Annotated in this window: 42 protein-coding genes and 1 pseudogene (1 of these 43 running past the window's edge); 29 read left to right on the top strand and 14 right to left on the bottom strand. The window is 44.1% G+C overall.

The genetic code is table 11. The features are described 5' to 3' along the window. Positions 1–85: 85 nt before the first annotated feature. The 8 genes and pseudogenes from MJ770_RS15695 to MJ770_RS09965 all read left to right on the top strand — a co-directional run. Positions 86–526, top strand: a pseudogene (locus MJ770_RS15695) (vWA domain-containing protein); the annotation flags it as partial. Between the two features lie 66 nt (positions 527–592). Further along, positions 593–823 carry a PEP-CTERM sorting domain-containing protein gene (locus MJ770_RS15700; protein WP_445083150.1) on the top strand — a complete coding sequence of 77 codons (231 nt, stop codon included), beginning with the start codon at positions 593–595 and terminating at the stop codon, positions 821–823. A 245-nt stretch (positions 824–1068) separates the two neighbouring features. Further along, on the top strand, positions 1069–1368 hold the full coding sequence (locus tag MJ770_RS09945; protein ID WP_239253483.1) for a hypothetical protein: 300 nt from the start codon (positions 1069–1071) through the stop codon (positions 1366–1368). 343 nt (positions 1369–1711) lie between these two features. After that, a complete protein-coding gene (locus MJ770_RS15425) occupies positions 1712–1837 on the top strand; it encodes a hypothetical protein (RefSeq protein WP_256448819.1) in 126 nt (41 codons plus the stop codon). A gap of 253 nt (positions 1838–2090) precedes the next feature. Beyond that, positions 2091–3077 (top strand): YhdH/YhfP family quinone oxidoreductase, encoded by a 987-nt coding sequence (locus MJ770_RS09950; protein WP_239253486.1) that lies wholly within the window; start codon positions 2091–2093, stop codon positions 3075–3077. A gap of 815 nt (positions 3078–3892) precedes the next feature. Next, on the top strand, positions 3893–5026 hold the full coding sequence (locus MJ770_RS09955) for an AI-2E family transporter (protein WP_239253488.1): 1134 nt from the start codon (positions 3893–3895) through the stop codon (positions 5024–5026). 609 nt (positions 5027–5635) lie between these two features. Continuing rightward, positions 5636–7138: a hypothetical protein gene (locus MJ770_RS09960; protein WP_239253490.1), complete on the top strand. Its 1503-nt coding sequence runs from the start codon at positions 5636–5638 to the stop codon at positions 7136–7138. A 4-nt stretch (positions 7139–7142) separates the two neighbouring features. Continuing rightward, the gene (locus MJ770_RS09965; RefSeq protein WP_239253492.1) at positions 7143–8669 is read left to right on the top strand and encodes a hypothetical protein; all 1527 of its coding nucleotides are present in this window, start codon (positions 7143–7145) and stop codon (positions 8667–8669) included. Positions 8670–8786: 117 nt separating this feature from the next. Here the strand turns inward: MJ770_RS09965 and MJ770_RS09970 are convergent, their stop codons facing one another. Further along, positions 8787–9389 (bottom strand): DUF4202 domain-containing protein, encoded by a 603-nt coding sequence (locus tag MJ770_RS09970; protein ID WP_239253494.1) that lies wholly within the window; start codon positions 9387–9389, stop codon positions 8787–8789. A 546-nt stretch (positions 9390–9935) separates the two neighbouring features. On the opposite strand from MJ770_RS09970, the gene pta reads away from it, so the two are divergent. Together pta and MJ770_RS09980 are read left to right on the top strand one after the other, a co-directional pair. After that, positions 9936–12032 (top strand): phosphate acetyltransferase, encoded by a 2097-nt coding sequence (gene pta, locus MJ770_RS09975; protein WP_239253498.1) that lies wholly within the window; start codon positions 9936–9938, stop codon positions 12030–12032. 342 nt (positions 12033–12374) lie between these two features. Then, positions 12375–13007: a hypothetical protein gene (locus MJ770_RS09980; protein WP_239253499.1), complete on the top strand. Its 633-nt coding sequence runs from the start codon at positions 12375–12377 to the stop codon at positions 13005–13007. A 383-nt stretch (positions 13008–13390) separates the two neighbouring features. On the opposite strand, the gene MJ770_RS09985 is transcribed toward MJ770_RS09980, so the two are convergent. Further along, positions 13391–14260: an ATP-binding protein gene (locus MJ770_RS09985; RefSeq protein WP_239253500.1), complete on the bottom strand. Its 870-nt coding sequence runs from the start codon at positions 14258–14260 to the stop codon at positions 13391–13393. A gap of 825 nt (positions 14261–15085) precedes the next feature. Here MJ770_RS09985 and MJ770_RS09990 point away from each other — a divergent pair. From MJ770_RS09990 to MJ770_RS10010, 5 genes are all read left to right on the top strand, one after another. Next, positions 15086–15424, top strand: coding sequence for a P-II family nitrogen regulator (locus MJ770_RS09990; protein ID WP_239253501.1), 339 nt, complete (start codon positions 15086–15088; stop codon positions 15422–15424). Between the two features lie 644 nt (positions 15425–16068). Continuing rightward, the gene (gene cobA / locus MJ770_RS09995; RefSeq protein WP_239253502.1) at positions 16069–16803 is read left to right on the top strand and encodes a uroporphyrinogen-III C-methyltransferase; all 735 of its coding nucleotides are present in this window, start codon (positions 16069–16071) and stop codon (positions 16801–16803) included. A gap of 24 nt (positions 16804–16827) precedes the next feature. After that, complete coding sequence (gene nirB, locus MJ770_RS10000) at positions 16828–19251, top strand: nitrite reductase large subunit NirB (RefSeq protein WP_239253503.1); 2424 nt, start codon at positions 16828–16830, stop codon at positions 19249–19251. Between the two features lie 12 nt (positions 19252–19263). After that, entirely contained in the window at positions 19264–19575 is a 312-nt protein-coding gene (nirD, locus tag MJ770_RS10005) for a nitrite reductase small subunit NirD (protein ID WP_239253506.1), read from the top strand. Positions 19576–19625: 50 nt separating this feature from the next. Further along, positions 19626–20438: a formate/nitrite transporter family protein gene (locus tag MJ770_RS10010; protein ID WP_239253507.1), complete on the top strand. Its 813-nt coding sequence runs from the start codon at positions 19626–19628 to the stop codon at positions 20436–20438. A 406-nt stretch (positions 20439–20844) separates the two neighbouring features. Here the strand turns inward: MJ770_RS10010 and MJ770_RS10015 are convergent, their stop codons facing one another. Beyond that, positions 20845–21051, bottom strand: a complete 207-nt coding sequence (locus MJ770_RS10015; RefSeq protein WP_239253508.1) for a hypothetical protein — start codon at positions 21049–21051, stop codon at positions 20845–20847. An 86-nt stretch (positions 21052–21137) separates the two neighbouring features. On the opposite strand from MJ770_RS10015, the gene MJ770_RS10020 reads away from it, so the two are divergent. Continuing rightward, entirely contained in the window at positions 21138–21335 is a 198-nt protein-coding gene (locus MJ770_RS10020; RefSeq protein WP_239253509.1) for a hypothetical protein, read from the top strand. Between the two features lie 356 nt (positions 21336–21691). On the opposite strand, the gene MJ770_RS10025 is transcribed toward MJ770_RS10020, so the two are convergent. Further along, positions 21692–22171 (bottom strand): hypothetical protein, encoded by a 480-nt coding sequence (locus MJ770_RS10025; RefSeq protein ID WP_239253510.1) that lies wholly within the window; start codon positions 22169–22171, stop codon positions 21692–21694. A gap of 420 nt (positions 22172–22591) precedes the next feature. Between MJ770_RS10025 and MJ770_RS10030 the strand changes: the two genes are divergently transcribed. Then, the gene (locus MJ770_RS10030; RefSeq protein ID WP_239253511.1) at positions 22592–23263 is read left to right on the top strand and encodes a hypothetical protein; all 672 of its coding nucleotides are present in this window, start codon (positions 22592–22594) and stop codon (positions 23261–23263) included. A gap of 197 nt (positions 23264–23460) precedes the next feature. On the opposite strand, the gene MJ770_RS10035 is transcribed toward MJ770_RS10030, so the two are convergent. Continuing rightward, complete coding sequence (locus tag MJ770_RS10035; protein WP_239253512.1) at positions 23461–24516, bottom strand: HD-GYP domain-containing protein; 1056 nt, start codon at positions 24514–24516, stop codon at positions 23461–23463. Further along, positions 24509–27880: an ATP-binding protein gene (locus MJ770_RS10040; RefSeq protein WP_239253520.1), complete on the bottom strand. Its 3372-nt coding sequence runs from the start codon at positions 27878–27880 to the stop codon at positions 24509–24511. The genes MJ770_RS10035 and MJ770_RS10040 overlap by 8 nt, the downstream gene beginning before the upstream one ends. An 887-nt stretch (positions 27881–28767) precedes the next feature. On the opposite strand from MJ770_RS10040, the gene alaS reads away from it, so the two are divergent. After that, entirely contained in the window at positions 28768–31461 is a 2694-nt protein-coding gene (gene alaS, locus MJ770_RS10045; RefSeq protein ID WP_239253524.1) for an alanine--tRNA ligase, read from the top strand. 140 nt (positions 31462–31601) lie between these two features. On the opposite strand, the gene MJ770_RS10050 is transcribed toward alaS, so the two are convergent. Both MJ770_RS10050 and MJ770_RS10055 read right to left on the bottom strand, forming a co-directional pair. Next, on the bottom strand, positions 31602–32129 hold the full coding sequence (locus MJ770_RS10050; protein ID WP_239253526.1) for a Slp family lipoprotein: 528 nt from the start codon (positions 32127–32129) through the stop codon (positions 31602–31604). 162 nt (positions 32130–32291) lie between these two features. Next, on the bottom strand, positions 32292–32519 hold the full coding sequence (locus MJ770_RS10055; protein WP_239253528.1) for a VF530 family protein: 228 nt from the start codon (positions 32517–32519) through the stop codon (positions 32292–32294). 73 nt (positions 32520–32592) lie between these two features. On the opposite strand from MJ770_RS10055, the gene MJ770_RS10060 reads away from it, so the two are divergent. Further along, positions 32593–33312, top strand: a complete 720-nt coding sequence (locus MJ770_RS10060) for an rRNA pseudouridine synthase (RefSeq protein ID WP_239253530.1) — start codon at positions 32593–32595, stop codon at positions 33310–33312. Between the two features lie 432 nt (positions 33313–33744). Further along, entirely contained in the window at positions 33745–34920 is a 1176-nt protein-coding gene (locus MJ770_RS10065; RefSeq protein ID WP_239253532.1) for an MFS transporter, read from the top strand. Positions 34921–35324: 404 nt separating this feature from the next. Here the strand turns inward: MJ770_RS10065 and MJ770_RS10070 are convergent, their stop codons facing one another. From MJ770_RS10070 to MJ770_RS10085, 4 genes are all read right to left on the bottom strand, one after another. Continuing rightward, on the bottom strand, positions 35325–35870 hold the full coding sequence (locus tag MJ770_RS10070) for a YgjP-like metallopeptidase domain-containing protein (RefSeq protein ID WP_239253534.1): 546 nt from the start codon (positions 35868–35870) through the stop codon (positions 35325–35327). A gap of 66 nt (positions 35871–35936) precedes the next feature. After that, entirely contained in the window at positions 35937–36488 is a 552-nt protein-coding gene (locus tag MJ770_RS10075; protein WP_239253536.1) for an NADPH-dependent FMN reductase, read from the bottom strand. A 106-nt stretch (positions 36489–36594) separates the two neighbouring features. Further along, positions 36595–37398, bottom strand: a complete 804-nt coding sequence (locus MJ770_RS10080; RefSeq protein WP_239253538.1) for a dienelactone hydrolase family protein — start codon at positions 37396–37398, stop codon at positions 36595–36597. A gap of 160 nt (positions 37399–37558) precedes the next feature. Further along, positions 37559–38419, bottom strand: coding sequence for a LysR family transcriptional regulator (locus tag MJ770_RS10085; RefSeq protein WP_239253664.1), 861 nt, complete (start codon positions 38417–38419; stop codon positions 37559–37561). Between the two features lie 116 nt (positions 38420–38535). Between MJ770_RS10085 and MJ770_RS10090 the strand changes: the two genes are divergently transcribed. From MJ770_RS10090 to MJ770_RS10120, 7 genes are all read left to right on the top strand, one after another. Beyond that, positions 38536–41070, top strand: a complete 2535-nt coding sequence (locus MJ770_RS10090) for a YbcC family protein (protein ID WP_239253540.1) — start codon at positions 38536–38538, stop codon at positions 41068–41070. Between the two features lie 9 nt (positions 41071–41079). After that, a complete protein-coding gene (locus MJ770_RS10095; RefSeq protein WP_239253542.1) occupies positions 41080–42960 on the top strand; it encodes a proton-conducting transporter transmembrane domain-containing protein in 1881 nt (626 codons plus the stop codon). 468 nt (positions 42961–43428) lie between these two features. Then, a complete protein-coding gene (locus MJ770_RS10100; protein WP_239253544.1) occupies positions 43429–45588 on the top strand; it encodes a SulP family inorganic anion transporter in 2160 nt (719 codons plus the stop codon). A gap of 59 nt (positions 45589–45647) precedes the next feature. After that, entirely contained in the window at positions 45648–46739 is a 1092-nt protein-coding gene (locus MJ770_RS10105) for an efflux RND transporter periplasmic adaptor subunit (protein WP_239253546.1), read from the top strand. Positions 46740–46760: 21 nt separating this feature from the next. Then, positions 46761–46991, top strand: a complete 231-nt coding sequence (locus tag MJ770_RS10110; RefSeq protein ID WP_239253551.1) for an efflux RND transporter permease subunit — start codon at positions 46761–46763, stop codon at positions 46989–46991. A gap of 170 nt (positions 46992–47161) precedes the next feature. Further along, on the top strand, positions 47162–50338 hold the full coding sequence (locus tag MJ770_RS10115) for an efflux RND transporter permease subunit (RefSeq protein WP_239253554.1): 3177 nt from the start codon (positions 47162–47164) through the stop codon (positions 50336–50338). Next, on the top strand, positions 50322–51761 hold the full coding sequence (locus MJ770_RS10120) for a TolC family protein (protein WP_445083148.1): 1440 nt from the start codon (positions 50322–50324) through the stop codon (positions 51759–51761). The genes MJ770_RS10115 and MJ770_RS10120 overlap by 17 nt, the downstream gene beginning before the upstream one ends. Before the next feature lie 316 nt (positions 51762–52077). On the opposite strand, the gene MJ770_RS10125 is transcribed toward MJ770_RS10120, so the two are convergent. Then, the gene (locus MJ770_RS10125; RefSeq protein WP_239253560.1) at positions 52078–52827 is read right to left on the bottom strand and encodes a class I SAM-dependent methyltransferase; all 750 of its coding nucleotides are present in this window, start codon (positions 52825–52827) and stop codon (positions 52078–52080) included. A gap of 837 nt (positions 52828–53664) precedes the next feature. Here MJ770_RS10125 and MJ770_RS10130 point away from each other — a divergent pair. Next, positions 53665–55935, top strand: coding sequence for a response regulator (locus MJ770_RS10130; RefSeq protein WP_239253562.1), 2271 nt, complete (start codon positions 53665–53667; stop codon positions 55933–55935). 147 nt (positions 55936–56082) lie between these two features. Here MJ770_RS10130 and MJ770_RS10135 read toward each other — a convergent pair whose 3' ends face one another. Continuing rightward, a complete protein-coding gene (locus MJ770_RS10135) occupies positions 56083–56898 on the bottom strand; it encodes a hypothetical protein (protein ID WP_239253563.1) in 816 nt (271 codons plus the stop codon). Between the two features lie 354 nt (positions 56899–57252). Here MJ770_RS10135 and htpX point away from each other — a divergent pair, with 354 nt between their 5' ends. Then, a protein-coding gene (gene htpX / locus MJ770_RS10140; protein WP_239253565.1) for a protease HtpX crosses the window boundary here: on the top strand, positions 57253–57671 show its 5' end (the start). It continues 454 nt past the right edge of the window; the window shows 419 of its 873 coding nt (coding positions 1–419); its start codon is at positions 57253–57255; the stop codon falls past the right edge of the window.

A 57671-nucleotide genomic window follows, 5' to 3' on the forward strand; every position in this document is an offset into this window, starting at 1 on the left:
TAAAGTTTGGGCCGGAAAGTTTGAAAGCTATGGTTTTTAGAGGTGCCCTAAGTTTCTTACCGCTCTCACATTAAGCTGTTCGCTTATGTTGAGTTCTTTCGGTGTCTCAGCGGTACCTGTTACGCAGCTTGGCTTTTCTTTGGATGGATCAGGCAGTGTTTCAACTGGTAATTACAATCTAATGCGTACTGGATTAAATGCTGCGCTGGCAGGCATACCCACTGATGGCAGTATTGAAATCAGTGTCGTTGCCTACGGCAGTGGCACTGCCACCGTTGTAGACGCTGTTGTACTTACCGCTGCTTCATTACCTACTATCCAGGCTGCAATTAACAATCATAACAAAGCTGGTGGAACCACAAACACCGCTGGATCGATCAATCTACTGACTAGTGTAATGACCGGTTCTGTCAACTTTGCTGATCCAGGAAGCAAATCTCTTATCAACTTGATGACCGATGGTGCTCCCAACTCTCAATCTGCATCAGTTGCAGCAGCAACAGCAGCATCAGCAGCGGGTATTGATGCACTTTCTATCGAAGCCATTGGCACCGGGGTTTCGAGCGCAGGTGCGCTGGCTAATATGCTCGCGATGACTTTTCCTACACCAGCTCAAATTTTGGCTATCAACGCGACCAATATTCCCAATCCAATAGGTGGTAGCTGGGTAGTGCCTGTTAGTGATTTTACGGCGCTGGCTCCTGTATTGGCAGCAAAAGTACAAGCTTCCATTACTACAGTACCAGAGCCATCTTTATTAGCTCTGTTTACTATCGGCTTAATGGGGATGGGAATTTCTGCAAGAAGACGCATGCAAGGCTAGGTAATTGTTATACTAAAGAATACCTCCGTAACTAGAAAAATAAAATTTAATAATCAGTTAATTATAGTTAAGTGGTGTGTGTTCTTGTACTCAATATAGTTGTTAAAAAGTTGTACATGTTATATATCCCACATCAAGCAATTGATGTGGGATATATTTATTCAGGTAATTATTTTAGGAGTCATTGATAAATGAAACATTGCATACAATTCTTTAGTCTGGTTTGTTTATTTGCAACAATTAATATGAGTGCGCACGCTAATCCAGCAGCCACCTCCAAACAATGCACTGTTAAGGATAGAAGTGAGTCATTAGTGATTATGGTTTGCCCCCCCCATTTTGACAATACAGCCTGGAAAGATGCTGGAAAAGCTGCTTGCGTTTCGGCACTGATGTGCAATGTGTGGATCTGGGAAGATGCCGCTAAAGCACCTAATAAAGCACCTGCTACAGATTCTGACCTTCCCAAGAGTCATGTAGCTACTGCGGTAGCCATATGGGTTAATGATTCAGAGAGTTTGATATCATTGCGTAAGGTCAAGTAAGGTCAAGTGAGTCAAGTAATGTCAGAGGTGCACATCACATGCGTGTCAATTGTCAATGACGAGTATTGCCAATGTAACATTTCGGTACGACCGAAACTAAAGAGGGCAAAGTCGAATGCCACTAAGTTCAGGAGTTTCGGCATATTTAAATGTACTAGGGAAACGCTGAACAATTCACCGCCTAATCGATCTAGGTGCGAAGTTTCTTGATGCGGGGTGGAGTACTGTGATTTTTAGACTAGTTCACTTAAAGTTATTGATATGCCATCTTAAATTATTCACCTCATAAGTTTAATCTGCCCCAGTTATACTTATCGAACACAGTCCGCACTGTGGCGGGGATATGAAAATCACCGCTGCCATCTTGGAATCCAATGCAATCACTGAAATTTTTGATTATCTCGGTCTACCTGCCTGGGCACCGCCTAGAGCACCTGCACAAATCCACGATATTTTTGAACCAACCTGATCCCGTGATCGCTCCATTCAAGCATCTTCATTACTGGGCTAAACTTTGCCCCTAGACGTCTTTCGCATGAAGCGCCAAAATGCGCAAAATTTTTGCAAATTTGTGCTAGCTGAACCGAAATAAAGTCATTTTGATCGATTATCACCATGTTTGACATCTGAACCAGCTTTCAATATTTTCAAAAATCATGGGAAATGTGGTTTATTTTTCCTATACCCTTGCTACTTTTTGGTATAAGTTTTTGGAGTAATAAATGTCCTTTCTAGTTTGTAGGGTGCATCGTGAAGATAAAAGTATCTACCATCAGTTAGAAATGATGGATGAGCAGCAACTATCAGCAGGAGATGTACTTATCAGAATTGAGTACTCTGGCATCAATTTTAAAGATGCTCTGGGAGTAACGGGCAAGGGTAAAATTTATAAACTGTTTCCTGTTAATGCCGGTATTGATTGTGCTGGTATAGTTGAATCATCATCTGATACACGATTTGAGATTGGTGAAAAGGTATTGGTAAATGGTTGCGGATTAGGTGAAATCCAAGATGGTGGTTTGGCTCAAAAGGTTCGAGTTCCTGCTGATTGGGTCATTAAAATACCTGAAGGTTTGACGAGTAGAACCGCGATGATATTAGGCACAGCTGGATTTACTGCAGCTCTCGCCATCGACCGGATGGAGCAAAATGATCAAACTCCTGAACAGGGAGCTATTGTGGTGACAGGCGCTTCAGGTGGTGTTGGTAGTTTTGCAGTCAGTATGCTCTCTCGTTTGGGATATGAGGTCATTGCGGTGTCTGGAAGAGATGAACATAGCGACTATTTAAAAAATATGGGAGCCAGTAAAGTTGTCAATATGCAACAGCTCGCACTTGGAACAAGGCCGCTTGAGGAAGCCCGATTTGCTGGGGCAATTGATAATGTAGGTGGTGAATTATTGAGTGGTTTAATCCGACATACAGGCTTGTGGGGCAATATTGCTTGCATTGGTATGGCTGCCGATGCCAATTATCAAACTACAGTATTTCCTTTAATCCTAAGAGGCGTTAGTTTGCTAGGGATTAGTTCAACAAATTGTCCTATGCCGAAAAGAGAACGTATCTGGCAACGTATTGGTAAAGAATTGTTGCCTAACAATACAGAGTTAATTGTCAGTCAGGAAGTGTGTCTAGCCGATATTAGTCCATGTTTTTATGATATTTTAGCACGTCGTCATCGTGGGAGAATATTAGTTAACTGTGAATAGTGTAGAAATGTTTAACCTAGTAGAAAGGGGACAGGTCTAAGCTAGTTACAGTTAAGCTGCTTTAGCATTGTATCGGCCTCTATGTTTTGTCACTTTTATTTCATGTCTTGGAGCGGTTAATAATTGATACGGTTTGGGCCTTCGTTTCGCTGCTCTGGGGTCACTTCTGTCGGGTCGTTCTGGCACGACATAATCGGCGATATACACATACAGCAACTGGATTAATCGGCACTGCTCTTGAGGGCTACTTTTGCTCTGATTTAAGATGCGGCTCCCACTGCCGAAGCACTTGGACACTGCCCTTAAAATTGATTCGGTGTACCGGCACACCAGCCTGTTGAGCTGCCTCACTCATGAGATAACGAATACAGTTATAGGCGATCAAGTGAATCACGATAATTCTTGATCATCTCGGTCAACCTGCCTAGGTACCACGCCTAGAGTACCTGCAAAAATCCACGATTTTTTCTAGTAAACCTGATCTCGTGCTTTCTCCTTTCAATCCTCATTCATCACTGGGCTGATTTTTTTCCTGGGCGTCTGTCGTTTGAAGTGCCAAAACGTAGCAAAATCTTTAATTTTTTTGTGCTAACCGAAACCGGAATATAGTCATTTTTCGATCGATTATCTCCGTTTTTGAAAGCTGAGCCAGCGTTCAATATACTCAAAAATTATGGGAAAGATGGTTTGTTTTTATATACAAAACTGCAACATAAGACATTAATGCGATTGCTTTGACCGGCAACTGTGTTGTCCTCAAACGTTACAGTTACACTGCTATACTTTGCGTTTATACGCCAGTCAGCCATCACGCCATGGAATCAAATATCCCAAACGAAAAAATCGTCAGTGCGCCTATTAATATTCGTAGCACAGCCCTCGCCTCATTGACGATTATGGCGCTGATCGTATTTCTCGAGTGGGCTCAAAGTTTCTTCGCACCAATTGTTGTTGGCATGTTGCTAAGCTATGCGCTGTACCCGATCGTTTCATTTCTCAAACGCCGCTTGTGGCTGCCGCACTGGATGGGTGCGCTGCTGGTCGTGTCTGCGTTGGTCGGCGTGTCCTGGTTTGCCGCCGGCTCATTGCAGGAACAAGTGGGTCCTCTCCTCGACAAGCTACCTAACGCCGTCAAGAAATTCACTCGAGAGAACGACGCCGCACGCTACGAATCGCCTTCGGTGCTGGAAAAACTGCATTCTGCCGCAGTGGAAGTCGAGAAAGCGGCTAGTTCCGATGCCACAACGGCTGACAAAGCGGCTCCAAATGACGTAGTGAAAGTACAAATACAGGATGATCCGTTCGATTTTCGGGAGTATTTACTTGGTGGATCGATGAGTGCAGTGATGTTTATGGGCCAGTTTATTTCGGTTCTACTGCTGGTATTTTTTATCCTCGCCTCCGGCCGACTGTATAAAGAAAAGCTGGTGAAAATATCCGGCAAAACGCTTAGCAAGAAGAAACTGACAGTTGGAATGCTTGAACACATCAACCGCCAATTGCGCCTGTTTTTCTTCGTCACGTTGTTCGGTGCGATATTCGTCGGGATAGTCACTTGGCTTGCGTTCATTTGGCTGGGCGTTGAACAGGCCGCCTTATGGGGTGTGCTTGCCGGCATTGCCAGCATGGTTCCGTATTTGGGTCCTGGGGTGATTTTTGTCGCTACCGGACTGGTCGCTTTTTTGCAATTCGCCACATTGGGGATGGCATTGATCGTGGCAGCAGTTTCGCTGGCCATCACCAGTGTTCAAGGGAATGTTTTGACGCCCTTGATGACTAGTCGCACATTAGCCATGAATGCTGCCGGAGTTTTTATCAGTTTGTTGTTCTGGGGCTGGTTGTGGGGGCCGATCGGACTTGTCGTCGCGACACCCGCGATGGTTGTTATCAAATGTGTCTGCGATCATGTAGAGAATTTGCAGAGTTTCGGTGAGCTGTTGGGCGGCTAATTTCTGAACTGTAGAGCCAGCACAGGAAGCACAACCTGAAGCTTTAGTGTGAACCTTGTGGGGCAGACCACAGTTTCGGTTGCGATACAGTTTCACCTTCTCCGTTTTTGTGCTGAGCTTTGCGGGTAGGTGTGTTGATTGCTCGGTGTATCGGGTATGGTGATGGTGGTGCTGTCAAACTGCTTCGTGCCGCTTGAACCACCTTGAAAAAAATCGCTGTTTCAGTATCGCAATTTTTTGTCTGGTCCGTTTATCTTTGGTATCCTTCATTTTAACTGGAGTCCTGTAAATTGGTGGCTTTCGTGTTGCACCAAAAGCTTAACATTTAGTTGTACTCAGTCCACCATTTTTAGAGGCATCATGGCCTTCACCGAGTGCCATGATGCTTTGATTCTTTACAATTGTATTTGAGTAAAATCGATCGTTCAGGTCGATCTTCAGCAATGGAATATTTTTTGGTACTAGGTCAATTCGGTCAAATCAGCCCACATTGGTGATGATCAAGTTAGTAAGTATTTATATAGTTTTGAGTACGATTAAATTCGATGTTTGACTTCGGTGCGACGTCAAAATTTACTACCAACTCGACCAACAATAGGGGTTGTGATTATGTTCCACTTAAACTGTTTCTATATGATCCGCTGCATTTTTGCGGCAGTATTACTGTCTACAACCTCGGCGTGGGCATCGGATTTATCGATATATGTCGCGCCTAAAGGTAGCACCGCCTATGCGGCGGCAAAATCTTTAGGTAACGGGCAAGTAGAGCGAAGGCTGCATAAAGCTTTCGCAGCCGCATCCAGTCACTTGACCCAGTGTATTAATTGCACCGTCACGATTAATGTGGCTGGTGGAGAATATACAGGTAAAGCCAATGTCGGTTTATGGGTGTTTCCAGATACTGTAGCGCCCAAGGGTATGCTCAGAATACTGGGCGGGTGGAATGAGGATTTCAGTCAACGTGAACCATTTCAATCGCCATCCTTGCTCAAATCTACTGATAAAAGATCCAGTGTGGTGCTGGCATTCGCCGGCAGAAAACCAACGTTCAAGCAACTGGTGGTTTCCGGACTGACTTTTGACACCAGCCCCAGTAATCGTTACGACAAGAATACCAACTCGTTTATGAAAGGCGGCTCTAGCACCTTTGGCCAGATTTCGTTTGGCTATGTATCCACTGACAGCTTGATAATATCTGATAATACCTTTATGAATGCATCGAGCGGCGGCGTTGGCGGCCCAGTGGTAAAGCCTCTTGGGAATAACGGAGAGGTTCGGATTCAGAATAACGTCTTTTTCAACAACATTGTACCGTGGGCCGTAGCATCGGGCTCATATTCGAATCCTCCGGCACGCTATATTATTAAAGGTAACAGCTTTGTTCTGAGCTGGCCCTACAACGCAGATGTCGCAACATCCAATCCTGGCGCGATAGAGATTGGCAACAGTCGCGCAGCCGGGCAAGTTGAGATTGAACAAAATTTATTTGCATACAATTTCGGCGGTGCCGTGTTTTCACAATGGGATGACACGAAAAGTCCGAAGTTGGTAATTAAAAATAATCTGTTTTATGCTAACGGCGGTCTGTTTGGAGCCAGAGCAAGGGACTCTGGCGCTGTGGTCGGAAAGTTTGCTGGTGCGGCTACCCACAGCATATATTCGATGGATGATATTGAGGACGATTTTTCCTGGTCAGTATCCGGAAATCAAAGTTTTGACCCAGAAATAGAAATTGGTGTACCTGACACGATTGGACTATCCAGCTACGGAGAGCGAGACGAGGGTGCAGAACCGGTCGATCAAGAGTCCGATGATGCATCAGTAAGTGATGACGAGCTTGCCAATGATTTGAGCGAGTTGACTGCCTTGTTAGCTGGAAGCGATGCCGAAGCGAAATCAGATAATACCGATTTGGAAAGCGACTCAGACGGTGGTCTTGATCTTAATCTTAATTTCGAGGACTTTGCAGACCAAAAAGGTACGGCTCTAGGCACTATAGACTTAAAGAATTACGCGCCAAAGCTCAGTTTTGAGCCCGGAAATTTACCGTTCTCACGAAACCCAAAGGCAAGGCAATATGGTGCAAGTCCTGAACGCGTTTCTCGCTATTAATTAAATGGAACTAATTCTTATTAGAACTTCAATGTTAGCCAAAATAGCTATCTTCTTCGTATCTGTGTTAGCCATGTCGGCACCAGTTCAAGCTGACAACATGAGTGAACGTCGCGATATTACAAACGATATAAAAGCGCGCTTTAAATCCATCGAGAGTCACTTTAAAGCGTTTGATCGGGCCAAGGATGCAAGATCAATCAATAAAATACAGAGCGATATCAAAGTAATTAGCCAAAAGGTCAAAGAGCTTGAAATCGTGACGGATGGGGATAGTGATGCGAAAAAGATAATTCAGGACTATCCGCGCGAAATACCAAAATTTCTGAACTCACTGACTGCGCTCAAAGCGGCCAGAGTCAACCAATTTAAACTTGACCCTATCGCCGAGGTTTGCGAGAAAGAGGACGACGAACTAAGAGAAGCCGTGAGTGAATTTGTTGAAGCCGGGGATCCGAATGAGATAGATGAAATTGAAGATTTGGCTGAGGATGTCGAAGACAAGGTTTCTGGGATCATGAAAGGCGCGGCCTCGCTCCTTAAGAAGGTTGATGGAGTTGTTAGAAAGGCGAAACAGTTTTCCTATCGGACTGGGCATTGGAACGCAACGGAGAAAGCGCTGGATAGGTCGGCTGACACGATCACTAACTACATGAAAAATGCACTCAAAGAAGCTGAGGGTGCATGCAAGGACTTAATGTTAGGAGATGCGCAGGATTTTGTTAAGGACGCCGTGCAGCAACTTGATGATATCGATCAGCTGGCAACTGATTTCGTGGCCGATGGCGAGGACTGGTTTAAGTCCAGCCGCCAGGTATTCTCACTTTCTTGTGAAGCTAAAGAAGAAATTCGCAAAGCCTATTGCAAAGGGGACTATGAGCCAGATGCTAAGCCAGATGTAGCAAAAGCTAACGCCATAGCAAACGCCAAAGCGCGTGCAGTAGTTCGAGAGCTTGCGCCCATAATCAAAGAATACGAAGCGCTCAAAAAAAGGGGCGAAAAACTTAATGAGAATCTAAATAACAAAGAAGTTACCCGTATTCTCAATAACATGAGTATTCGCGCAAAGGGCCGAAATGGAAATGGCGGGCTCTCAAAGATAGCTAAGGCCGAACACCTGCGCGGCAGTCGTGACCCTATGATTCAGCTGTGGATAAAACACGGAGTGGATCAACACAAACGTCTACAGAAATCCAATTCTTGTGATTTAACTGAAATTCCTATCTCAGGTGCACCTAAACGGCCCGACTGCGTGTCAACTAAAAGTTGTATGGTGTATGAATTCAAACCGGAAGGTTCGCATGAATCGAGTGCAGCATCAGGACAGGTAGCTGAATATGCAGCATTCCTCAATGATATCCTTGATGAAATTAGCGAAGATCTTGGCAAAGCGGCTATTGAAGCCAAGTCGGACAAGCTTGTCGCCGCTCTTTTGAAATCAGAAAAATGCCGGAGTGACGGTTTTAATGCCGAGGTTGTGCCGTACAAAAGGTGTGACGGCACAAAGCTGGTTTGTCCTAAACCAGAGTAGAGTAGAGAATTTGGGCCGGCGAGGTATTCAACACTTATATCAAACTCGGTAACGCTCACTTTTCAAGTGCATTGTCAGATCAGATTGAGACTAGTTTAGTTCAACTTATTCTAAAAATTACGCTAACGCCTTTTTGATTAAAGGTATTAATGGCTCGGGTAATTTGATAGCGCCAGACAAGGCAAATTGCTGGCCTTGTTCAGACATTTTTTTCCATGTCTTCTGGATAATTTCAATCCATTTTTCTTCACTGTAGTCAGGGTGCTTAGCAACAAATTCCTGCAAGTAATGTTCGATAAACACAAGATTAGCAACATCTTCCAGTAATTGCGTGTCCATGTTGCTCTTGATACCTTTTTTTTCGACCATTTCTTTAGCACGCTCAATATCATCAGTGGTATAGCCTGCCTGTGACATCAGATCACCCATGGTGTCAGCATGTAATTTATAGAGATCTTTTCGCCATTTCAGGTAGCCAATACGATCCATAGGATAGGCGCTGCGAGGTGATTTCCATCGCTGAATATGTTGCGAGCGTATAGCAAGTTTACAAATATCATCTGCTTCAGGCGCAAAGCGTTGCAAGATGTCTGACATACGATGCGAATAGAGAAGCTCTTTAGGCCACTCTTTGCCGTACTCATCTGTGACCAGATTCGGATCTTCGCTATTGGCAGAATCAATTAATCTGATTGCTCTTTCGAAAACAGCTTGCGACATATTTTCTCTCCGGTTTTGGTCGTAGGCTACGACGTATAAATGACAATGGTTATTGAGTGAGGCGTTATTCATAACAGAATATAACTATATTCTGTTATGAATAATAGAAGCGAGCCTTATGAATATCTGCAAGGCAGGGACTCTCATTCAGGTCTGTCCTGAAAGCTATATCCAACTCTTTATATGAGAATGAATAAAATTTGTTGTATATGCACTATATTAAATGACGAATTCCTTTGGCTAAATTACTATCGGTGTTTCGATGAACAAATGATAGTGATTCGACTCAGGCAATAGGCGTGTATTGCCCAGTCAAATCGAAGTTGCATATCCTAAGCACGTCAATGAAACTCTCACGATCGTATCTATCTTTCTTTCTGGCCATTCCCTTGGGAAGTTGCATGATATAAAACACCTGCAAATTCTATTATTAGTGGTCTTGCAATGAATGTGTTTCAAAATCACCTGCTGAGAATGTTACAGTGGAAAAATTGCATTTTAACCATGATGAAATGGTTTAAAGTTTGCAGCGGAGAATAAAAGACGATGTCACAAAATCTATATGTAACAGGTGCTGAACGTGGCAGTGGCAAGTCGGTTATTGTATTGGGAATGATGGAGTTTTTGTTGGGCCGTGCTGGCAAGGTCGGTTTTTTCAGGCCGGTTATTTCAGCCAGCAATCAACCTGACCAGCTTATTCATTTAATCGCAACACATTATCAGCTAGATATTCCCTATGAGTACATGTATGGCAGTACGGCTGATGAGGCGCATGCACTGCTGGCGGCTGATCGCCATGACGAACTGCTTAACAAAATTCTGGATAAATACAAGCGTCTTGAAGTCATTTGTGATAGCGTGCTTTGCGCCGGTACCGATTACGCCGAGGCCGGGCGCTCGGCACCGGAGTTCGATTTTAATGCCGATATTGCCAATAATCTGGGTTGTCTGCTTATGCCTGTGGTGCGCGGCGATGATCGTACTGTGGCACAAATAGTCGACGCCACTTCTGCCTTTAAAATGGGTTTGCAAGAACGCGACTGTGATATCGGGGCGATTGTGGTTAATCGTGTGGATAAGGCGCAGGTCGAGGATGTTCGTCAAGCGTTACAGCACTCACTACGCGGGCTAATTGCAAGCTATGTGGTGCCCGTTGAACCTTTACTGGATCAGCCGACAATTTCCGATATTGCGCATACCCTTGGCGCCGAATTTGTTTATGGTGAAGAGGAACAACTTACGCGTGAAATAATTGGCTTCAAAATTGCGGCCATGGAGGTTCCAGATTTTCTCCAATATATTGCTGCAGGTGACCTCATCATTACCCCAGGTGATCGCGCTGACATTATTCTTGCTAGCCTGATATCCCATCCGTCCACCAACTACCCACAGATTTCTGGAATATTACTGACTGGCAAGCCGATGGACGAGCCGGTCAGGCGTTTAATCGATGGACTCAGCACACTGCCGTTTGCCGTACTTAGCGTGCCTACCGATACCTTTACCACTACCATGAACGTGAGCAAAGTAGAGGCCAGATTGGAGCCAGAGAATGAACGCAAGCTCGCGGCGGCGCTTGGGGTGGTTGAAGAAAGCATCGATCTGGATGCGTTGGGTCAGTTGTTAAGCACAGCTACCGTTACGCGCGTAACACCGCTGATGTTTCAGAACGATTTAATACGCCGTGCCAAAATAGAACGTCGACGTATTGTTCTACCGGAGGGTGATGATGAACGCATTCTGCGCGCCGCCGAAATTCTCACCTTACGTGGCGTAGCCGAAATTATTTTATTAGGAAATGAAGCAAAAGTGCGCGAGCATATCGAGGCACTGGGCCTGCATCTTGGAGATATCGAAATTATCGATCCGCTGACTTCAAAACTGCGGGATGAATATGCCAGAACTTATTTCAAATTGCGCGAGCGCAAGGGGATCTCGTTGGAGATGGCCTCTGACACCATGGCCGATGTGAGTTACTTTGGTACCATGATGGTTCATCTGGGTCACGCCGATGGCATGGTATCCGGTGCCAAGCACACCACCCAGCACACCCTTAGACCCGCCTTCGAAATTATCAGGACACGGCCGGGCACATCGATTGTATCCAGCGTATTCATTATGTGCCTGGAAGATCGTGTGCTGGTGTATGGCGACTGTGCGGTAAATCCCAATCCTGATGCTGGGCAGCTCGCGGATATTGCTATTAGTTCAGCGGAAACAGCTGTCATGTTCGGCATTCAACCGCGTATTGCCATGCTCTCATACTCTACCGGTGAATCCGGCAAGGGAGCAGCGGTAGACAAGGTACGCGAAGCGACTCGCATCGCCAGGAAGCTACGACCCGATCTCAAACTCGAAGGCCCATTACAATATGATGCCGCGGTAAATGCCAGCGTCGCAAAAGCAAAATTCCCAGACAGTGAAATTGCGGGCAACGCCACGGTATTTATTTTTCCAGATCTCAACACAGGTAATAATACATACAAAGCAGTGCAACAGTCGGCACATGCTGTGGCCATCGGCCCGATACTTCAGGGTTTGAACAAACCGGTGAATGATTTAAGCCGGGGTTGCACGGTAACGGATATATTCAATACCGTGGCGATCACCGCCATTCAGGCGCAAACGGGAGCAGCCATGTAGGCTACACGTTTTTGTGTCCACGCGGATTCTGATTGCTGCGAAGCATTCGGCGATAGACGGTTTGAGGTAGTCAATAACAAAACTACCAATCGAGTCTGACCTATTGAAATTCCACGAGCAACTAAACTGATGGCTCATGGAGACGATCGAATAAGAGAGGCATATAAATATCAAGCTGGCTGACCCTTTGATCTGCTTTTGATGAAGAAGCCATTGGCTAAGCTGGGAGGACTCACCGAGGTTCATGTTAAATCAAGTCGAACCGTATTTGTTTGTTTTTAATAAAGTAACTTGACCTGATATTTTCAACTTTACGTTATGATCCTCTAGAAAGGGAGAACAGTGGAACATTTTGACAGGGGGATATTTATCAAGTTACTTCCCGCGTGCCGGGTCGAAAGTTTTTTAGATGGAAAAATATACTTTAATACTGACAAATACTTTGCCGAATTGGATGAAAGTGATGCTGTTCGCTTTGATCCAGACGAAAATATAGATGAATCATTGCAAGTAAAGCAAATTTCGATCCAGAGTAGAGAAACCGGAGAATATGTTCCTATTGGTGGAGTTATTAGTCCAATAAAGTTTCGCTATGAAAAAAGGCCGCCACTGAATATTTTTTGTGTCTTTGTGTTTCTAGAAAACGATAAATATCAGTTTGATGAGCGAAATCTGAAATTTGGCGATTTTGCGATAGTAATACGAGACCCTATAGAGTTTACGAAAAGAATTCATAGTGCCTCGAATAATCTTGGTCTAATTGTGGACCAAAGACCAGTCATGTATGTTCCGAAAAGCATTCATCACGGTGAGATTGGTCCATTTAGGAAGTATGACGACTATGAATATCAAAGAGAATTTAGGTATTTGCTGCAACCAGGACGAGGTGAAGCTGTCACTCTACAAATAAGTGATATCAGAGATATATGTTTTACTATGCCAAGTAGTGAGATAACAAAACTAAGGCCAAAATAATGTTGTTATTCTATAATAGTACTATAAAAACAATAGGTAAAGCAGAGTACAGGCTGTCGCCTGGCCTCCCTCATTAAACTGTACATGCGTAATTAACGCACATGGCTTTCCGATGTTCTTGACGCTAAGGCATGCACATTTGCACGACCTACGTTTATAACTGGGTCAGAGAAAACTTTAAGTTCTGCGAATATGGAAACGAAATCGCAGTGGATCGTTATGAAAGTCTTAGGGGTTTATAGTAACGTTTGGGTCTTAGCTAGTACAACTTGACAGCTCATTGAGGCGATCGAAAAAGTGAGGCATATAAAGATCAAGCTGGCTGCCGCCTTGATCTAGTGTCAACTGCCTGTGATGTTGGGCTTCATTGTATTCAGCTCAACCTACTGGGTTTTTCCAGAATAATCGCGTGCGAACTGCCAGGCTACACGCCCGCTGCGCGACGCGCGCATCATCGACCATTGCAGTGCTTCACGACGGATCAAGTCGTCCCAGTCCTTGAGATCGACGCCGAACACACTCAGCCAGTGTCGCACGATCTGCAGATAGGCTTCCTGGTTAAAGCTGTAGAATGACACCCACAGGCCGAAACGGTCCGATAATGAAACTTTCTCTTCTACAGCTTCCCCGGGATGCAGCTCACCTTCGTCACCGTGCGTGGTCTGCAAGTTCTCGGAGAAATACTCCGGCATAAGGTGGCGGCGATTGCTGGTAGCATAAATCAGCACATTTTCCGGTACAGCAGCGAAGCTGCCATCTAGCACCGTCTTGAGCGCCTTGTAACCCGGCTCACCGTCTTCGAAACTCAGATCATCGCAGTAGATGATGAAGCGCTCGGAACGCGCGTGTACTAAATCGACAATGTGCGGCAAATCGACAAGATCGGCTTTGTCGACTTCGATCACACGCAGACCTTCAGCCGAATATTCCGTCAGCATAGCTCTTACGATGGAACTCTTACCTGTGCCGCGCGCTCCGGTCAGCAATACATTATTGGCACGCTGACCACATACGAACTGGCGCGTGTTGACACCAACGCGCTTTTTTTGGTCATCGATATCTTTTAGGTCTGAGAGATGAATGGGTTGCAAAACGTGCAGGGGCTCCAGCCAGCCGCGACCCTGATGCGACCGCCAGCGATGGGCCAGCGCACTCCAGTCAGGCATCGGCGGCGCCAATGGCAGTATGGCTTCAAAGCGCGACATGAGATGCTCGGCGCGCGCGACCAATCGTTTGATATCATCGGGGTTCATTGACTTTTCTCCTTGTTCCAGCTTGTCGTATCATTTCTCAAATCCACAGCTTGCGTACTGGGCTGTTCGAGCTATCTTTTCGGCCAGGTCGCCCACACAATCCTTAATAGTAAGCGCAGTTAACATTCAGGGAAAGGGTAGAGTAGTAGGCAGGCGAGAGTCTGCTCTCTACTCTACCCGTTGCCATGTGGTCGCATAAATAAGTGGCAAGAAGCATAACGTTTGCATGTAATTGGTGAGCTCATGCGATACATGAAATTGTAAAAGACTACTACTGTAAATAGTTTCCAAGACATCTGCTTGTTGCAATGTTTCCGGTGTTAATTGGTCTTATGAAGTTAAAGTCAAAATTACCAATCGAGTCTGACCTATTGAAATTCCTCGAGCAACTAAACTGATGGTTCGTGGGCGAATGAAAAATGGGGCATATATAGATCAAGCTGGCTGACTTGTCTGGCACTAAGTTAAGTGCTGTTCAGCATGGCAAAATCAATAACTTAATCCAGTATTGGCGCGGGTTTCATAATAGCCTGACCATGCTAATAAATCTTAATTTATTGTCATTCTTGGCTGATCCCTTGATCTCACTTCCAAGCATCAATTGTCAATGCGGTAAGAGCTGGCTCAAGTGGCGTAACTCACCTAATTGGTGCACTGCGCATTTCAAGATGCATAAAATTGATGCATAAATTTTTTTTGCTATCTTGGTAATAAATCAACATTTTGTTTTTACTAATAAAAAAATATTGGCACGAAAACTGCTACTGACTAAGCACGTTCTAAATAATGCTGTTTATGCGCTAACTTACATGAGGAGTAATAGTTATGAAAATGGTTACTGCAATCATCAAGCCGTTCAAACTTGACGAAGTACGTGAGGCCCTGACTGCAATTGGCGTACTAGGTATTACCGTAACTGAAGTGAAAGGCTTTGGTCGGCAGAAGGGGCATACCGAGCTGTATCGCGGTGCGGAATACGTGGTGGACTTTTTGCCCAAGGTTAAACTGGAAGCCTCAGTCAAAAAGGACATGCTAGAACTGGTTCTGGAAGCAATCGAAAAATCTGCACACACCGGTAATATTGGTGACGGCAAGATATTCGTTCACAACATCGAGCAAGTAATTCGCATCCGTACTGGCGAAACAGGCCAAGAAGCATTGTAACGAGAGCGCTATGAAAAAAATTTGAAAATTTTTAGCGTTGTTGGGCAGGCTGTATGGTCTGCTAGTTCCGGCATTTGCGGATGATTCAGCCGCCTATGCGGCAGAATCGGCGACAACCTGTCGGACTTAAAGAATCGTAGCGAAAATTGAACTGAGCGGTGATTATTTCGCCGCTTTTTTTTCGCAAAGAAATAACTATTACCCTGCAATATCGTCAAGTGGGGTAAAGCAGGCATTTGGCCGCAAGGTGAAGGCTCGCAAAATCACTCCTCGCTCAGATCAATTTTCGCTACGATTTTTTAAGTCCGAAAGGCTGCCAGAAATGAGCTTTAGGACAAGGCTAACGCCATGCTGTGATGCCTGATGTGGATTATTCGATTTCTTTGACTCATCCTTCCGTCATTCTTATGTAAGCGCACCAATTACAAGCACTTTCCAATGGCGATTGCACTGACATCGTGCAAGCTAATCTTAAATAATATTTTAAATAATATAACATTATGATTTAAATAAATTAAAAATATGGCATCAATATTGCTTATAACTAATTGTCTAACCAATTAGTTGATTTAATTTTTAGCCTATGTGTATCGCTGGATGCCTTGTCCACATACCAACTGAACAGTTAAGAAGATGGCGTAAACATGAAAAATGAACAGGTATATTTGATAGGTACAGGGCTGGGCAGCTTGGAACTGCTGACTTTGGGTGCAGTACGCTCCATTGGACTCGCGGATGTCATTTTGATTGGTAGTTTAGTGAATCCTGATGTTTTGGAATTTGCTCAAGGCAACGCGCAGATTGTTTATGTGGGAAAACGCGGAGGGTGTCACTCTACGCCACAAACATTAATCCACAAGCAAATGGTTTCGCTGGCGTGTGCAGGAAAGGTGGTAGTGCGTATTAAGGGAGGTGATCCGATTATGTTCGGGCGCGGTTGGGAGGAGGTACAAACTTTGCGACAAGATGGTATTTCAGTTTCCGTTGTCAGTGGCATTACTGCTGAATTGAGTATTCCACTTGCATATAGAGATTGCACGCATGGATTAAAGATTGTAACTGGCCATACGCAAGAAACAAAAGAAACGAATTGGCAGGCATTGGCGGCAATAAGAATCACTCTGGATATATATATGAGCATGTCCAATTTAGGGTACATCGTGCAGCAATTGATAGCGCATGGATTATCGAAAGATATATTTGCTGCAGCAATCCAGAACGGTACGCTGCTTAATCAGCAGCAGGTACTGGCTACACTGGGACTAATTGAATCTTTGGTAGCTACCGAAAAAATGGCCAATCCCGCGATTGCGGTTAATGGCGAAGTAGTGCGATTTTCTATAGATGCGGAACAGGTTTCGCAACGATTTGCCGCGTAACAATTTCTACTCAGGAGCGATGACATGAAAAAAATGAAGCTGGTCATGGTGGGTAACGGGATGGCGGGAGTACGTACTCTGGAAGAGTTATTGAAACTCGCTCCCGATTTGTATGACATTACCGTATTTGGTGCTGAGCCCTATCCTAATTACAACCGCATCATGTTGTCACCGGTATTAGCGGGTGAACAAGGTATTCAGGACATTATTCTGAACGACATTGACTGGTATAAGAAAAACAACATTACCTTGCACCTGAACAAGAAGGTGGACCGTATCGACCGAAAAAACAAGGTTGTGGTGGCTGAGGATGGCACAGAAGCAAAATACGACAGGCTGTTGCTGGCGACCGGTTCTAATTCCTTTATCCTGCCGATTCCCGGCAATGATTTGACTGGTGTGATTGGCTATCGCGACATCAAGGACACCAACGCGATGATAGCCGCAGCTGAAAAATATAAGCATGCGGTGGTTATCGGCGGCGGCTTGCTTGGGCTGGAAGCCGCCAATGGTTTGGCATTGAGAGGGATGGATGTCACCGTGGTGCATATCATGCCAGGGCTGATGGAACGCCAACTGGATAATAGTTCTGCAAAAATGCTGCAATCCACTTTGGAAACCAAGGGTTTGAAATTCATGTTGGAGCAGCAAACTCAAGCGTTAGTGGGCGACGGACATGGTCGCGTCAAATCGGTTCGCTTTAAGGACGGTAGTGAGATTTCCGCCGACTTGGTCGTGATGGCGGTTGGCATTCGCCCGAATGTAGCGCTGGCAGAATCAGCTGGGGTTTACTGTAATCGCGGCATTGTAGTAAGCGATACCATGCAAACCTATGACCCCAGTATCTACGCAGTAGGTGAGTGCGTTTCACATCGCGGCATTGCTTACGGTTTGGTCGCACCGCTATTTGATATGGCCAAGGTCTGCGCCAATCACTTGGCACGTATGGGGATCGCATACTACCAAGGGTCGGTTACCTCCACTAAACTAAAAGTCACCGGAGTAGATTTATTTTCTGCCGGAAATTTTACAGGTGGCAAAGAAACGAACGAAATCGTTATGCACGATGTCACCGGCGGGAGATACAAAAAACTGGTGCTGAACAACGATACGCTAATTGGTGCAGTTATGTATGGTGATACCAAGGATAGCTCGTGGTATTTCCAGATGATACGTGATGGCAAAAACGTCGCCGAAATCCGTGACCAATTAATATTTGGCCAATCCCATTTAGGCAATGCTGGCTCTCAAGGGCAAAACCTTGCGGCCACCATGACTGACGCAATGGAAGTCTGCGGCTGCAATGGCGTATGCAAAGGTACTATTGTCAAGGCAATCAAGGAACAAGGGCTATTCACGCTGGAGGATGTTCGCAAGCACACTAAGGCTTCTGCTTCTTGCGGTTCATGTACCGGTTTGGTCGAACAAATTCTGGCCTCCACTGTCGGGGGCGCTTATGCACCACAAGCTTCGACCGTGAAGCCTTTATGTGACTGCACTACTCACAGTCATGAAGAAGTGCGTAAAGCAATCCGAGAAGAAAAGTTGATTTCGATCTCTCAAACTATGATGTACCTTAATTGGAACACTATCAATGGATGTGCCAAGTGCAGGCCAGCATTGAACTATTACCTGCTATGCGCTTGGCCGCATGAAGCAAAAGATGATCCACAATCACGCTACATCAATGAGCGTGCCAACGCCAACATACAAAAGGATGGCACATTTTCGGTGATACCACGTATGTACGGGGGCATCACCACTCCACAGCAACTGCGGCGCATCGCTGATGTAGCAGAAAAATACACAATCCAGACGGTTAAAGTGACTGGAGGGCAGCGCATCGATTTACTCGGCGTAAAAAAAGCAGACTTGCCAAAGGTATGGGCAGATCTGGATATGCCATCGGGTTATGCCTATGGGAAAGCCTTGCGTACGGTCAAAACCTGCGTGGGCAGTGAGTGGTGCCGTTTCGGTGTACAAGATTCTACACAGATGGGTATCGACATCGAGCGTGCGTTTGACCATATGTGGATGCCACACAAGTTCAAGGTTGCTGTGTCCGGCTGCCCGCGTAACTGTGCTGAATCTGGCATTAAAGATGTAGGCATAATCGGCGTGGAATCAGGTTGGGAAATCTATGTGGCGGGTAACGGTGGCACCAAAACCGTGGTTGCGCAATTCCTGGTGAAGGTAAAGACTCATGCTGAAGTGATGGAGTACACCGGCGCGTTCGCCCAGCTTTATCGTGAAGAAGCACATTACTTGGACCGCACAGTTCATTACGTCGAGCGGGTTGGCCTGGACCATGTCAAGAAACACGTGATAGAGAATGAAGCTAACCGCAAAGCGCTATACGCAAGATTGCTATATGCGCTACAGGGTGCAACAAACCCATGGGCAAAAGAAAATATCAATGCGCGTGAATTCGAATCACTGACAATTTAAAAGGGGAAAGTCATGAATACTTGGCATGAAGTCACAACCTTGGAAGAAATACCGGCTCTGGGCGCGCGCGTAGTTACGACAAAGCAGGGTGACATCGCGCTGTTCCGTACTGCGGAGGGAGAGGTATTTGCGTTGCTCGATCGATGTCCGCATAAGGGCGGGCATCTGTCACAAGGCATTGTATTCGGGAAGAAAGTAGCCTGCCCACTGCATAACTGGAATATCTGTCTGGATGACGGTAAAGCAGTAGCGCCAGACGTCGGGTGCACGCGCTCATATCCAGTTAAGGTAGAAAATGATGTGGTGTATTTATCGCTTGCATAAAGTTACAGAATTGCCCGAGTGTTGATTTCATAACGTTAAAGGTGATGAAAATGGATTACGTGCAACCTATCAAGTTAATAGAGCAACTTGTTGTTGTTGGAGAAAAAAAAGCATCACTTAGTGTTCGAGACATGCTGCTTCGAGGTTTTCTTTCTGGGGTGCTGCTGGGTTTTGCGACTGCACTTGCGTTCAGGGTATCAGATGGATTTACGGGAGGCGCGGCTGCACTGGTGATGGGAGTTGTTTTTCCAGTCGGTTTCGTGATGATCGTATTACTCGGGCTGGAATTGGTCACAGGTAGCTTTGCGCTGTTACCAATGAGTGTCGCTGATGGAAAAATAAGCAGCAGGGAAATGTTGCGAAATTGGCGCTGGGTTTTTCTGGGGAACTTACTGGGCAGTCTGTTTTTTGGTGGATTGCTGGCATTGGCCCTAACTGGAATTTCACCTGCCCCGGGCGGTGGATTAGCAGAAAAAATTATTGCAGTTGCTCAGGCTAAAACGCTTGCTTACCAGCATGCAGGTTCAATTGGTTGGCTCGCTGCCTTTATCAATGGCATCCTCTGTAATTGGATGGTGACTTTAGGTGTAGTGTTAGGTTTGATTTCCACTTCAACCCTTGGGAAAATCATCGCACCCTGGCTGCCAATCATGACATTTTTTGCACTGGGGTTTGAACACTGTGTCGTCAATATGTTCGTCATTCCTGCAGCAATGTTATTGGGTGCCGACATCAGCGTTTATCAATGGTGGTTCTGGAATCAAATTCCGGTCACGCTAGGAAACTTAATTGGAGGTTCTGTTTTTACCGGCATGCTCTTGTATACCACTTATGGCAGAATGAATAAACATGTTCGATTTTAGGTAATGTGATGTCAAGTTGACGGTTGCTAAATGGTAGTCGTCCTTAAAAAAAAGCGAGTTTTACTAATCCTATAAAATTATTTATATATATTTGTCGTTTTACTTTTATTTAGGCGTTGGATAGATTGGTTGCTAAACCATGGAGCAATGATTTAAAAAAGTAAAAGTCCCACATTCAACCTGCAAATGCATCACTAGCTAACCTAAACACCTCTCAGGGAGATTTTGTAATCTAAACATTTTCTAGGCCGATTGTTGAGTCGTTTTTCAATACGAATAATTTCAGCTGCTGTGACATAGTTGAAGTTAGTTTAGATTGGTAAATAGCGTCTAATCAGACCATTGAGATGTTCAACAGAACCCTTCTTTCTGCCATTGCTACATAGCTGTTTGCCCGCCGAGAGTATTATTTTGTCAGGTGGAAGTCAGTAAACCTGCAACACTTGGATTTTTTAGCTTCTTTCGTCTTGTTCCATAGTGGGTCAGGCTTGGCAGCATGCATGTATTGATCGGCATCGCGTTCATCACGATTGCGATAACCGTTGTCGGCCACACAGGCATTTGCTGCTCGGTTAATGCCTTGAGATTGGCTTGTGAGTGTGATTGCCTGCATTGTCGGTGATCGTTCGTGTCGACGCTGTGTAACGCCGTAGTGGATTCGATAACTGTTAACAGCAGTGCTTGCTTGGAGCCCGTACCATGCGCTTGCGCGTCAACGATGATTTGGTTTGTTTATCGATGGTCGCTACGCCGGTATGGCCTTGTATGACGCCTTTGCTTATGGCAATTATTGGCCAATTTAATGTCGGTGCGATTGGGCAGACGAATGCAGTCCTTGCGATCTCTCGGGTTATTGTTGAGAAAGTCGCGCAGTTGCTGTGCTTTTATTTGAAGTGATCCAGTTTACGGGCTGCGCGTTTGATTATTGCCTAGTCTGTTAGTGTGGTATCGGCGCTCTTGTGTTTCTACAACATCTGCGTAGCGGCAAGTTTCATTCTGTTGAGCTGGCGCTGATAATCGGCCCGAGTACTTGATTTCGCTTTACTGACATTGGCCAAGAGTTCGACGCCATCAATGGCAAATATCTCGCCCGATCAAGCCTTGGCGGTTGCAGATGAATGCCGCCAGCGTTTTGTGACCGTGGTACTGCCAATGCCTGGAATGCAGTGTAGTAATTTGGCGTCGCGTTTAAGTTCTGAATATTGATTGATGTGGTCATTTAATTAGGGCTCAACCACATAACTTATGACTTTTTATTTTTTTATATCCGTTAAGTATACGAAAAGTCCTAGTGCGGATAATAAAAATGCCGTACTGATAATGATAGCGACTGGATAGTATAAATTACCGGCCAAATCCAATTGGCTATATTTAATGACCATAATTAACCCCTCCAGAGATAAAGCAACGCAAACAGTTCCGATAAATCTGGGCAGTGTTTGCCGTAAGCTAGAGACAGCATCTTTCACACCGTCCTCGATAGGGCCTGAATATTCTTTATTTATAATCAAGGCTAACTCAAAAACAGCCAATGCAATAATGCCAGTATTTATACTACTTAATAAAACCTCGGTGAGGTTTTTTTGATTGAGAACACCTTCTGCAATGTTGGAAAGTAATGAAAAGACAATAACCACAGCTAATCCAAAAAATATCAGTGTGAGAATTTTTGCAAAAATATTTCTTATGAGTGATGCACCTGAATTATTCATTTTTATTGTTTTAAATGACACGTTGAATTATCGATCGACTTAGAGTAATGATAGGAAAACTTACTTGGCCCATCATTCTCGATTCCGAGTTTCACTATTGTTACCGAAAAAACGGTTGCTGCAGCTGAAATCAATGGACGGATTTACGTTTATAGTGCAATAGCCAGTGGTTGCTTGATGTAGCGTAATTCCATTCTGAAGAATACCTCATCTAGAGTGCTAAATCCGAGTACTTTTCGAGATCCGTGGACGATCCCCTTTACCTCCTTCTGCACCTGTTGCTTGGTAATATTTGTCAGCTCCATTCCCTTGGGGAAGAAGAGATTTGGTACGATAATGGATGGGGCTTTACAAATCAGATGATTCGCCAGATACTCGAAACAATGGGAGATATAAGATAATATAAAAAACTTAATTCAAGATAGGCATGTGAAATTAACTATGAAAAAACAAGCAGTTAAAATTACAACTATAGAACACATAACCCATGATGTGCTGCACATTAGAACTGAGAAGCCAAACGGCATTACTTTTGTGCCTGGTCAGGCAACTGAAATGTTCTTGGGCGAAGCGGGAAAAGATGGTGAAGGAAATCCATTCACTTTTACCAGTCTTCCTAACGACAGTTATCTCGAATTTATAATAAAAACCTATCCCAGCCATAACGGATTTACGAGTAAGCTTTTAAAGCTTAAGAAAGGTGATGAAGTTATTTTAAATGACGTTTTCGGAGCTATCGAATACAAAGGTGATGGTACTTTTATTGCTGGTGGAGCGGGTGTTACGCCGTTTATATCCATTTTTCGTGATTTAAAATCGAAAAATAAACTTAATAATAACAACCTGCTTTTTGCGAATAAAACAAAAAAGGATATTATTTTAAACGGTGAATTTAATAAAATACTCGGTAAAAATTTTATCAATATTCTATCTGACGAAATAACCGAAGAGTACGCTCATGGTTATATCACTAAAGATTTTATTGCAAAAAATTGTAATAATCTTTCGGGATATTTTTATGTCTGTGGACCTTTACCAATGATGGAAGCCGTTGAACAACAGTTGATTGAGTTAAATGTAGATGAAAAGTTTATTGTAAAAGAGGCGTTTTAAATCAATTAATTATGGTGTATTCGTCAAGCGTTTACTTATGGACTTAGTCGAATTAAACAGGACAACAATCGCCGTCACTGCCAGATTTACTCGGATTTAGATCGTTGTTCACACCGCATAATAAATCGCTGCTTGGTATGGATGCCTGAATTTCCTCTTGATTGACTGATTCATCATGGCTTTATATTGTTGTCGTACTATTCATCGGTTGCATCGCTATATGTGATCACGATGTGTCGCATCTCAGTTTCCATACTCAGAAATAATTTGATCAGATTAGGGTCGAAGTGCTGCCCCGCTTCTTTTCTTAATAAATCCAGAGCACTGTCTACTGACCACGCGCGTTTATAGGGGCGCACACTGGTCAACGCATCAAATACATCTGCAATTGCCACGATGCGTCCGACTAGCGGAATAGATTCTCCGCTTAAACCGTATGGATAGCCTTTACCGTTCCATTTCTCGTGATGACCCAGCGAAATTTGTTTGGCCATTTGCATCACTTCGGCATCATGATCACCGATAATTTCTGCGCCAATTAAGGGATGGCGTTTCATTATTTCAAACTCATCCACCGTCAATTTGCCAGGCTTGAGCAGAATGTGATCTGGAATACCGATCTTGCCGATGTCGTGCATCATGGCAGCGTACATCAACAATTCCGATTGCGGCTTAGAAAGTCCTGATGCCAGCCCCAGCAGTTTGCTGAAGCTGCCCACCCGCACGACATGCTTGCCGGTTTCGTTATCGCGATAATCGGCTGCGCGGCCCAGTTGCTGAAGTATTACAAGATGAGATTGCTCGAGTTGCAGATTACTCTTTTTCAGTTCGCTTGTGCGCTCTGCTACCAGTTGCTCCAGGTGGAAGTGCTGATTGGCCAAGGCCAGATGTGTCCGAACACGGGCACGCACAACCGAAAGGTTGACGGGTTTGGTGATGTAATCTGCTGCACCTAATTCGAATCCCAGCGCCTCATTCTCTACGTCGCCGTGAGCTGTGATAAAAATTATCGGGATGTGTTGAGTATTTTCATTTTTTTTGAGTTGGCGACAGACATCGTGACCGCTCATCCCAGGCATCATCACATCCAGAAGGATTAAATCGGGAGGTTGCTGTGCCACTATTTCCAACGCCAACTCACCGCTGTTGGCAATTTTTATTGCATATTCTGCGTCTAATATGTCACACAGGACTCTGATGTTGTCGGGGGTATCGTCTACTACCAGTAATGAATTTTTATGGGCGCTATTCATATGTTTTCTTAATCTGCAGCATTTCAGTTAGGGCAGATTTATAATCGTAATCGTTAATATGTCGACTCAGCTTAGCATATCGCAATTCGGTTTCCGCGCCTTTGATCTTCTGCTTTAGCACTTGCATGGTATGAACTGCATCTGAATCAAAAAATTTCAGTTGTGTGGTCAGTTGTTCAAGTAGTACTCTGATTTGCATAATATCTTCAGGATGTTGCTTATGGTCAACTTCGGCAATGACTGACTCCGCCGTGTAAGTATGCTGGTAGGTTGTGATTAAAGTTATTACCTGAGCCATTTCTGCCGTCGCAGCCGCAATCAGTTGTGGATACTTATCTGTGTCCTCATGCTTTATGGCAAGCTCCAGTTGATATGCCGATTCTGCCAGAGTTGCCGCCCCAATGGTTGCGGCAGTTCCCTTCAGAGTATGTGACAGACGTTCCGCCGTCTGGTTATCATGGGCGGCAAGTGCATTCTGTATGAGTTGTACAGTTTGACCTTGATCGGCTTCAAACATGCTGGTCAGAGTCAGGTAAAGATTTTTGTTGCCCATCTTGGCTATCGCTCTGACTGGGTCATAAACAGAATTGATTCTGGAGGCTAGCTGCGCGCCATTCGTAACTGAATTGGTCGACAATACATTACTCTGTGTCCAACGTGCGATAGTGGCATACAGCATATCGACTTGTATGGGCTTGGTAATATAATCATTCATGCCAGCAGCAAGGCAAAGTTTACGATCATTGGGCATGGCATTGGCAGTCATGGCAATGATGGGTAAATCGCACAGGGTGGGATTTTTTCTGATCTGGCGCGTGGCTTCCATGCCGTCCATGCGCGGCATGTGCATATCCATCAATATCGCATCAAACTGTCCATCTTGTACCGCCTGCACTGCCTCAATTCCATCGCTGGCATGGCTGACTTTTATCCCAGTGCTATTCAACAACGAGGTTGCTAGTTGCTGGTTGAGTTCGTTGTCTTCAACCAGCAATAGATGCAAGTCAGTCAACTCGGCGAGTCCGATTTTTTTATCCTGTGCATCTAACAGGCTCAAATCTGCAGGTGCGTCACTCTCTTTTGATAGAACAGTGAAGGGCAGGGTGAAAGTAAAAGAGCTGCCTTTACCCGGTATGCTTTCGACCCACATTTCCCCGTCCATTTGTTCGATCAGTCCTTTGGATATAGGCAGCCCCAGCCCTGTTCCACCATATTTTCGCGTAGTGGAGGCATCCGCCTGACTGAAAGGTTGAAACAGCATTTCAATTTGTTCTTGAGTCACGCCGATGCCTGTATCGCGTACCGTGAAGCGTAGCACCACATGACCGGGGTTTTCATCGTGGCTGGTAGTTTGGCTTTCTATCCTGACTTGTAAACTGATTTTACCCGTTTCAGTGAACTTGATGGCATTGCCGAGCAGATTGTTTAAGACTTGCCCCAGACGGAAGGGATCTCCCACCAATGGTGGCAAAGTTTTAGCTTCATTGTCAAACTGAAGCACCAGGCTTTTTTCTGTTGCGTGGATGCTGACGATATCGGCTACACGGCGCATCACATCACTAAGCCGAAAAGGGATTTTTTCAATTTCAAGCTTACCTGCCTCAACCTTGGAGAAATCCAGAATGTCGTTGATGATGCCTAGCAATGCGTTGGCAGAGCTATAAATCTTTTCGGTGTAATCACGTTGTGTCGCTTTCAGTTTTGTTTGCAGGCATAGATGCGAGAAACCGATGATTGCATTCATCGGGGTACGAATTTCGTGGCTCATGTTGGCTAGGAATTCACTTTTTGCCTGGTTGGCGCTTTTTGCGGCAACTTCAGCTAATTTTTGCTGTGTGATATCGGTTCTGATACCAATGTATTCAATGGGCTTGCCGTTTTCCCCCATGAAGGCAACTACCGTGGTGTTAACCCAGTACAGGCTGCCATTTTTAGCACGGTTGCACACCTCCCCCCGCCATGTCTGACCTTGTGCTACCGTTTTATACATCTCTTTCCAGAATTGTGTGGAGTGAGATGCTGAATTTACAATCCTGTGATCTTTCCCCAGCAATTCAATCCGCGTGTACCCACTAAGTTTGCAGAAACGATCATTGGCATAAGTAATATGCCCTTTGTTATCGGCTATGCTGACAATAGCATGCTCATCAAGTGCAAATTTCTGTTGATTGAGCCGAATTTGTGCCGTCCTCAGATTGTCGCGCATCGTAGATAGCATTTGCATGAGCTGTCCCAGTTCGTTGTTGCCGAGCACCGGAACCGTGATATCCATATCACCTTTCGACACTGCGCAAGCCACCCCCAGCGCTTCAGCAACAGGCCTGGTAATGCTGCGAATAAAGGCCATTGCCAGCAGCATTCCACTGATCATGCCAAGGAGTAACAGGCCGGCTAGCAAGGCTAGCGTCTGTTGTGCCTCCGATACGCGCGTCTGTAGTACCTGCTTTAAGCTGTTCACGGCGAGGGTGTTGAACTCATACAAGGAGTCTATGCCGTGGGTGAGTGCTGCCAAATAATCGGCCGCTGGGTAGGTGAGGCGGTCAGCATTGATCAATACTTTGTTCGTCAGCGCCGAGAGCTGCTCCACAGTTGTCTGTTGTGACGCTATTTTTGATACCAGAGCACTATTGACGCTCGAATTGGCCCGTATTGTACGGTTGAGGTTACGAAACAGATCGTCTCTGGTGTTTTGTACATTCACAACCAAAGTCCGCAAGGTGGCGCTGTTACCAGCATCAACATGTCCTTGTACCAGAAAAGGAGTACCCGTCGCGCGCAGAATACCCAGCGTTTCAACCAAAGCAGGCATATTGAGCAGTGTGGCCTGAATCAAGTGATAGGTATCGATTTTGGGGTCAAGACTTAAACCAAATTCGCTTAGCAATTCTTCGACGAGTACTAACCACTCAGCCAGCAATTCAGTATGGAGTCGATTGCTTTGCGATGCTTCAAGCTGGTTGCCAGACACGTCTACCTCTAGCGCGATCCAGCGTTGACGCAGCGAGTCCAAGTGTGACACAAGAACGGTTGACGCACCTTCCTGGCGAAATACAGTGTCGAGCACGTCTATGGCGGTCAGCACGCTATCTTGAATAAGCATGCGCTGGGCGGCCAATATATGATCGCCTGCTAAGGCACCTGCTGCCATGCCACGGTGGGTCTGCGTGAGTTGCATTACCCGAAATAGCTCATCCACAGAGTCCAACGCAATCAATTCTCTTTGAGTAAAGGCAAGATCAGCGTTTTTTTGCTGAAAGTACAGACTTGCTGGTACAAATATCATTAAACCGGCGAGAATGCCCAGTATGGAAAATTTGCGCGTCAGGCTGATTTGGTGAAGATTTAACGCTTTGACAAAGTTCATGGTTTTGTCCTCAAACTGAGATGGGTCATGCGCTGAAAGCTGTAAATAAATAGCAATTGTGACCGCCGGAAGTAACTACATGAACTGGACTAAATGGTAGTCCTACACCACCGTGCAGCAGAGCACGCTGAAGTTATTGAGGGTGTTGCCCAATATCAAAAATGAATTATTGTTTAGACATGTCTTTAAGCCTTTGCATTTTTAGGATCGTACTCATCTAACGTGTCAACTTGCATAGTTCAACGCGATTGATGTGCCTTTGATATGTTGCATTACTGTAGCTGAAGGTTACGTCATTTTTAAGGCGATCGAATGCACACCAAAGTTATTGGTAACGTAGAATTTGGAAGGTCTGAGTTATATACAGAGCACCTCTAAAAATCCAATCTTCGTCACAATACCGTGAGATTCGAAAAAATTATCATTTTCTTATCAAATATATGCTGCTTTCAGTTTTAAACGCGTGCCTTGTCTTGCTTAAAATTTTAGCTTTTATAGGCTACCTAATGATAATGATTGTGCCGCAATTACTTTATGATTTTAGTATCGTAGCAGCATGATTATTTCTTTCGACACGATACGGCGTGACTTGAATAAGTGATTACTTCCATATCAATCATAGGACACACAAGATTTTTATTCTTGCGCTGACTGGCAGCCAGTGGGATTTAAGATTTCACACTATGATTTATCCCATAACAAGGCTATCTGAAATGACTCGTTTGCTTCCATTTTCAGATTAACGCCATCATTTTTTTAAAAACTGTTTGGTCGCTACGTTGGTTGCTCAATGGAAGAAATCCGAGGTGCAGCCTGGTAGTGTCGGATGGTATTATTCGCACCTCATGAAATATAAGAATATTTGCATTTTTTAAACTGGTGAAGATATGAATAGCAACGAAATCCGCCTGAAATTTTTGGACTACTTTGCTTCCAAAGAACACACTATCGTGCCGTCCAGTTCATTGGTGCCGAGCAATGACCCTACGTTGCTGTTCACCAACGCTGGCATGGTGCAATTCAAAGACTGTTTCCTCGGACATGACAAGCGTCCTTATGTCCGCGCCACTTCTTCGCAGCGCTGCGTGCGCGCGGGAGGGAAGCATAACGATCTGGAGAACGTGGGTTATACCGCTCGGCATCATACATTCTTCGAAATGCTGGGTAATTTCAGTTTTGGGGACTATTTTAAACACAGCGCTATTAAATATGCATGGGAACTGCTTACTGACGTTTATAAGTTGCCAGCTGACAAACTGTGGGTAACAGTTTACGCCGAGGATGATGAGGCCTTTGGCATCTGGTCTAATGAAGTAGGCGTACCCGTCGAGCGCATTATTCGTATTGGTGACAATCATGGTACGCGCTATGGTTCTGATAATTTCTGGCAGATGGCAGATACTGGCCCATGTGGCCCCAGTTCGGAAATTTTTTATGACCATGGGCCTGATGTTTGGGGTGGGCCTCCTGGCAGTGCGGAGGCTGATGGTGATCGCTATATTGAAATCTGGAACTTGGTATTCATGCAATACAACCGCGATGAAAAAGGTGTTTTGCACCCGCTGCCCAAGCCATCGGTGGACACTGGCATGGGTTTGGAGCGCATTGCGGCAGTATTGCAACACAAGCATTCCAATTATGATATTGATTTATTTCAATCTCTCATCTGTGCGGCGGCGCGTGAATCAAAGAGTAACGACCTTACCAACAATTCGCTTAAAGTGATTGCTGACCATATTCGTGCTTGTTCCTTTCTAATCGTGGATGGCGTAATTCCCGGCAATGAAGGACGCGGTTATGTGCTGCGCCGCATTATCCGCCGTGCCATTCGGCATGGTTATAAACTTGGTTGTCGCGCAGCATTTTTCCATAAGATAGTCATTGATCTTGTCAGAGAAATGGGCGGAGCATATCCCGAGTTGGTCGCAGCACAAGAACGGGTGACGGAGGTGCTACGTATCGAGGAAGAGCGCTTTTTTGAGACTATTGAGCATGGTATGAAAATGCTTGAAGTCGCACTCGATAAAGTAATAACAGGTGGTATTGGTTTTGATGTTGAACAGGGTAATGAGAAGAGTAGAGGTGAAGGCAAGTCGCTTCAGCCAAAAATTCTTGTGGGACATATTGCTTTTACTTTGCACGACACTTTTGGCTTCCCGCTCGACTTGACACAGGATGTATGTCGTGAGCATGGTGTCATAGTTGATGAAGTTGGATTTAATGATGCCATGTCACGTCAGCGTGAACTGGCACGCGCGGCGGGTAAATTCAAGATCGCAGCGGGCCTGGAATATGAAGGCGTAAAAACAGTGTTCCACGGGTATGAAAAACTGGTTACGCAGAGTAAGGTGGTGGCGTTGTACAAAGATGGCGTGACTGTACAAGCGCTTTCTGCTCCTGATACAGGAATTGTGGTACTAGATAATACTCCGTTCTACGCAGAGTCTGGTGGGCAGGTTGGTGACGTGGGCGTGTTGCAGATATCTTCCAGTGATCCAACGCTTTTTGTTGTGGAGGATACACAGAAAATCCAACCTGATGTGTTTGGCCACCACGGACAGGTACAAAGTGGTGTTATCAAAGTGGGCGACTTGATCGAAGCATTAGTTGATGCGGGTGCCCGCGCGCGCACTATCCGCAATCACTCAGTCACACACCTGATGCACCGGGCGTTACGTGATGTATTGGGTGCGCATGTGCAACAAAAGGGTTCGCTGGTTGATCAGGAAAAAACACGCTTTGATTTTAGCCACAATGCACCAATGACAGACATACAAATTCGAGAGATTGAAAGTCGTGTAAACAGTGCTATACAAGCGAATGCTGCGGTGAGCGTGCAAGTAATGCCTTATGACGAAGCACTCAAGTCTGGCGCCATGGCATTGTTCGGGGAAAAGTATGGTGATGAAGTGCGCGTTTTAGGTATGGCCGAATTTTCCACTGAACTTTGCGGCGGTACGCATGTTCAGCGTACTGGCGATATAGGCTTATTCAAGATTGTATCGGAGAGCGGTGTGGCTGCTGGCATCCGACGTGTTGAGGCAATCAGCGGGGAGGGTGCATTAAACTGGGTGCAACAGCTTGATGCGAAAGTACATGAAGTCGCCGCCACACTTAAGGTGCACCCAAATGAACTACCACAGCGTGTTATGCAATTGCAAGATGCGACAAAAGCGCTGGAGAAAGAGCTCGCTACCTTAAAATCAAAATTGGCTACTTCGCAAGGTGACGACTTGGCAAGTCAGGCTATAGAAATTAACGGCGTCAAGATAGTAGCTGCACTTTTGGAAGGTGCGGATATCAAGACATTGCGTGAAACTTTGGACAAGCTGAAAGACAAACTTAAATCGGCAGCTATCGTATTGGCTACTGTGGCTGATGGAAAAGTTACACTTATCGCGGGTGTTACCGCTGATATTACCAACAAAGTAAGAGCAGGAGAATTGGTTAATGCGGTGGCACAGCAGGTGGGTGGAAAGGGTGGGGGCCGTGCGGATATGGCTCAAGCAGGGGGGACTCAACCTGAATTTTTAGCCACTGCACTCGCATCTGTGTCAGCTTGGGTAAAAAGAAAGTTATAAGCAAGGAAAAACCCAAATAGAGGTAGGCCGTTTTTGCGAGTTATTGTTATGCAGTACCCCTGTTAGAATGACCTGTCTTATCTGATTTAAATAGTGATCCCCAACAAAATATAGGTGTTTGTGCTGGGGATCATTTTTTATTACCAATAAAGACGTCCAAGTCCGCCATTCCATGGGCCCCATGGATTGTACCAATATGACCCATAATAACCATTATAGTAAGGATACCGCGAACCATAATATGGAACGATTTTCGGCCATAAATAGACTGTTTCCGCGTTGACCTGCGGATAGCGATATTCGTATTCGCCTAGTTTACGTACGATTGTATTTTGAATGTTACCAACTACAGTCACTTCGCGGCCTTTTGCATACACTTCTGGATCATAGAAATTAGATTCGCAGGCTATGAAACGACCCCACGTCATATCCGAGTCAAGGGGTCTTGCTTTACTGTCTAGTGGGTGGCTCACTATCTCAAAACACGTTTCATTCTTGCCTGTTTCTGTGCTTGCAATACTCCCCCCCCAACGTATACGCTGACCTACAAAATCAGCAATTTGAGCTGCGTTTGGTGTTGCTTCAGAAAATTCGCCAACAGCGAGCGGTTTTGGGACGGTGGCACAACCAGCAACAGCAATAGGTATAAGAAAAATCCAGCGATTCATGGAAGCCTCCTTAATTTTGATAAGTTATCGGTCTATGTCCTCGTCGCCATTGTCATAAAAAATCTCAATCTGGACACTTCACTTTATACATTGTCACAGGTGTTGTTACTCATTCTATTTGAAAAGGTGTTTGTTATTTATTAATAAGTATTATTAAATAAGCTATTTAAAATATTGTAAATAAAGTTGTTCAACTTTACTTCGAGCCCACGGCGTTCTTCGTAAAAATTTTAAGCTGGATTTTATACTTGGGTCGTGAGTGAAACATCGCACTGGTACAGCAGCACCCATAGCTTCCCAGCCCATGCTCTCGGACAATTGTGTCACGATAGTTTCAAGAGTGATGCCGTTTAAAGTGGGCGTGTTTACAGATTTTTTATTTGCATCCATATTCGTATTTTACATGGGGTAGTTTGATCTGAGCATTTACAATGACACGTCTTTTTTAAATATACACCTGTTCATGTCAGACCCCATTCGTCTCTCAAAATTCCTTGTTGAATTTATCTCCTGCTCACGCCGGGAGGCAGAGCTTTATATTGCAGGTGGCTGGGTTATGGTCAATGGACAAGTGGTGGAGAAACCGCAGTTCTTGGTGTCGCAGCAAGATAAAATTGAGCTTCACCCTGAAGCTAGTCTCGCTCCGGTTGCGCCAGTGACTATTTTGTTTCATCAACCGCCAGTCGCAGGCATGGATGCTAACGCTGGGCAACAACTTATTTGCGCCGATACACGAACGGCTGACGACCCTTCTGGCATTCACGTCAGCAAACAACATTTTGCTCGGCTGAAGCAATGCATACCGTTAGAGAGGAATGCTAGCGGGTTGTTAGTATTTACCCAAGATTTTCGAATAGAGCGCAAGCTGACAGATGATGCAGCCACAATTGAGCAAGAGTATATTGTTGAGGTCGCTGGTGAACTGTCTCCCGATGGACTTAAGAAACTCAACCACGGACTCAGTTTTAATGGTCGGGCTCTGCCTCCAATTAAGGTCAGCTGGCAAAACGAAACACGGCTGCGTTTTGCCCTCAAAGGAGTACAACCTGGTCAGGTCGCACATATGTGTAAAAGTGTCGAGCTTGAGGTGCTGGCCGTAAAACGAATTCGGATCGGCCGAATGTCGATGTCCAAATTGCAACCCGGACTATGGCGTTATTTGATGCCGCATGAGAAGTTTTAACCCTGTAAGCTTAATAGCTTGCGAGCACTCTGCACGACTTACTTTATTAAAAATATACTTAAAATGTAATATATAAACATATGAATATAATATATATAAATATTTTGTGTATTGGGTTGTATGAAATGAAATCCAAAATCGAAAAGAAGCGAATAAATACTTGCGTTACCGACGAGTAGCTGCAAAAAAAGGCACATACCTCACAGTTAATTTGGCTGAATGACGCTCTGATGGTAAGCCGTATTTATCATTGCACGGAACTAATGAACGAGGAAGGGCAGCATCGAATTGGGATAGGAAAATGACTGATGATATAAATGATTACCGTCAACGGTGAGATGTTGGGCTTCTTATCATTTGACCCAACCTATCGGGCTCGGTTTTTGAAATTTTAGAATTTTGCAAGTTAACAAACGTAATTTCGATTCACTTATGACAAAAAAAATGACTGTGCTTAGCAAAATTCCCACCGGGGTATGGGCACTTGGATTTGTCAGCATGCTGATGGACATTTCTTCGGAGATGATCCATAGCCTTTTACCACTTTTTATGGTTGGGGTATTAGGCGCTAGTGCCCTCACGGTCGGCCTGATTGAGGGCATGGCCGAGGCGACCGCGCTTATCGTCAAGGTGTTTTCGGGCGCCCTGAGTGATTATCTTGGTAAGCGTAAGGGATTGGCCTTGTTCGGCTACGCCCTGGGTGCGCTAACAAAACCGCTATTTGCCATGGCACCGACCATGGGCATCGTGCTGACAGCCCGTTTGTTGGATCGGGTGGGCAAAGGCATCCGTGGCGCGCCTCGTGATGCGCTGGTCGCCGACATTTGTCCCGCCGAAATTCGCGGAGCGGCATTCGGCCTACGACAATCGCTTGATACGGTGGGTGCATTCCTCGGACCTTTGTTGGCAGTCGGTCTGATGCTGCTTTGGTCCAACGATTTCAGAGCAGTATTCTGGGTCGCAGTTATCCCAGGTTTGCTGGCTGTGGCTGTACTCATGTTTGGCGTGCGCGAACCTGAGCGACATTATGGCGAAAAGAAGATTAACCCTATACGCCGTGAAAACATCAAACGGCTCAATGCGTCGTATTGGTGGGTGGTCGGTGTAGGAGCGGTGTTTACACTGGCACGCTTCAGCGAGGCATTTCTAGTCCTGCGCGCACAACAAGGTGGCATCCCACTAGCTTTGGTGCCGTTGGTGATGGTCGCGATGAATCTGGTATATGCAATTTCAGCCTATCCGTTCGGAAAATTGTCTGACCGCATGAGCCACACAAAGCTTCTGGTTTGGGGCCTAGTTGTATTGATTGCTGCCGATCTGGTGTTAGCTAGCAATGACCATTGGGTAACGGTGCTCGTGGGCGTGGCATTGTGGGGCATTCACATGGGCATGACGCAAGGCCTGCTGGCCACGATGGTCGCCGATACTGCTCCGGCTGACCTGCGTGGTACAGCGTTTGGTTTATTCAACTTGGTCAGTGGAGTCGCATTGCTGATCGCCAGCGTCGTGGCTGGACTGCTCTGGGATCATTTGGGTGCTTCGTTCACTTTCTATGCAGGCGCTGGCTTTTGCGTCATTGCATTGATGGCACTGATCAGGAAGTATTGACGGCTAATGTCACGTCTTGCTTGGCTCACACTCAAAAATCAAGTGCACCACCGCATCAATGGTCTGATTAGACGTAATTTGCCTATTAGGGTGTTTAGGTTAGCTAGTGGTGCACTTGCAGGTTGAATGTGAGTTTTGTTTGCTCACAAAAAGGTGAACGTCTTGATATCGTGCGGCTGGCGTGTAGTGGTCAAAGCTGCGGTCAATAGGCTTCCGCTTTTGCGTGACAGGACAGGGCGGCAACAGGCTAGTGCATTACCCAATTAACTGTTTTGCACAAAGCTGCTCGCAAATTCTTGCAAGTTATAGTGCAGATCAAAACGGTGAAAACATGCACAGATAAATTGATTGACCTCCATAACCGTTCGGCATTGTAGCGAACTTCGCGGCCTTATCGCCCACAGTCAAGGCGAGACTGTATTGACACTGGTAGCCGACCAAAGTGGCTTGCCAGTTGCTTCGAGATAGGTGAGGTAAGCTCGCAGGTCAAATTCCAGCTGGTGATAATCAGGCTCCATATGCCGACACAGTTGATAGAAAGCTTTGTTGTGCTCACGGTCCTTGATGTGTGCGAGTTCGTGAACAACGATCATGCGCAAAAAATCAAGCGGCATCTCCTTGAACAATTCCGCGATGCGTATCTCACGCTTGGCCCTGAGTTTTGTGCCCTGTATTCGAGAGATGCTGGTGTGTGTGCCCAGTGCGTGCTGGATGACATGCAGTTTGCCGTCGAACGCAACCTTGCTCAGCTGGCCGGCGTTACGTAGATACTGGCCTTTGATTTCCAGCACATAATCATAGAGCGCTTTGTCAGAGCGTATTGTGTGCGCTTGTGGGTACTTCTGCAGCAGTATGTTGGTCAGCAGGCCTTGTTTGATAAGCTGCTGCACTTGCTCTGTCAATACTAATGGGTAACCAGAAAGATAACTAGGAGAAGGTTTCGTGTGCATATCGGCATGTCACGACATGGCAGATGATAAGGGATAAGCGATTATGTATTTGTAATTTTAACTCCATCAGTCAGCGTGTTTTTTCACCCATGCGACATATTGATCCATCCAGTTCTGGAAGAATTTTTTGCTGGCTGTACCGATGTCACCGACTTCGTCAAACAATCCATCCTTTACTTGAACGAATACTTCGGGTTGACCAAGCGTCGGTACGTTTAGGTGAGAGAGAATGTTGCGCAAATGCTGTTGCGCCATGGCCGTGCCATGGGCCCCGGGAGAAGCACCTAACACACCAGCAGGCTTACCCGCCCAGGCACTTTGGCCATAGGGCCGCGAGGCGTGATCGATTGCGTTTTTGAGTACGCCAGGAATAGAGCGGTTGTATTCGGGTGTAACAAATAGTAAGCCCTGTGCCGTCAAAACCCCGCTTTTTAGCTGCTTGACGGATTCTGCCTGGCTAGCATCGTCGTCCTGATTGTAAAGTGGCAAGTCACTGATTTGCAATTCTTTGAATGAGAACTCCGGTGGTGCCAATTTTACAATGGCGTGCGCTAACTTGCGGTTAAATGAATCCTTACGAAGGCTTCCAACAATAATGGCAATTTGATATTGACTCATGATGATGTCCTTTAAATAGGATAGAAAAACTTAAACCATTTCGACTACATCAGTGCAGCTATGCACTCTATATGTATCTTCGATGCGATTGTTGACTGCCTTCGTTTTACTTAGTCATATCTCCAACATGAAACGCATCGGCCAAAAATTCCATGCCCTCATTCCACGAAGCCTTGTCTGCTGCAGCGTTATAGGCCACCGGCAGCTTAAATTTTTGAGCATATTTATCTGCGTCTGGATTCGTGAAGCTGTGTTTGGTACCGGGATAGGTCACTGCTTTGTAAGTCACGCCGGCTTCCTCCATCTCGTGCCTGAAGGCGGCGACCTGCGAAGCGGGAATCATCGGGTCATCTTCACCAGTGAAAGATGCGATTTGCGCCTTGACCTTGCCCGCTTTTGCTGGAAACTCTGTTTCCAGGCCACCGTGGAAGCTTAGCACCGCCTTTAGAGGTTCACCGATGCGCGCCATGTTCAATACTACAGAACCACCAAAACAATAGCCGATGGCTGCGATGCGGTTGGAATCAACGGTTTTATCCTTGCTGATAAGATTGTATGCGCTGTCGAATCGAGCCTTGGCGAGGTCAGTGTTCTTTGCCACATCGCGGGCAAACTTGCCCGCATCGTCTGGGTGTTGTGCCTGTTTGCCGTCACCGTACATATCAACTGCCAGCGCAGTATAGCCACGCTCCGCCAACATACGAGCGCGTTTGCGAACATATTCGTTGTGTCCCCACCATTCATGCACTACCAGAATGCCTGGCCGCTTGCCCTTTATAGCATCGTCGTAAGCGATATAACCTTTGAGAATTGTACCGTTGGCGCTATAGCTTACTTCCCTGCCTTGTACGGCAGCGTAAGTCGCAGAGGTCGCAAACATTAAGCCCGCAATCAAAAAAAATTTATTCATAATTCTCTCCAAAAAAATTATCAGGAAATTCATATTAATTAAAAGTTAAACCAGCGCGGTTTGCCTATCCTTGCTACGATTTAAAAATGTTGATTTTCAGCAAAAATCTATAGTAGCAATCAGTTTTGTAATGCAGAAACTGGTTTAAATTGACCTTAATTCAATTCTTGATTTTTCGACGCTCAGAAACAGCTAATGAACGTAAGCTTTCCAGCACCTCTTGTAAAACAATGGAATCACTATGTCGTGGAAATACCATATAAGCCGGCAACTGAAATTGCTTACTGTCAGGTACTATAAATAGTTGTTTAGTCTGAATTAAAGGTTTTGCTAAGCGTATAGGAAGAAAACATGATCCGCCATTGCTGATGATTAGCTGTGCTCCAAGCCAGCCAATATTGACAACCTGGGGAGGGCGTTCCATATTGGGGTAATAGCTATTATGTAGCTCATAAAATGCCGGCCCCCAGTCCACATAGATGTAGTCTTCATTTGGCCAAGGCTTATCTGGATCGGTGGTCACTAGCACCAGTGTTTCATCAAATAAATGCTCAATTTGAAGGCCAGAACTTTGTTGTGGCGTGTACATCAAGCTTACATCCAATCTGCCTTCGATCATTCCACGGATTAAATCATCTTCAAAGCCAATTTCGCTACGAATATAAATATCTGGTGATTGAGAACGTAAAGTGCCAACCCATCGGGGCAGCAATTCTTCCCACAAAGCGATCCTGGCCCCCACAGTAATGCTGGCGCGGAAACGACTAGGCAACTTAATATCATGTCGGGCTTGTTCCAGTGTTAATAAAAAGGATTTCGCATGACGAAAAAAATGTTGTCCTGAGAGTGTTAATTTTGCACCGGACCGATCACGCACAAATAAAGTAACGCCAAGATAGGTTTCCAATCTTTGTATGCGTGCGCTGACAGTCGATTGGGTAACATGCAGTCTGTTTGCAGCTTCAACAAAGCTGTTATGGGCGACCACACCCAAAAAAGTTCTAATTTGATCTATATCCATAGGGTTGATATCGGATATGCCGATACTAAAGTCCAATTTAAATCGTTTGTCTAATGCCACGCTAATAATTTACATTCGGAGTTATGCAAATATAAATTGTTTTAGATAGGCAGCCGATGAATTCAAATAATTCTACTTTTAATGAACATGAAGTACTTCATGAGTTAAAGCACTATTTACCTAGTCAGGCCCCGCTAAAAGATTTTATTCATCACAATACATTACATGCATTCCAGAATTTTAAATTCCATGATGGTATTCATCATGCATCCAAAATATTTGGTTATTTTGTCTCGCTCCAATTAGAAGATTATAGGTCGCTATACATCTCTAAGCGTATCCGGGAAGATATCCTGAAAAGAATTATTGCTGAGCAAAAAGGGGCAGAGCATGCACATGAGTGGATGAAAAATGTGCTCAGTAAAAAGTATGACACATCCGTCTCATCAAGAATCGGTTTACTAAGGCTAAATTGGAAAAAACAATACCATATAGATCTTGATTTAGCTATTCATCCACTACTATTCAGGATTCTTTGCAGTTATCTCGATCAGGGGATTTCAATATGGGGCTTCCCTGTTGGACATAAAGGCTTTCTTTCTTCTATTAGAGAAATTGAAGCGAACAGTTTTACAAGCTTTTTTAAAAGAACAAGAGCAAAAAAACTCCTCCTCACGGGCAATTGTAAAATTGAAGATTTGTTAAAAATTCTTGTTGGTGACGAATCACTATACAAGCATTATTTATATGATCAGCAATTTGCTCATCAAGGTTGGTCAGGTATTGTATCTACCATTGAGGATCAACCTCAGTCTTTATTAAATCCAAAAAAAATATCACTTCATGACTTAGTGGTTTTTGAACTCTTACTTGAGATCGATACACTTGATTCTAAATTTGAAAATGATTGGTTGCCAATTGGTAACAATCTCAAAAACAGGCCTCCAGAACTTTTTGAGGAAGTTCCAAAAACTGAATTAGATGAGGTCCTTTCAATCTGGCAAGATGCTTTTGAATGGTCTTATTATGACCCAGTCCTTGCCGCTATTCAATTGCAAAAAAAGAAAAAGGAAACAGTTCCATTCCACAAAAGTTTCCAAATATTTACATGTATCGATGATAGGGAACTTTCGTTCCGGCGTTACCTTGAAAGAGTTGACCCCGAATGTGAAACTTTTGCAACACCTGGGTTCTTTGGAGTTGAGTTTTATTATCAACCCGAGCATGGAAAATCCTATACAAAATGTTGCCCTGCGCCAGTTACACCAAAGTATTTAATCAAGGAAACAGAAACTAGAAAAAAGAGGAAGAAAGAGGCGTACCTTTCCAAAATATCACATTCTCTTTTTCGAGGTACGCTAATTACTCAAACGTTGGGACTGCTGTCAGGATTTAAACTCGCACTGAATGTTTTCAGGCCTTCCGCGATGCCTGCTATGTCCTCACCGATTGCACATATGGATAAGCTTTCAAAGCTTACTATTGAAAATAAAAGTGTGGACCATAAGGAAAACGATTTACAAGTTGGATTTACAATCGATGAGATGGTTCAACGAGTGGAAGCAATTCTAACCAGTGTTGGACTTGTAAAAGATTTTGCATCAATTGTATACATTGTTGGACATGGTGCAACCAGTATCAACAATCCTCATTATTGTGCTTATGACTGTGGAGCTTGCGGAGGGAGGCCAGGTTCAGTTAATGCAAGAGTATTTTGCTTTATGGCTAATCACTCTGAAGTTAGAGCGATGTTGAGTTCAAGAGGGTTAGTAATTCCAATCGAAACACAGTTTTTAGGTGCTCTTCATGATACTACTCGTGACGAGATCACTTATTTCGATGAGGATTTACTTTCTCCTGTTAATTTGACAAATCACAAAAAAAACATCCCCGTTTTTACCAAAGCCCTAGATTTAAACTCCAAAGAACGGTCGCGAAGGTTAGTGTCAATTGATACTCATTTGAGCGCCGAGAAGATTCATAAGGAAATTCTCAGGAGATCAGTTTCTTTATTCGAGCCTCGACAAGAACTTAACCATTCAACTAACGCATCTTGCTTTGTCGGTAGAAGAGATCTAACAAAGGACATCTATCTGGATCGGCGGTCATCAATGAGTTCTTACGATTACAGAATAGATCCTGAAGGAAAATATTTGTTGAATGTTATGAAACCTATCGCACCAGTTATGGGGGGAATCAGCCTCGAATACTTTTTCTCACGTGTTGACAATTACAGATTGGGTGCAGGAACCAAACTTCCACATAATGTTATGGGGCTTATTGGTGTTGCTAACGGCAGTGATGGCGATTTAAGGCCAGGTCTCCCAAGTCAAATGATTGAAGTTCATGATCCGATTCGTCTCCTAGTGATAGTTGAACATTTCCCTGAAGTTGTATTGGGAGCCATTAATCAGCAACCCGCAACTTATGAGTTTTATATAAATGAGTGGGTTCGGTTAATTGCAGTAAACCCAGAGACGCGCGAGCTTTTTTTGTTTAAAGATGGCAGCTTCTCTGTTTACCACCCATTAACTCGAACTCTTGGTTCTATATCAGATGCTATAACTTTAATTGAATCAGTTAAAGCAGCAGAATCTATTCATATAGTTGAAGCCACAAAAGAGAATTTGCCTGTCTACTTAATGGATTAAGGTTTTCAAATGACTTTGCTACTCACATCAATGCTTCAATTTTTTATATTCATACCATTTTTGGGATTTGTTTTTAGTCTGTTTATCCCAGCTAAAATGGAAAATGCGGTCTCGCGGATTGTTTTTCTTACTGTGGGCTTACATTTAGTACTTTCTTGGGTATTCCTGATTGTATGGCTACTTAATAATCAACCAACACTTGAGAGAAGTGAAATTACACTTTTTAAAACAAAGGATTATCAATTTCTAATTTCTTTCTATTTTGATAAGATCAGTGCCGTTTACTTATTTGTTGGATCTGCTCTCACATTCCTGGTGACACAATACTGTCGTTGGTATCTTCATCGCGAAGATGGTTACAAGCGTTTTTTCAACGTCATTCTATTCTTTTATATTGGCTATAACTTAATAGTATTTTCGGGAAATTTTGAAACCCTTTTTGTTGGCTGGGAGATACTCGGTTTTTCTTCATTCTTATTGATTAGCTTTTACAGAGATAGGTACTTGCCTGTAAAAAATGCGCTCAAGGTATTTACAGTGTTTCGTATTGCCGATATGAGTTTACTCATTGCTATGTGGATGAGTCATGCTTTGTGGCATAAAAATATTAATTTTTCAGAGTTCGCTGATACACAACTTATTATCGAACATCTCGAATCCCATCCTGTACTTGGAATTTTAATATCCCTGATGATATTACTTGCTGCCGCAGTAAAATCAGGCCAATTTCCTTTTTCTTCCTGGGTTCCAAGAGCAATGGAAGGTCCTACTCCGTCCAGCGCAATTTTTTACGGATCGCTCTCAGTGCATTTAGGTGTATTTCTATTATTACGAACATTTCCTTTTTGGGAGCACCTTACTTCAATAGTAATAACTGTAGTAATTTTAGGTTTAACTACCAGTATTGTTGCCACAGGAATTGCTCGAGTCCAATCATCCGTTAAAACGCAAATTGCTTATTCCTCGATTGCTCAAATCGGACTAATTTTTATTGAAATTGCTTTAGGTTTTCACACTCTTGCATTGATTCATTTTGCCGGGAACGCTTTTTTAAGGACCTATCAGCTGTTAGTTTCGCCTTCGGTAGTCAGCTATATGATTCGCGAGCAATTTTATAATTTTATTCCGCGACACTATATTGATAAAAAGTCAGTTTTCAAAAAACTTGACTATTCAATGTATTTGCTTTGTCTCAAAGAATTCAATCTGGATAGCTTCGTATATCGATTCTTTTGGAATCCTTTGAAGTGGGTTGGCAGAAAGTTAAATTTTTTCTCAGGAATTGAAATTGCAATTTTCTTTATTGCAACATATCTCATTGGTCTAATCTGCTTATTCAATGCAGAGCTAATACCAAAAGAAATATACGAACAGCTACCTGAACTTTTTGCATTGATTGGTTTGCTGATGGTGCTCAAAGCATTTACAGAAAGAAAAAGTGCTCTGCTAAGTTTGGGCTTGGTAATTACCATGCATTTGTATCGGTCTCTCGCCATATCGTTGAATGGCGCAATTAACACCAATGAAATTATTCTGTATTTAAGCGGTGTAATTCTTTCAGGCGCTGTAGGCTACGTTTGTCTGAATGAACTCAAATCTCGCGAACACAACATCACGTTAGGTCAGTTCCTGGGTCACTCTCACGAGTATCCGAAATTGTCTTTTATTTTTTTATTAGCTTGTTTAGGCCTCATGGCATTCCCAATGACTCCAACATTTATTGGAGTAGAACTAATATTTTCTCATATCCATGAAGAGCAGGCTGGCCTGGTATTTTTCGCTGCCTTGAGTTACGTCGTAACGGGACTTGCATTGATCAGGATATACGCTCGTATTTTTCTAGGGCCTCATATAAAAACTTATCATGCTCATCCGAACAGGTCTACTTGATTAAAATATATTTTAAAATCAATAATATATAATATAAATTGATGGCCTTGTAAATATTAAAAAAATGCGCTCAATCAAGTTCAATCGAAACTGTGGAGGACATGACAATAATAAAAGTACCGATTGATATTGCTAATTCATGAAGACAAGTTTTGTCTGCATTGGTTAAACAGTTCGATCGTTCTCGATGAGTCAAATATCGGAATGTAGGGCAGCAAGTACAGGAAAAAGTTCCTGAAAAAATATTCGACAAGGCAAGTATTTTCAAACACAAGAATGTGCTACTGGATACAGACACGGCACTTCAGATTTTTTAAGCAAAGAGGCCAGCACATTATGCTGAACGATAAACCGCCGGATAAACTTTATACCAACGATGTGCCTACACTTTAAAACTAAAGTTAAAGCAGGCCATAAAGTCACTATAAAGCCGGAAATTTCTACCTAACAACTAGGAGCAACATAATTATGAGTTCCATTCAATCATCTCTTCCCAAAGAGGGTCTAGCCGGACTAAAAGAAAACTTCCGATTTGATTTTATATCAGGGTTTCTTGTGTTTATGCTCGCGTTACCTCTCAGTTTAGGCATTGCAAAAGCAAGTGGATTTCCATCTGCAATGGGTGTTCTCACAGCCATGATTGGAGGTATGTTTGTCAGTTTTTTTGCCGGCTCACGGCTTACCATTAAAGGTCCTGCTGCTGGCTTAATAACAATCTGTGCGGGGTGCGTAGCAGAATTTGGAGGCGGCCCGGAAGGGTGGCATTTAGCGCTGGGTGCCATTGTAGTCGCTTCATGGATTCAAATCATTTTAGGTTTCATGAAAGCCGGTTCACTGAGTGATTTTTTTCCACATTCTGCGGTACATGGAATGTTGGCTGCCATTGGAATAATCATCTTTGCTAAACAAATCCCTATCTTGCTGGGCATTGACCCATCCACATTAAAAGGACTAAGTCCAATTGGACTTTTGGAACGAATTCCCGATTTTGTAATGAATGCTAATCAACCGGTTGCAATAATTGGAATTATCAGTCTAATCGTTTTATTTGGTATGCCGAAAATAAAAAACAGTTTCTTGCAAAAAATTCCAGCACCGATGGTTGTGCTTTTAATAGCAGTTCCAGCGGCTGTTATGATGAATTTCAACACAACGCAACCGGCTTATGCCCTTGTTCATATCGGCGATTTCTGGGATTCAATAGGCTTTAACGCCGATTTCTCTGGAATAACGAGTTTTGTATTCTGGAAATATGTATTCATGTTCCTTGTCGTTGGTAGCTTGGAATCGTTACTCACCGTAAAAGCGGTTGACGGGTTGGATCCATGGAAGCGTCAATCAGACTACAACAAAGACTTGGCAGCCGTCGGAGCAGGTAACGCAGTTTCGGGATTATTGGGAGGACTTCCGATGATATCTGAAGTTGCTCGTAGTTCAGCCAACGTACGCTTTGGTGGGCGTACAGTTTGGGCCAATTTCTTTCATGGCTTCTTCTTGTTGGTTGCCATGCTACTAATGATTCCCGTGATTGAAATGATTCCCAATACCGCGCTAGCAGCTATGTTGATATTTGTTGGCTACGTGCTAGCTGCACCTTCGTTATTTTACAAAACCTACAAAATTGGTAGTGAACAATTAGTGATTTTTGTAATAACCATTGCCGCAACTATAACTACCGATTTACTGATAGGGGTCGCCTCAGGCATCGTAACCAAATTTATATTCCATATTATAAATGGGGCTACGCTGCGTAGCATGTTCAAAGCTCGTTATACATTAATAAAAGATGAAGATGAGTACAGCTTTACTGTTCAGGGTGATGCGATATTCTCCAACTTGATGAGCTTTAAAAATGCATTTAAAGAATTTGATGCTGGAAAAAAAGTGAGGCTGGATTTTTCCAAAGTTAAACTCATTGACCATTCTTTCATGGAATTCCTGAAACACTTTGAAGATGAATATACTCGCGCTGGTGGAGTAGTAATCGTCAAAGGTTTCGATCGATTCCAGACTTTTTCCAATCATCCACTGGCTGGAAGAAAAATAAGCAAACAGTATTTCCCCCTTGAAGAGGAACCTGCTCCAGCAAAGGGTGAGTTAGTTGTAAATGGTTTCGGGTGGGTTCAGCTGACAATTCTGCTTGGAATGTTATGCGCTCTACCGCTCTTGATTGTTGGAATGGGCAAGACCGAACAGGTTCAAAATGCTGTCCAGCAGGATCCTGCTATTCCGCTCGAGCAAGTGGCGCATGTTGAATTGCTATTACTGGAAAACCGGCTTGCCATCGCGACTGCTCTGGTAACACCGACGCCAGAGATAATTAGTCACAATACCGCTCAGATAGTTGCGAACATTGAGGATATTGAAAATACGTGGGAGGCCTACTTGACTAACCAGCTTTCACCCGCTGAAAAGGAGTTAGCAGCGAGGTTTGCCTCAAATCGTAATAGATTTATCAATGAAGGCCTGAAGCCAGTCATATTAGCTTTACGCGAGCATGATGTTAATGAAGCGAACCGTATTGTTGTGCGAAAGCTCCGCCCCCTCTTTCAGCCTGTTGGAAAAGATATACATGCACTCGTTAAGCTACAACAGAAAGATTTTTTGGCTTTTCAAAATAAAAAATAGACTTGGCCATATGCCTTGAACAAAATACTTCGCTGCATGACAACCCGAAAGGTAAAAAAATGAACACTAAATTATTTTTAGCCCCAGGCCTGATTGCCACCCTTTTAATGAATGGATGTAGCCACACTGAAACCGAGACACATCATAAAATTCCAAAATATTCAGCAACTACACCGTTTCGTGAAGACACTTTCGTCATGAAAGACTATGTCTGTCAGATTCATGCTATCAGGCATATTGAAGTCCGCTCTTTAGAAAAGGGCTACTTACAGGATGTTTTTGTGGATGAAGGGCAATTGATAAAAAAGGGACAGCCCATGTTCAAAATCATGCCCAATATTTATGAGGCAGAACTTCTAAAAGCGAAAGCGGAAGCGCAAAATGTGAACATCGAATACCTTAATACCCAAGGCTTGGCGGATAAAAATATCGTATCGGTCAATGAATTGGCTTTGTCAAAAGCAAAATTAGATAAGGCTCTTGCGGAAGTGAAAATGGCAGAAACCCGCTTGAGTTTCACTGATATCAATGCACCTTTTGAAGGGATTATGGATCATTTCAGTGCCCGAGTCGGCAGCCTTCTAGATGAAGGTGCGTTGTTGACGACACTGTCTGACGTCAGCCAATTATGGGTCTATTTCAACGTCCCAGAAGCAGAATACCTAGATTTTAAAACGAAAAAAAACGACAAAGTTGGTGAAATCGTAGAACTGAAAATGGCAAACGGCGAGATTTTCAATCAAACTGGTGTCATTGAGACAATTGTAGGTGATTTTGATAATACCTCCGGGAATATTCAATTCCGTGCCTTGTTCGATAATCCGGACAAAGTTCTCAGGCATGGTGAGACAGGAACAATCCTCATGGCCAAGCCTTACCCTAATGCCATGCTCATCCCCCAAAAGGCGTCGTTCGAAATTATGGATAAAACCTATGTCTACGTTGTAAACAAAGAAGAAAAAATTGAGCAAAGGCTTATCGATATAGATGCCGAATTGCCACAAATGTATATTATTAAAAACGGTCTGAATGACGGTGACAGGATTTTGCTCGAGGGTATACGCAAAGTACGCCCCGGAGAGAAGGTGATGATCAATTTAAAGCAACCCCAAAAGGTTCGCTCAGATTTGATGAAAATGTTTACCGAATAATCTTTTATTCAGGGGTAAATCATGTTTAAAATTTTCCTCAAAAGACCTGTGGTGGTGATCGCGTTATCGCTGATGTTCCTGTTTATGGGGATTTTGGCGATGAAAACATTGCCCATTTCCCAGTTTCCAGATATCGCGCCACCGCGGGTTGCGATTTCAATATCGTTTCCCGGTTCCAGCGCCGATGTGCTGGTGAAATTAGTCCCTGATTATCTTAGAACGCGCTGTCAATGGCGCGCCCGGCATGAATAGTTCAACAGTTTAGTGTTAAAGATGGCCTGAATAACAGTGACAGGGTTTTGCTCGACGGGATTCGTCAAGCTGTCATGGTGACAAGGTAAATTTCCATTTAAGGCCACCCGAAAAAGTTTGCCCAGAGTTGGAATTGTATACATTGTGACCGTTTAGTTAAGGGGTAAATCATGTTTAATATCTTTCTCAAAAGACCTGTGATGGCGATCGTATTATCGCTGATGTTCCTGTTTATGGGTCTTTTGGCAATGAAAACATTGCCCATTTCACAATTTCCAGATATTGCGCCGCCGCGTGTCACAGTTTCGATATCGTTTCCCGGTTCCAGTGCCGATGTACTGGTGAAATCATCCCTGATTATGTTAGAACGCGCTATCAATGGCGTGCCAGGCATGAGATACATCACTTCAGATGCAACCAGCGCCGGCGAAGCGACCATTCAAGTGTATTTCAATTTAGGCGTTGATCCCAATATCGCGATGGTTAACGTGAAAACGCGCGTGGATCAGATGATGAGCAGACTGCCCATACTGGTGCAGTTGGAAGGCGTGATCGTGAACTTCGTGCAGCCAAGCATGCTCATGTATGTCAACATCTTCAGCAAAGATAAAAACGCCGATCAGAAGCTTTTATTTAATTATGCCTATGTCAATGTTATTCCGGAAATTCAGCGCATCACTGGAATTGCCCAAGCGAGTATTTTGGGCGCCCGTCAATACGCGATGCGAGTTTGGCTGAACCCAGAACGGATGCGGGCCTATAGCATCTCGTCAGAAGAGGTGATGGAGGCACTCGCGAATCAAAGCATTATCGGACGTCCTGGTCGACTGGGCCAAAGTACCGGCATGTCCGCCCAGTCTAAAGAGTATGTACTTGTTTATAAAGGACGTTTAACAAAGCCTGAAGAATATGAGGACATTATCATCCGTTCTACCCCGAATGGCGAGATTCTGCGCATTAAAGATGTTGCCACGGTCAATCTAAACAGCGAGTTTTATAATATTTTCTCTGATAAAGACGGGTTACCTTCGGCGTCCATCGTGCTTAAGCAAAACTACGGCACTAACGCACAAGTGGTCATAGAAAATGTGAAGCAAAAACTGGAAGAATTAAAAAAATCCTTCCCGGAGGGCATGGAATACGAAATTAATTATGATGTGTCGCGTTTCGTTGATGCATCCATCGAACAAGTGCTGCACACCTTGGTCGAAGCCTTCATTCTGGTCTCCCTGGTGGTCTTTATTTTCCTTGGCGACTGGCGTTCTACCTTGATCCCCGTTCTCGCGGTACCAGTTTCGCTGGTAGGGGCATTCGCCGTTATGTCTGCGTTCGGTCTTTCCATCAACCTCATCACCTTATTTGCCTTAGTGTTGGCTATCGGTATTGTGGTCGATGATGCCATTGTGGTGGTAGAGGCTGTGCATGCAAAAATGGCAGCTGAAAATTGCACCCCATATGTAGCCTCCCGTCAAGTATTGGGAGAAATTGGTGGGGCGATTGTCGCGATAACGCTGGTCATGGTGTCGGTGTTTATTCCTATCGCGTTTATGCCCGGACCGGTCGGGGTGTTTTATAGACAATTTGCTATCGCTATGTCGTCGTCGATCGCTATTTCAGCAGTTGTGGCTTTATCGCTCACCCCGGTGCTGTGTGCCATGCTACTTAAAAACACCCACGGCCAGCCGAAAAGGAAAACCCCGATCAGTCTTTTCCTCGATGGCTTTAACTCGATTTTCGAAAAAATCACCGGGCGTTACGTCAAATTGCTGAATGTCATTGTCACTCGGCGCGTGGTCACGGTTTTGGTATTGGCAGGGTTTGGCTTCGGCATTTTTGCGCTCGATAAAACTTTGCCCACCGGATTTATTCCCGGCGAAGACCAAGGCATGATTTATGCGATTATCCAAACACCGCCCGGATCAACTATCGAAGTGACCAACAGAGTGGCACGGCAACTGGAGCTGATAGCGGCAAAAATCGAAGGCGTGAAATCGATTTCTTCCTTAGCCGGCTACGAAATACTCACCGAAGGTCGCGGATCTAATGCAGGGACCGTTATTATCAACTTGAAAGATTGGTCGGAACGTAAGCATTCGGTATTAGAGGTTATCCACGAGTTGGAAGCAAAAGCCCATGATCTGGGCGCGATCATCGAGTTTTTCCAACCTCCGGCAGTGCCGGGATACGGTGCGGCATCGGGTTTGGCGTTTCGCGTATTGGACAAGACATTAGACACTGATTATTTCGAGTTCGATAAAATTAACCAAACCTTTATGGATGGGTTGCGTAAACGTAAGGAACTGACCGGCTTGTTTACCTTTTATGCGGCCAATTATCCGCAATATGAGCTGATTATCGACAATAATCTTGCTATGCAAAAAGGGATTTCCATCGAAAAAGCGATGACTCACCTGGACATCATGATCGGCAGCACCTATGAACAGGGCTTTATTCGCTTCAATAACTTTTTCAAAGTCTACGCCCAGGCCTTGCCGGAATTCCGACGTTCCCCTGAGGATGTTTTGAAATACTTTATTAAAAATGATAAAGACGAGATGGTGCCTTACTCCGCCTTCATGACTATGGAGAAAAGGCAGGGGCCCAACGAGATCACGCGTTATAACCTCTATAACTCTGCTGCGATCCGTGCCGAACCTGGACACGGCTATACCACCGGCGCGGCCATCAATGCAATCGAAGAGGTTGCGAAATCCACATTGCCTCACGGTTTTGAAGTTGCCTGGGAAGGTTTGACTTTTGACGAAGCCCTCCGGGGTAATGAAGCACTGCTGATCTTTGTGGTCGTTATCCTGTTTGTCTATCTGGTGTTAGCTGCACAATACGAAAGTTTTGTATTGCCATTGGTCGTGCTTTGTTCTCTACCCCCTGGTATTTTCGGTGCTTTCTTATTGTTAAAAGGATTGGGACTTGCCAATGATGTCTATTCCCAATTGGGAATGGTGATGTTAATTGGCTTGCTCGGCAAAAATGCGGTATTGATTGTTGAATTTGCAACCCAAAAGCAAACCCAGGGCATGACGGTTCTAGAGGCGACAATTGCAGGTGCACAAGCGCGTTTTCGGCCGATTTTAATGACTTCATTTGCCTTTATAGCCGGGTTGATACCCTTAGCGATGGCAACGGGAGCGGGAGCAGTCGGCAACAGGACGATTGGTACCTCAGCGCTGGGTGGGATGCTTTTCGGTACCGTGTTTGGTGTAATTATTATTCCTGGGCTTTATTATATTTTTGCCAAATTGATAGAAGGTAAAAATTTAATTCAACATGAAGACCTTGATCCTTTAACCGAAACATATCACTACGGCCCAAATGACAATGAAAAATAAAACATTTAAGCATATGAGTTTAGGCGTGTTGGGGTTGATGTTGCAAGCTTGTGGTACGCCTGATTTGCTCATCAAAAAAGAAGATACACAGCTTCCTGCTGTTTTTAAAGAGGGCGTTTCGGATCAGGCTAATACGGCGAATATTAAATGGAAAGATTTTTTTGGTGACCCAGACTTATTAAATTTGCTAGATATAGCTGTTGTTAACAATAAAGAAATTAATATCATGATGCAGCGCATCAGCGTTGCACAGAATGAAATTCAAGCGCGTAGAGGCGAATATTTGCCATTTGTAAATATTGGTGCAGGTGCAGGTAGAGACAAAGTCGGCCAGTTTACACGCAGTGGAGCTGTTGAAGAAAATCTGCCAGTAGCTGAAGGTCGAGACTTCCCTAGGTACGTGGGTGATTTTCGCTTTGGGCTATTTTCAACCTGGGAGATCGATATATGGAAAAAGTTGAGGAATGCAAAAAAAGTCGCAGTGCTCGAGTATATGGCATCCAAAGAAGGTAAAAATTTTTTAGTGACAAATTTGGTCGCCGAAGTTGCCCACTCTTACTATGAACTGCTTGCCTTGGACAACCAGCTTAATAATTTAGAGCAAAATATTAGTATCCAGCAAAATGGCTTGGAGATGGTCAAGCAACTACAGCTGTACGGAAGAACAAGTACACTAGCCGTTAGACGCTATGAAGCGGAAGTGGCAAAAAATAAAAGCAAACTATACGAATTGAAGCAGCATATTACTGTCGTTGAAAATCGGATAAATTTTTTGTTAGGGAGGACGCCGCAGCCAATACAGCGTGCTTCTAGTAGTTTTATGGATTTTAAACCCAAAATGCTTAAGACAGGTATCCCGTCACAATTGCTACAAAACAGGCCTGATATCAGGCAAGCAGAGCTTGAACTTGCAGCAGCGGCATTAAATATAAATGTGGCTAGGGCAAATTTCTATCCCTCCTTTAGCATAAACGCCGGAGTAGGTTTTGATGCTTTCGCACTTAAGTATCTGATCAATACCCCAGAGTCATTGGCGGTCACAATCGCCGGTGAGCTAGTGGCACCACTAGTCAATAAGAATGCCATCAAAGCGGAATATAAAAATGCCAATGCCAAGCAAATTCAGGCGGCCTATGAGTATGAGCAAAGAATTATCAGAGCTTATACTGAAGTAGCTAACCAAATTTCAAACATCGATAATCTCGACAAAAACTATCAGCTTAAGACTAGCCAAGTGGAAGCGCTCGTCCAATCAATTGATGTCGCTAACCAGCTATTCAAATCTGCCCGTGCAGACTACCTGGATGTTCTGTTGGCACAAAGGGATACCTTAGATGCCAAAAAAGATTTAATTGAAACAAAACAAAAGCAAATTGACGCAATGGTGGATCTTTATAAATCACTTGGTGGAGGTTGGCAGTAATTGCGCTGGATGAATTGAAGGAGTGGCTCAAGAAAAAAGTACATGATTTTGAACTATAACGGCGGTGAATTTTACAGCTATAGGTTAGTAATATTCATTGTTTGCACATCACAACAGCATTAGTTGATCTCAAATTCAAATCTTGGTCACAATACGGTGTGATTCTAATATTATTATCTGCATATCAACTATATGCTGAGCTTAAATTTTGACTAGTACATGGTCTTGCCAGGAATTTGAATTGAGAGTTGTTCCATAAAAAATCCCCGCTCTCGCGGGGATGACATTCGTTTTGTTCAAGTGAGCCTTCCCGATGTCACGGCTTGATGAATTTCAAGGTCCAGCGGTCAGTGTTGCCGGTTACAGTTTTACGACCTACCTCATAACGAAGTTCATCATCAGCCCGGTAGTGCAGGTCTGAAAAGTCTACAAATTTGAACCCGGCAGCTTCAATTTCATGAATGGCTGATACTGGATCAACTCGACGACCATTTTCAGGCGTATCGCCTTCCATGTGGCGGCGTGAGTGGTCAACGACGGCGTAAATTCCACCTGATCTTAAGGCATCAAATGAAGCTTTGTTCATTGCCGTACGACCTGCTAAATCGAAATTGTGATAATTACGAAATGTCAACACCATGTCCACATCGGTCACACCTAGACCATTGGTCTTGAGAGTATAACGGCGGGCGCCTTCCGGTTTATACATCTTTGATTCTGTGGAGACAATCTGTGCGTCCTTAAATCCAGGCTCAGTTAAGACGGACTTCGAAATACGTTCTGTGCCTAACGCAGCATAATATTTACCTTTTTCCTGAACAACGGGTGCCAACAACTTGGTGTACCAGCCCCCACCAGGAATTAACTCAACAATCTTCATATCATCCCTGAGACCGAAAAACTTAAGTGTATCGATCGGACGACGGTTACGATCACGCTCTTTTTCAGCGTCAGTTCTGACTTCCGCAGCCATCGCTGCTTTCAACTTGGCCTCAACTGCGTCAAAATCGTTAGCAAACGCCAAACCGGAAGAAACTATTAATAAAGCACTAAGAAAATATTTCATAAGAGTTCCCTGTAGTTCAATTTAAAATGTAAAGTGCAAGCATATAGGAATTAACTGATGCTGGAAACAGCTTAGAGCGGTTCGATTGAATGGAATAAAGCCGCCTTTTGTGTGGTATTTTCTTCGCACGTAATTAGCCACTGTTTAGCCCCCTTTAGTTGATGCGAGTCAATACTGAGTCATTCAAGAAGTGAGATAAAGTCTTCAGTCAAAACTACAGATGCGCCTGCCTTCCCTCGAACGCGGTCTGAAATCAATAGCTCAACTGATAATGTCACGATGTTGGCCTGCTTGTACAACATCACCTCACAGGTAGAAATGCGTGAAAACTATCACGATCGTTCTTTCGAGCGCATATACTCAATACAACGCTGATATCGATTCAGGGATTGCGCGTCGTCGATCTACGCCACTTGCTTCTGGTTCCGATGGATAAGCTGTTGGCGATAACCGGTGAATTAATCAATGTGGATATTTCCAGATTGGGCCGGGATCGTTGCCTACCCTGTCATCGGGTATCCGATCTGAAAAGACTTCAGCCGCAACATCGCTGGAGATGATTTTGACGCTCTCTTTCATGTCTAAATCACCCTTTTCCGCAGCGTGCTTAGAATCATCCGACTCTCATCTAGTTATTAAAAATATGGTACACAAAAAAACGAGATTTATTGATAGACTCGTTCATAAACAGGCGGGGCTTGGTAGCTAATCTTGATGAAAACCTGCAAATGCAATGCTTGTTGATAAGAGTATTTCTTAACTGACTGATTGAGGTTTTAGACACCCGTGTTTATTGAGACAAATATTTATGATTAATTTAATCGATTTAGTGATGTGATGATGAGTGATCAAACCGAAATTATCGCCCAGTTGCAGCAAGAAATTCGCCAGTTACACGAGGAACTTGCCACACAAGTGCAGGCTGAAGAAAACCTCAGGCTTACCTACAATAAAATAGAGGCACAAAATATGCAGCGTTCACAAGCGCTGTATATAAGTGAGCAACGGTTACTATTGGCAATGCGTGGTGCTAATGTCGGCTTGTGGGATTGGAATCTTGACACAGATGAAGTTTACTACTCACCTCTATGGAAAAGTATGCTGGGCTATGGAGAAAGTGAACTTGAGGATACTTTAGATACATGGGCAGCATTGGTTTCTTTAGATGACAGGGAGTGGGTACTCGATAAAGTTCATAATTATATTACAGGTAGGACTGATTCATTTGAAGTTGAAATGCGCATGAACCATAAGCTTGGTCATGAGGTTTATGTTTTATCTCGAGCTTTTGTGGTGCGTCATGACTCCGATCAGAAACCAGCTCATCTAGTTGGGACACATTTCGATTTATCCGAACGAAAAAAAGCAGAGTCGTTCGACGAAAAACATACCAATATTCTCGAGATGATTGCGACAGGTCGACCGGCATCGAATATCTATGACGCCATAGCGTTAATGTATGAAGAACGACATTCAGGTTTGCGCTGCTCAATGCTTGAATTGCATGGTAATAAGCTTATGCACGGCGGCGCGCCAAGTCTACCCAAGGTTTATTGTGATGCATTAAACGGTTTGGAATATGGCTCCAATGTTGGATCGTGCGGAACGTCAACGTTTACTGGCAAGCGCGTACTTGTTGAAAATATTGAAATGGACCAAAAGTGGGAAAAAATCAAACACTTGGCTCTCCCGCACGGAATGCGTTGCTGCTGGTCTGAGCCAATAAAAAATTCCTCAGGCACAGTATTGGGCGCATTTGGCATGTATTACAACCATATTGCATTGCCCAATCAAAAAGAGTTAGTTGATCTTGAATCCGCAGCAAGGCTTGCCGGTATCATTATGGAACGGGTGCTATCGGAAAAAGAACTTAATCATTACAGAAAAAATCTTGAAGAACTTGTTGCTACGCGAACGCTGGAGCTTGAAGAAGCTAAGAGGGAAGCAGAAAACGCCAATCAGGCTAAAGGATTGTTTCTTGCCAATATGTCTCATGAAATTCGCACACCTATGAATGCTATCATTGGCATGACTCATTTGGCATTGGAAGCTGATCTTACTAAAACGCAGGAAAATTATGTAAGCAAAGCCAACCAATCTGCAAAAAATTTATTGGGTATCATCAATAATATATTAGATTTTTCAAAAATTGAAGCTGGCAAACTGGATTTCGAAGAAGCCGATTTTCAAATAAACGATGTCATAGATAATGTCATTAATATAGTTAAGTTAGAGGCTCAAAAAAATGCAATTCAGATTGAAGCAGAAGTTAACCAGGACGTTCCCCTGAACATTAGAGGCGATTCGTTCAGAGTTAGCCAAGTTTTGACTAATCTGGTAATCAACGCCGTAAAATTCAGTAAGCCTGGGGAAAGAGTATTAGTTAACATCGCATTAAAAGATGATATTGAAAGCAGTATTGTCCTGCACTTTTCTGTCAGTGATTCTGGTATTGGTCTAACTGGAGAACAGCAACAAAAATTATTCCAACCATTCAGTCAGGCGGACAATTCAACCACCAGGCTATATGGTGGCACTGGTCTTGGCTTAGCGATATCAAAAAAAATTACTGAGGAAATGGGAGGGGAAATTTGGGCTGATAGTGAAGCAAATATTGGTAGCACATTCCATTTTACGGTTCATCTGAAAAAATGTATTGGGGATGCTCCCGTCCGAGAAAGCGTTTATATCGATGATGAGGCAAATGCCTTTACGATTGCCAATCGTTTGCGTGGTGCTAAATTGCTACTGGTAGATGACAATGCAATCAATCGCGAGTTGGCCAAAGTGCTTCTTATGGAAAAAGGAGCGATTATTGAAACCGCCTGCAATGGGGAAGAAGCACTGGAAATATTGGATAGACAATTATTTGATTGTGTATTGATGGATTGTCAAATGCCGGTTATGGACGGTTATGAAACGACTTTAAAAATACGTCATCATAAAAAATTCAACGATTTACCCGTTGTTGCTATGACTGCAAATGCAATGAAGGGTGAGAGAGAAAAAGTATTGGCTGTGGGAATGAATGACCATATTGCAAAACCATTTGAACCTGACGTTATGTTCAAAACTATAGCTAAATGGATAAAATTGAATAGCGAATAGCTTTGGCTTACTGAAAATCTATTCGACGGGAATACCTGTCGCCTTTAGCATCATTTTGATGCTGTTCTTTTCGCTAATCACCATTAATCGTTGTTGCGATTATTCAGGCTTACGGTGGGGGAGCGATCAGTACTCGATTTATTCAGATTAAAAAGGTGGTGCACCTGCCACAAACCAAGTTAAATATATAGCACCTGCCGCGCAGGTCAAGGCAGCCATAGTAAGTAATAGCGCTTGCATCCATAGCCCCATTTTTTCGGGGAGCGAAATTTTGGCAGCCAGTGGAATTACGGCCAGTAAAGCTAAGGCATACCATGGCAACTGCGCTGACAGTACTGCGAGGCAGCCAGTCATTCCAGCGATGAGTGACAATGGCAGGGTAAAGTTGCGCCCGCATGGCAACCGAGTATTAGATAAAACTAGTAGCAGCAAGTAAGCGCTTGCTGCCGCACCCAAAGCTAAACCGAACTGGCCGAGCAGGGCAGAAGCACCAAACAATGCAGCCCCCCCAGTGCCCAGCCCCAATGCCATACCTGCACTTCCTGCTCGTACTGGCGATTCATGCAATGTATCCATCCAGTATATCAGCCAGCCGACATACAGAGCACAACCACCGCCCCAAATCACCATTTGCGTCATTTCCTGCTGTTGCAAGATGCGTAACGCCATCCATACTGTCGCAATACTGCCCGCTATAGCGAGTATCCATCGTAACGGGCGCCAATTGAACCGTGTTAGTGTTAAAGCAAGCAATGCAGAGAGTAAGCCCAGCAACACTATTTTGCGCGAAGAGGTGAGGGGTTCTATGGAAAAATCACTCACCAAGAAAACAGTAACAGCAAACCCGGCAACAACAGCTAAACCGCTTAAGCGTAAGCGTAGCAATAGCTCTGCCACTATCAGCGCGATAACGAAGGGAGCGAGGCCGCCCTGTACGGCTGGATTGTTTAGTAGTTCTTGCATTTTATACGCACAGTTCTATTAATTGTTGATGCCATTTTATTCTCCTATTGGAATTTATTATTGTGTGGCTATGTTTATTTATAATACAAATTTACGTCGGTGTGCAACTCTTGAAATACTAGCCATTATTCCCAATATTAGGGCCATGTCGTAATTAGCAGTTGAGTTTTATCTATAAATTCACCAATATTTATAAGTCGTAAGGCTGGATGTTTCTGTGATCAATGATAAATAATTGATAATCAAATGGTTGGAAAATTCTACAGATAGCTATGACATGTCCAACATTATATGCCACGATATGAAAAAACAATAAATTGCATCCCATATCTATAGTTTAAGAGAGGCATACATATGAAAAGAGTATTTCTGTTTGTCCTGACCAATTTGGCCGTACTTGTCGTCATCAGCTTTACTTTACGTTTGCTTGGTGTAGATAAAATGCTGAATGAAAGCGGTGGCATTAATTTCAACGCTCTGTTGATCATGTCGGTGGTGATGGGATTTGCTGGTTCAATAATCTCGTTGTTTATGTCCAAATGGTCGGCTAAACGGATGGTTGGTGCACAAATTATTACTAATCCGGTAGATCCTATTGAGCGCTGGTTGATAGAAACCGTGAGCAAACAGGCTCAAACTGCGGGAATTGGCATGCCTGAAGTAGCCATATATGAAGCGCCAGACGTAAATGCTTTTGCTACCGGTTGGAACCGCAACAATGCACTAGTGGCAGTGAGTGCCGGACTGCTTCATAACATGAGCCGGGATGAGGT

The sequence above is a fragment of the Candidatus Nitrotoga sp. M5 genome, from assembly GCF_927904885.1.
GTDB lineage: Bacteria > Pseudomonadota > Gammaproteobacteria > Burkholderiales > Gallionellaceae > Nitrotoga.

Coding starts and splice junctions, on each gene's coding strand:
- MJ770_RS15700 (WP_445083150.1), top strand. CDS start 593: ATGACTTTTCCTACACCAGCTCAAATTTTGGCTATCAACGCGACCAAT.
- MJ770_RS09945 (WP_239253483.1), top strand. CDS start 1,069: ATGAGTGCGCACGCTAATCCAGCAGCCACCTCCAAACAATGCACTGTT.
- MJ770_RS15425 (WP_256448819.1), top strand. CDS start 1,712: ATGAAAATCACCGCTGCCATCTTGGAATCCAATGCAATCACTGAAATT.
- MJ770_RS09950 (WP_239253486.1), top strand. CDS start 2,091: ATGTCCTTTCTAGTTTGTAGGGTGCATCGTGAAGATAAAAGTATCTAC.
- MJ770_RS09955 (WP_239253488.1), top strand. CDS start 3,893: ATGGAATCAAATATCCCAAACGAAAAAATCGTCAGTGCGCCTATTAAT.
- MJ770_RS09960 (WP_239253490.1), top strand. CDS start 5,636: ATGTTCCACTTAAACTGTTTCTATATGATCCGCTGCATTTTTGCGGCA.
- MJ770_RS09965 (WP_239253492.1), top strand. CDS start 7,143: ATGGAACTAATTCTTATTAGAACTTCAATGTTAGCCAAAATAGCTATC.
- MJ770_RS09970 (WP_239253494.1), bottom strand. CDS start 9,389: ATGTCGCAAGCTGTTTTCGAAAGAGCAATCAGATTAATTGATTCTGCC.
- pta (WP_239253498.1), top strand. CDS start 9,936: ATGTCACAAAATCTATATGTAACAGGTGCTGAACGTGGCAGTGGCAAG.
- MJ770_RS09985 (WP_239253500.1), bottom strand. CDS start 14,260: ATGAACCCCGATGATATCAAACGATTGGTCGCGCGCGCCGAGCATCTC.
- MJ770_RS09990 (WP_239253501.1), top strand. CDS start 15,086: ATGAAAATGGTTACTGCAATCATCAAGCCGTTCAAACTTGACGAAGTA.
- cobA (WP_239253502.1), top strand. CDS start 16,069: ATGAAAAATGAACAGGTATATTTGATAGGTACAGGGCTGGGCAGCTTG.
- nirB (WP_239253503.1), top strand. CDS start 16,828: ATGAAAAAAATGAAGCTGGTCATGGTGGGTAACGGGATGGCGGGAGTA.
- nirD (WP_239253506.1), top strand. CDS start 19,264: ATGAATACTTGGCATGAAGTCACAACCTTGGAAGAAATACCGGCTCTG.
- MJ770_RS10010 (WP_239253507.1), top strand. CDS start 19,626: ATGGATTACGTGCAACCTATCAAGTTAATAGAGCAACTTGTTGTTGTT.
- MJ770_RS10015 (WP_239253508.1), bottom strand. CDS start 21,051: ATGCAGGCAATCACACTCACAAGCCAATCTCAAGGCATTAACCGAGCA.
- MJ770_RS10020 (WP_239253509.1), top strand. CDS start 21,138: ATGCGCTTGCGCGTCAACGATGATTTGGTTTGTTTATCGATGGTCGCT.
- MJ770_RS10030 (WP_239253511.1), top strand. CDS start 22,592: ATGAAAAAACAAGCAGTTAAAATTACAACTATAGAACACATAACCCAT.
- MJ770_RS10035 (WP_239253512.1), bottom strand. CDS start 24,516: ATGAATAGCGCCCATAAAAATTCATTACTGGTAGTAGACGATACCCCC.
- MJ770_RS10040 (WP_239253520.1), bottom strand. CDS start 27,880: ATGAACTTTGTCAAAGCGTTAAATCTTCACCAAATCAGCCTGACGCGC.
- alaS (WP_239253524.1), top strand. CDS start 28,768: ATGAATAGCAACGAAATCCGCCTGAAATTTTTGGACTACTTTGCTTCC.
- MJ770_RS10050 (WP_239253526.1), bottom strand. CDS start 32,129: ATGAATCGCTGGATTTTTCTTATACCTATTGCTGTTGCTGGTTGTGCC.
- MJ770_RS10055 (WP_239253528.1), bottom strand. CDS start 32,519: ATGGATGCAAATAAAAAATCTGTAAACACGCCCACTTTAAACGGCATC.
- MJ770_RS10060 (WP_239253530.1), top strand. CDS start 32,593: ATGTCAGACCCCATTCGTCTCTCAAAATTCCTTGTTGAATTTATCTCC.
- MJ770_RS10065 (WP_239253532.1), top strand. CDS start 33,745: ATGACAAAAAAAATGACTGTGCTTAGCAAAATTCCCACCGGGGTATGG.
- MJ770_RS10070 (WP_239253534.1), bottom strand. CDS start 35,870: ATGCACACGAAACCTTCTCCTAGTTATCTTTCTGGTTACCCATTAGTA.
- MJ770_RS10075 (WP_239253536.1), bottom strand. CDS start 36,488: ATGAGTCAATATCAAATTGCCATTATTGTTGGAAGCCTTCGTAAGGAT.
- MJ770_RS10080 (WP_239253538.1), bottom strand. CDS start 37,398: ATGAATAAATTTTTTTTGATTGCGGGCTTAATGTTTGCGACCTCTGCG.
- MJ770_RS10085 (WP_239253664.1), bottom strand. CDS start 38,419: ATGGATATAGATCAAATTAGAACTTTTTTGGGTGTGGTCGCCCATAAC.
- MJ770_RS10090 (WP_239253540.1), top strand. CDS start 38,536: ATGAATTCAAATAATTCTACTTTTAATGAACATGAAGTACTTCATGAG.
- MJ770_RS10095 (WP_239253542.1), top strand. CDS start 41,080: ATGACTTTGCTACTCACATCAATGCTTCAATTTTTTATATTCATACCA.
- MJ770_RS10100 (WP_239253544.1), top strand. CDS start 43,429: ATGAGTTCCATTCAATCATCTCTTCCCAAAGAGGGTCTAGCCGGACTA.
- MJ770_RS10105 (WP_239253546.1), top strand. CDS start 45,648: ATGAACACTAAATTATTTTTAGCCCCAGGCCTGATTGCCACCCTTTTA.
- MJ770_RS10110 (WP_239253551.1), top strand. CDS start 46,761: ATGTTTAAAATTTTCCTCAAAAGACCTGTGGTGGTGATCGCGTTATCG.
- MJ770_RS10115 (WP_239253554.1), top strand. CDS start 47,162: ATGTTTAATATCTTTCTCAAAAGACCTGTGATGGCGATCGTATTATCG.
- MJ770_RS10120 (WP_445083148.1), top strand. CDS start 50,322: ATGACAATGAAAAATAAAACATTTAAGCATATGAGTTTAGGCGTGTTG.
- MJ770_RS10125 (WP_239253560.1), bottom strand. CDS start 52,827: ATGAAATATTTTCTTAGTGCTTTATTAATAGTTTCTTCCGGTTTGGCG.
- MJ770_RS10130 (WP_239253562.1), top strand. CDS start 53,665: ATGATGAGTGATCAAACCGAAATTATCGCCCAGTTGCAGCAAGAAATT.
- MJ770_RS10135 (WP_239253563.1), bottom strand. CDS start 56,898: ATGCAAGAACTACTAAACAATCCAGCCGTACAGGGCGGCCTCGCTCCC.